Origin of the sequence: Streptomyces sp. NPDC057616, from assembly GCF_042800575.1 — a bacterium.
In the GTDB taxonomy this organism is placed as follows: domain Bacteria; phylum Actinomycetota; class Actinomycetes; order Streptomycetales; family Streptomycetaceae; genus Streptomyces.
Genome location: NZ_JBHVGU010000014.1, coordinates 66,672 through 122,325 on the forward strand (window position 1 = coordinate 66,672; position 55,654 = coordinate 122,325).

The window sequence follows — 55,654 nt, forward strand, 5'->3', positions numbered from 1 at the left end:
GTGAGAAGAGGGGGGGTTGGCGTCTTTCCTCCGTCCGCGGGCGTTTTCCTCCCCCTTCCCCCCTCGACCCCCCCCCCCCCCCCCCCGGCGCTCAGACCGCCCAGGGCCAGTCGGCGTCCCGGGCCGCCTCCAGCAGCGGAACCATGCGGAAGGCCGCGTCCGAGAGCCCTCCGAAGGTGTGCCGGTTCGCCGTGCCCGACGGGCCGTGGCCCGCGCGGTGGCCGGCGAGGTTCCAGGTGTAGACCGGCACCTGCGGCGGGACCTGCTCGGTCGGGTCGCCGTGGTGGCTGGGCGCGTACTGCTCGTCGGTGACGATCAGCACCCGGTCGTGCCCGCGGTAGTGCGCCCGGACCGCGCCGGTGGTGTCGGTGCCGCCCAGGTCGCCGAAGCGGCCGAGGATCCTCAGCACCGACTCGCCCTTGCGGTACCGGATCCCGTTGCTGGTGCTGCCGAACTCGACGAGATCCGCGCGCGCCGCCCGCAGCGCGAGCGCCGTGCCGAAGACCGCCGCCGCGTCGGCCCGGTTGAGCTCCGAGCGGTCGGACATCCGCGACCAGAACATCGAGCCGGAGCGGTCGACGAGCACGAGCGTCCGCCCGGGCAGCGCCGGCACGTTCGCCAGCGAATGACCGAGCGCCTGCTCCAGCGGGTACGCCCAGCGCAGCGAGGGCGCGTGCCGGTACGCGGCGAGGTAGCGGAAGGGGAACTGCCGCGAGCGCGCGACCTCGGCCGGGTCGCTGATCTTCGCCGCGACCCGGGCCGCGGCCTCGTCGCCGACCCCGGCCTCGTCGAAGTTCCGCAGGTTCCTGACCAGCGCCATCGCACCCATGGACGGGATCACCGCCTCCCAGGCCGCCCTGTCCATCGGCCCCTGGAGCCACCCGGCCAGCGCCTCCCAGGTCATCCCCGCCGCCGCCAGCCGCTCGGCGCCGCCCCGGGAGGTCACCACCGCGCGCCGCTCCTCCGCCGGCAGCGCCATCAGCTCGCGGTGCGCGGTGAGGACACGGTCGGCCACGGGCGGCGCCGCGGTGTCCGGGTTGTGCCGGCGGTCGAGCGCGTACTGGAACAGCGCGCCCTGCCACGGCTTGTCCGGGTCCGGCGCCGCGTGCACCAGGTTGAGGATGTCGCCGAAACGGTAGCCCTTGGACGCGGTGTCGTACTTCAGCAGCGACGTGCTGCTGTAGAGACGGCGTACGGCGTCGGCGATCCCGCGCTTGACGGGCTTCGGGACGCTGCGGCCGTACGTCGACGTCCAGTACCCGAGCAGCTCGCCGGGCTCGTCGGGACGCCGCAGCACGGAGGTCACGACCTGCCGGTTCGACGGTCCGTCGGTGGCGCCCGCGTCGAGGCGTGCCTTCACGTACTCCGCGGCCCCCACGATCGAGGCCGTACGGAGGTTGCCCTCCCCGCGCAGCCAGCCGAGAAGCCCCGCGGTCCACTCCGGGTCCTCGACGGCGAGCTGCCGCACGAGCCGCGCGAAGCGGTCGTCGCGGTCGGCACCGGTCTCGTAGAAGGTCCGCTGGGACACGAAGTTGGAGACCGCGAGCAGAAAGAGCTCGGAGCGCGCGTCGCGCTCACGGCCGCGGCCGCCCTCGTACGTACGCAGCACTCGGCCCGTGGAGGTGACCCGCGAAACGGGCCGCGCCTTCACGCCCTTGCGGTTGAATCGCGCCATGGTGAATTCCCCCGAATTCGTTGCTGTTTCGGAGGGAGGCGCAGCAAAAGGAATGCGCACGGAATCGACGGCACATGTGGAAGTCCCGGACACACACCTTGAACTGCGCCTCCCGAGATCGGATCGACGGCGGCATCGGATTCTCTGTGCAAAAGAAGTAGCCGCAGTCTGCGCACCGGGAGGTGCATGGAGTTGTGGATGTCCAGAGATCGAGACCGGCGGAACCGACGTAGGTGCTCTGGCCCCTGAGCTACACCGGCGTGTTGTACCGGTGGCGGGATTCGAACCCGCGACCGCCCCATTATCAGTGGAAGTAGGTCCTGCCTTCGCACCTGGACGTTCATCACTTTAGGAGGGCGGCCGCGGGCCGGGCGAGTGAATTAATCGCGCTTCTGGCGCTTCCAGGGACCCGTGATCGCCAGCATGATGCCCGGGGTCTGGATGTTGGCGTAGAGGGTCCTGCCGTCGGGGGAGAAGGTGACGCCCGTGAACTCGCTGTATTCGGGCTCCTCTTCGGTACCGATGTTGAGTTCGTTGCGGGCGATCGGGTAGGTGCGGCCGGAGTCGGTGGCGCCGAACAGGTGCTGCAGGCCCTCGCCGTCCTCGGCGATGACCAGGCCGCCGTACGGGGAGACGGTGATGTTGTCCGGGCCGTCGAAGGCGCCTTCCTTCGAGGGGTCCGGGTTGACGCCGATGAGGACCTTCAGGGTCAGGGTGCGGCGCTTGGGGTCGTAGAACCAGACGGCGCCGTCGTGCTGGACGGGGCTCTCGTCACGGGCGTAGGAGGAGACGATGTACGTGCCGCCGTCGCCCCACCACATGCCCTCCAGCTTGCGGGCGCGGGTGACCTGGCCGGCGGTGAACTGCTTGCGGACGGAGGTGGTCCTCGCGTCGCGGTCGGGGACGTCCACCCAGTCGACGCCGTAGACGGTGCCGATCTTCGTCGCGCGGGAGAGGTCGTCGACGAACTTGCCGCCGGAGTCGAAGCACTTGAAGGCCTGGAGCACGCCGGCGTCGTCGGCGAGGGTGCGCAGCCGGCCGCGGCCGTGGTGGAAGTGCTCGGGCGGGGTCCAGCGGTAGAGCAGGCCGTTGGGGCCGGAGGCGTCCTCGGTGAGGTAGAGGTGGCCGCGCCTGGGGTCGACGACGACGGCCTCGTGGGCGTAACGGCCCAGCGCCTTCAGGGGCTTGGGGTCGCGGTTGGCGCGGCGGTCGGCGGGGTCGACCTCGAAGACGTAGCCGTGGTCCTTGGTCATGCCGTTGGCGCCGGCCTTGTCCTCGGTCTCCTCGCAGGTGAGCCAGGTGCCCCAAGGAGTGCTGCCGCCCGCGCAGTTGGTGGAGGTGCCGGCGATGCCGACCCACTCGGCGACATGGTCGCGGCGGACCTCCACGACCGTGCAGCCGCCGGAGGCCGCGGGGTCGTAGACGAGTCCCTCGGTGAGCGGCACGGGGTAGGGCCACTTGGCGCGCGGACCGCCGAGTTCGTGGTTGTTGACCAGGAGGGTCGCGCCGCGGGGGCCGTCGAAGGTGGAGGTGCCGTCGTGGTTGGAGGGCGTGAACTCGCCCGACTCCAGCCGGGTCCTGCCGCTGTGCGTGATGACGCGGTAGGTGAAGCCGGCGGGGAGGGCGAGGAGGCCGTCCGGGTCGGGCAGCAGGGGGCCGTAGCCGACTCCCACGTGCCCGTGTCCCGGCTTCCCCTCCGCGCTCTCGGTGTCCGTGGACGCAAGGGCGTTCGGGGCGGTGGCGAGGGCGCCGACGCTGCCCGCCAGCGCGACCCCGGCACCCGTGATCGCGGATTTTCTGGCGAAGTCCCTGCGAGTGAGCGACATGGTGTCTCCTGTGACGGTGGGTGTGCCGTGGAGGGTGGCGACCTCGGGTCGGCGCCACCGTCCCGCCCACGTCTGAACGGGGGTTGAACGCAGGGCGACACCTCCGGATGCACTTCCATGAATCCGTCCGCATCGGACCACGGAAAGGGAAAGTCACCGCCCCTGCGACTCAGCCCCGCACGCTCAACTCCCCTGCTGCGAACGTGCCTTGAACGCCGCCTTGCGCGCTTCCTTGGCGATCCGCTTGTCGGGATGCAGCCGCCCCATGGCCTCCAGCACGTCCGCCGTCGCGGGGTGGTCGACGCGCCAGGCCGCGGCGAAGAAGCCGCTGTGCTGCGCGGCCAGCCCCTGCACCAGCTCCCGGAGTTCCTCCGAGTTGCCCTCGGCGGCCAGTTGCGCGGCGACCGTGTCGATGGTGAGCCAGAAGATCATCGCCTCGGAGGGCGGCGGCACGTCGGACGCCCCCTGCTCGGTCAGCCAGACCCGGGCGAGGCCGCCCAGCTCCGCGTCGTCCAGGACCTCGCGCAGCGCGGGCTCGGCCTCCCGGCCGACCAGCGACAGCGCCTGCTGGCAGCGCAGCCGGCGCAGCGGCGCCCCGGCGTCGGCGCCCCGGGCCGCGGCCAGCAACTCGCGTGCCGCGGTGAGGGATTCGCGGCGCGCCAGCCACTGCTCGGTCTCGGCCTGTGCCGCCGCCTGCGGGAAGGCCGACGTCCCGTCGAGGAGCGCGTCGGCCCCCTTGTCGGCGAGGTCGCCGACGGCGGGCGCGTCGAACCCGGCCTCCATCAGGCGCGAGCGCAGCCCGTAGCGGCCGAGGGGCGTCAGGCGCACCATGCCGTAGCGCGAGACGTCGGTGTCGTCGAGCGGCGCGGCGGGCTCCTCGTCGGCGTCCGCCATCAGCGCCTCGTCCACCGGCTGGTACTCCACGAGCCCGACCGGTTCGAGCAGCCGGAACTGGTCGTCGAGCCGCATCATCGCGTCGGAGACCTGCTCCAGGACGTCGTTGGTGGGCTCCCCCATGTCGCTGGGCACGATCATCGACGCGGCGAGGGCGGGCAGCGGCACGGGCGCCTCGCCGGGGCCGTCCTCGCTGACGGTGAGCAGGTACAGGTTGCCGAGGACGCCGTCGAGGAACTCGGCCTCCCCCTCCGGGTCCCACTCCAGCTGGGAGACGTCGATCTCGCCGTTCTCGTCGAGCGCGTCCTCCAGGCCGTCGAGGTCGGGCACGCTCGCGTCGGCGAGCACCGTCTCCAGCGCCTCCTGCCACACGCCGAGGATGTCGTGGGGCGAGCCCGAGGTGAGCAGGGCCAGCTCCTCCCCGGCCGTGACGGTGCCCTCGTCCTCGTCGTCGATCTGCACGAGCCCGGTGTCCACGGCGACGCGCCACGCCTCGCTCGTGAGGGCCGCGGCCTCGTCCCCGCTCAGCCCGAGCGCCTCGGCGGCGGCGGGCAGTTGCTCGTCGACGAGCCCGCCCCCGGCGTCGACCCGGGTCTCGGGGCCGGCCCAGCGGGCGAGCCGCGCGGCCCGGGAGAGCAGCGGCGTGGACAACGCGTCCCGCGCCAGCTCCGCTTCGGGGTGCAGCCGCACCGGCGGCAGGGGGGAGCTGTCTGACATCTGCTGCTTCTCCTCGGGCGTGTCGTACCACTCAGCCGCTCAGCCTAGACGGATTTACACCTATGCCGCCCGGTTCATCTACCGGACAACGGCTGTACATGGCCGAAACCTTGACAACTCGCGTGAGCAGGCAGGAGATTGACGCGCGTAGAAATCGGGCGGACATCTGTTCACCGGATTTCTACGCGCGTCGCGGACCGCTCCAGGGGGCCGCGGCCACAGACCGGTTTTACGCACCACCCTCGTCCCGGCGCCCACGCACGTCCCCGGAGGGATTCCCGTTGCCGAGCAAGTCTTCCGCGCGCCTCGCCGCGCTCACCGTCGCCGCCGTCTGTTCCGCGGCGTCCGCCGTCGCCCTGACCTCCCCCGCGCACGCGGACACCGTGCGCATCCATGACATCCAGGGCAGCACGCGCACGTCCCCGTACGCCGGCCAGAAGGTCACCGACGTGGCCGGAATCGTCACCGGCGTGCGCACCTACGGCTCCTCCAGAGGCTTCTGGATGCAGGATCCGACCCCGGACGACAACCCGGCCACGAGTGAGGGCGTCTTCGTCTTCACCAGCTCCACCCCGAAGGCCGCCGTCGGCGACTCGGTCACGGTCACCGGCACGGTCTCCGAGTACGTCCCGGGCGGCACCTCGTCCGGCAACCAGTCGGTCACGGAGATCACCAAGCCGACGGTCACCACCGTCTCCACGGGCAACGCGGTGCCGGCCCCGACGGTGATCGACGCGAAGTCGGTGCCCTCGGCCTACACCCCGGCGGGCGACACCGCCGCGAACGGCTCGATCAACGGCCTCACCCTGCAGCCGTCGAAGTACGCCCTGGACTACTACGAGTCCCTGGAGGGGATGAACGTCCAGGTCTCGGACGCCCGCGTGGTCACCGCCACCGACCCGTACGCCGAGCTGTGGGTCACGGTGAAGCCGCACGAGCACCCGACCCGCCGCGGCGGCACGCTCTACGGCTCCTACGACGCGCAGAACACCGGCCGGCTGCAGATCCAGTCGCTCGGCACGACCGCCGACTTCCCGGTGGCGAACGTCGGCGACTCGCTGACCGGCACCACGACCGGCCCGATGGACTACAACCAGTACGGCGGCTACACGCTCGTCGCCGGCCGGCTCGGCACGCTCAAGAGCGGTGGCCTGGAGCGCGAGACGACGAAGAAGCAGTCCCGCGGCGAGCTCGCGGTCGCGACGTACAACGTCGAGAACCTCGACCCGTCCGACACGACCTTCGCGGCGCACGCCTCCGCGATCGTGAACAACCTCCAGTCGCCCGACATCGTGTCCCTGGAGGAGATCCAGGACGACAACGGCGCGACGGACGACGGCACGGTCGCCGCCGACGTGACGGTGAACAAGCTGATCGACGCGATCGTCGCGGCCGGCGGCCCGAAGTACGACTGGCGCTCCATCGACCCGGTCAACGACCAGGACGGCGGCGAGCCCGGCGGCAACATCCGCCAGGTCTTCCTCTTCAACCCCGAGCGGGTGTCCTTCACGGACCGCGCGGGCGGCGACTCCACCACCGCGGTGGGCGTCACCAAGGTGCACGGCAAGGCCCAGCTGACGGCCTCCCCCGGCCGCGTCGCCCCGGCGGACACCGCGTGGGCCAACAGCCGCAAGCCGCTGGCCGGCGAGTTCGTCTTCCGCGGCAGGACGGTCTTCGTGATCGCCAACCACCTCAACTCCAAGGGCGGCGACCAGGGCCTGACGGCGCAGTACCAGCCGCCGGTGCGCAGTTCGGAGACCCAGCGCCACGCCCAGGCGACGCTGGTCAACTCGTTCGTCAAGAACATCCTCGACGTCCAGAAGAACGCCGACGTCATCGCGCTCGGCGACATGAACGACTTCGACTTCTCCGGCACCGCGCAGATCCTCGAGGGTGACGGCGCGCTGTGGTCGGCGATCAAGTCGCTGCCGAAGAGCGAGCGTTACACCTACGACTACCAGGGCAACCAGCAGGTCCTGGACCAGATCCTGGTCTCCCCGTCGATCCGGCGCGACTGCGACTTCGCCTACGACTCCGTGCACATCAACTCGGAGTTCCACGACCAGAGCAGCGACCACGACCCGCAGGTGCTGCGCTTCAAGCCGTAACCCCTGCGTGCCGCAACTCCGGCACGTGGCGACTCCGGCCTGATCAGGGCTGGTCGAACACGCCGTTCAGCCAGCCCTGCCAGGCGGCCTCGCACTCCTTGATGTCGGTGCCCGGCGTGAAGTCGTGCAGCGAGATGCCGACCGGGTGGCCCCAGTGGTTGCGCCCGAAGACGCGGGTGAGGCCCCGGTCGGTGCGCAGTCCGATGAAGTACGGGTTGCGGAAGTCGACCACGGCGTCGAACGTGTCGGGCCCGGTGACCGTCACCCGGGTGCCGGCGGACACGTCCTCGCCGACCCCGAGCGCCCGCCCGACGACCGCGAGGGCGTCGGCGGCCTTCGAGGCCTCGGGCCCGTCGAACGTCGCGAACGCGGCCGGCCGGGGCGCGAAGTGGACCAGGTACTCGCGCAGGGTGTGCAGATAGAAGTCGGTGTGCTTGGCGGCACCGTCGTACTGGTTGTCCCAGTCGTCGACGAAGATGCCGCTGTGCACGTACCGCACCCAGGCCCGCCGGCCCTCGTCGCGGGCCTCGATGGTGTAGTCGAGCTGGTTGAGGCTCTGCTCTGCGATGCCCTCGACGTCCGCGACGCGGTTGGTGTAGCGGTGCGGAGGGTCCCAGGCGGTGACCGTGGACCCGAACGGCCCGGTGCCGCCGACCTTGGGCTCCGGCGGCTCCATGGGCCACAGATAGCCGCCGGTTCCGGTGGTGATGGCCTCCCAGACCTGCTCCGGAGTGGCGTCGACCTCGAACTCGCGGGCGATCTCGAATTCCTTGGGCATGGTGGGCTCCTGACTGCTCCGGACTACTCCGGCTCGGTTGGCTTGAGGGTGGGGTGGACGGCCACGACGATCCGGTGGTCGCGCCCCGCGTCGGTGCCGGGCGCGTCGTACTTGCGGATCAGCGCGGTGACGCCGGCCGTCAGCTCCTGCACGAACGCGGCCCGGTCGGCCGCCGAGGCGAAGCGGACCTCGCCGTCGAGCGCGTACGTCGCCAGCCGCTTGCGGGCCTTGGCGGCGCCGGTGATCAGCGAGCCGACGTCGCGCACCAGGCGGGCGCCGAGGGCGAGCAGCCAGCGCGCGGAGAGCTGGTCCCGGAAGCGGTCCGGGTCCGGCTGCACGGCGGCGAGCGCGAGCGGCGAGATGACGTACGACGCCGCCGTCGCCCGCATCAGCCGCTCGGTGACGTTGCCCTTGCGGCGCTCCCCGGACAGTTCGACCAGGCCGTGCCGCTCCAGCGCCTTGAGGTGGTAGTTCACCTTCTGCCGGGGCAGGCCGACCTGGCCGGCCAGCATCGCCGCCGACGCGGGTCCTGCGGCGAGCTCGGCGAGCAGCCGGGCCCTGATGGGGTCCAGGGAGACGGCGGCGGCCTCGGGGTCCTCGATCACGGTCACGTCCAGCATGCGTCCACCGTCTCACCGAAAACTTTTTTTGTCCAGACGGATCGAGTTTTCGGTGAGAGGGAGGGCCGGGCAGGGGGCCCGGTCCGCGGACGCACGCAGGGGCCGGGTCAGCCGACCCGGCCCCTGCGTCTCAGCCGCTGCGCGCCCCGCCTACTTCTTGGGATACCTCCACCCCACCACCACGACCGTGACCAGCGCCGCGCCGATGAGGAGCACGGGCCGCGGATGGCGTGTCGCCGCCCGTACGAGCGGCCGCGCGGGCTGCGGCACGCCGCTCACCGCCCGGTGCTCCATCTCGTGCCCCGTCGACCGGGCCGTGTCCTGCGCGGAGTGCCCGGCCTTCACCGCCCGGTCCTGGACCTTGTGCCCGGCATGGGTGGCCTTCTCCTGCACGGTGTGGCCCGCCTGCGCGGCGGTGCTGCGCAGCTGCACGGTCATCGCGCCGGCCTTGTCCCTCAGGTCGGCCGCCCGCGCCTTCGCACGCCCCTTCACATCCATCTTGCCCGCCAACTCCTCGACTGTCCGACCGAGTTCACTGCGCGTCTGCTCGATCTGCCGGCGCAGCTCGTCGGGTCCCTTCGCGCCCGCCCGCGCGGGTGCCGCCTTGTCCGTCATCGGTGTGCCCTTTCCCTGATCTCCTCGACGTCGGCCCTGACGCTGCCGAGGGCCTCCTCCGGGGTGGGCGGCACGGCCTGTCGCAGCTGGGCGCGCCCCATCGCCGCGAGCACGCCCGCGATCACGAAGAGCACGCCGGTCACGATCAGGGCCGCGGCCCAGACGGACAGCACCAGGGAGAGGGCGGCGACGGCCGTGCCGGCCGACGCGAGCAGACCGGCGTAGGCGAACGCCCCCGCCGCGCCGAGGAGTCCGCCGCCGCGTCCGGCGCGACGCCCCTTGGCGGTCAGCTCCTCCTTGGCGAGGGCCACTTCCTGTCGTACCAGCCGGGAAAGCTGTTCGGTTGCCTGGCCGACGAGCTCGCCCACCGAGCGGTGCTCGTCGCGCACCGGCCCGGGGTGCATGGTCCCGGTCACGGCGTCGCCTCCTGTCGTGTTCCTTTCGTCCGGAACACTCCGGGTACCCCGGCCCGGAACGGCTACCCCTGCCGGTCACCGGGCCCGGACTCGCCGAGCCGCGAGAGCTGGGTCTGGAACCAGTCGAGGCGTGCCTGCAACAGGGCCGCCTCCGCGACGAGTTCGGGCACGCCGAGCCCCTCGGCCGACGGGAGGCCGGCCGCCACCGTCGCCGGGCCGCCCGCGATCACCCTGAGCCCCTCCCCCGCCAGCCGTGCGAAGGCGGCGAGCGAGACGGACGTACGGCCGCGGACGCAGCCCGCGCAGGAGGGGGCGAGCGCCCGCCAGCCGGGCCTGCCCCAGCCCGCGTCGGCCAGCGCGGCGGAGGCCGCACCGCAGACGCAGGGGCCGACCGTGGCGGTCCGCACCCGCTGGCGGGCGTAGCGGAAGCCGCGCTCGAACCGGATGAACGCGCCCAGCACGGACACCTCGAGCAGCACGGCCTCCCGGTGCTCGGCCGTGCACAGCATCGCCTCGGCGGCCGCGCGCTCGTGCACGCAGTGGAAGCCGCAGGCGCAGCGGCGGTTCGGCGCTCTGTGGCGCAGGCCGTAGACGCAGGACGCGTCGGCCACGACCCCGTACGGCAGCGCGCCGCCGAGCGACACACCGGTGAACCCGGCCCGGGTGCCGTCCTGGGACAGCACCGGGTGGGCGATCTTGTATCCGGTCGGCGGCTCCGTCGGGCGTTCCTCCGGAAGCCGCAGTCTCATCGGGCCGCCGGAACCTCTTCGGGGGCCTTCAGTTCCTGGATCTCCTCGGGGAGTTCGAGATCTTCGGGTTCCTGGGCCTGCACCTGCGGCCGCTCCTCCGCGACTCCCGTGGCCAGTGCCTTGCCGAGCTTCATGTCGCCTCCCATGACGCTGCCGGTCATCGTCCTTGGCCATGGTGACTCATGAAGGGCCACTTTGGACATAGGGCCCGTCTCCGACCTCGATGGCTCAGCGTTGCTTAGCCATACATCGTAGAAAAATTAAGTGGAGCTTCACTGTCGTCGCGCCGACACTCATCCCATGACGACTGCCGCCGCCTCCGCGCCCGCGTTCGGCCGTGCGCTCTGCGCCATGATCACCCCCTTCACCGAGGAGGGCGCGCTCGATCTGGACGGTGCGCAGCGGCTCGCCGGGCATCTGGTGTCGCGGGGGTGCGACGGCCTGGTGCTGTCGGGCACGACGGGCGAGTCCCCGACCACCACGGACGCCGAGAAGGCGGCGCTGGTCGAGGCCGTGCGGGAGGCGGTGGGCGGCCGGGCCTCGGTGGTGGCGGGGGTCGGGACCTCCGACACGCGGCACACCGTGGAGCTCGCCCGTCAGGCCGAGAAGGCGGGCGCGGACGGTCTGCTGGTGGTCAGCCCGTACTACAGCAGGCCGCCGCAGGACGCGGTGGAGGCGCACTTCCTGGCGGTCGCGGACGCGGTGGGACTGCCGGTCGTGCTGTACGACATCCCGGGCCGCACCGGCACTCGCATCGAGTCGGGCACGGTGCTGCGGCTCGCCGAGCACCCGAGGATCGTGGCGGTCAAGGACTGCTCCTACGACTTCCTGGCCGCGCAGAAGGTGCTGGCCCGCACGGACCTGGCGTACTACGCGGGCTGCGACGAGCACAACCTCGCGCTGTACGCGGTGGGCGGTGCGGGCTACATCAGCACGGTCGCGAACGTGGTCCCGGAGCAACTCCGGGCCGTCCTCGACGCGTTCGAGGCGGGCGACACCCCCGTGTCCGCCCGCCTCCAGCAACGCGCCACGCCGCTCGTCGAGTTGATGATGGCGGCGGGGCTGCCCGGCTCGGTCACCGCCAAGGCCCTGCTGCGCGAGCTCGGCCTGCCCGCTGGCCCGGTCCGCGCCCCGCTGCGGCCCGCCGGCCGGGAGGCGGTCGACGGGCTGCTCGCGGCGTACGCCGAGTGCGTGAACGGCTGACCGGTCAGCCCTCGGCGAAGAGGGGATCCCAGCGCCCGGCGTCCCCGTCGTGCCCCTTGCGGAAGCCGCTGAGCGGGATCTCCCTGGCGCTGCCGACGGTGACCAGCACGAGCCGCTGATGGAACTCGTTCTTGTCGTTCCTGCCGATGTCCCAGGCGATGAGCTGCTTGTCGCCGACCCAGGCGAGCAGCTGCTGCCCGCGCACCTCGGTCCGCCTGCCGGTCATGGCGTCGACGAGCCAGGAGGAGGTCTTCCACTTCTCGCCCGCGAAGTCACCGGCGACGAGCCTGCCGTTGGGCGACTTGCCCGCGTCGACGAACCACTCCAGATACTTGTCGCCCGCCGGCGCGGAGACGGCGTTGCCCTGCAGGTCCCAGAACTCCTTGCCGATCTTCCCGCTCGGATTGCCGGCCCAGACGTGCCGGCCGTCGTCGGTGAGGGAGAAGTCCTGGCGGTCGTTGAGCATCTCAAGGCCGCCCATGGGGTCGTCCGGATCCTTCTTCAGCTTCACCTCGGCCCAGGAGCCGGTCCCGGAGGCCACGTCGAGGACGTAGAAACCGGTGCGGCTCGTCTGCATCATCGGCCCCCAGTCGCCCTGGCCGTGGGGCTTGGACAGCCGGTCGGGATTCTCGGTGTACGTCGTCGCCACCAGCTTGCGGCCGTCGCGCGAGAAGGAGAGCCCGGCCACCTTGTGGTCGACCTGGATCCACCGCTCCACCTCGCCGGTGGTCAGGTCGAGCAGGCCGATCCGGGACGCGGGCAGGTCCTGCTCCAGGACGGCGGCCGTCTTCAGGCCGGGAGCGACGGCGACCCACGACCACCTCGTGGTCTTCACGTATCTGCCGGTCCGCTGGTCCAGCAGGTGGTAGGTGCGCCGGACGACGGCCGTGTCCTGGCTCAGCTTCACGGTGTCCGACACGGAGTACGCGGCCAGGGTCGTGTTCCCGGCGGAGAGCAGATCGCGCGGCGGCGACTGGTCCGGGCGGCCCTTGATGCCCTTGTGGTCCACGATGACGTCCGAGGGGCGGGTGTCCTTCCTGCCGGAGTCCAGCAGCGGTACCGCCACCGCGACGGCGACCACGGCGGCCGTGGCTGCGGCCACGGCCGCGATCCGGCGGGTGCGGCGGCGACGGTGCAGGGCCAGCACGCGGTCGGCCAGTCCCGGCCCGGCGAAGCCCTGCTCGGCGGCCTGCTCGCGCAGTGCGTCGCGTACGAGTTCGTCGACGTTCACGGACGCACCTCCATGGGCGAGTAGCCGCGGGACTCCGGCAGTTCGGCGTCCGCGGGGCCGAGCGCGGCCAGCTCCGGCGCCAGTGCGCGCAGCCGGGCGAGGGAGCGGTGGGTGGTGGAGCGGACGGTGCCCACGGAGCAGCCGAGCAGCTGGGCCACGTCGGCCTCCGGCAGGTCCTCGAAGTAGCGCAGGACCAGCACGGTGCGCTGGCGCGGGGTGAGCCGGCCGAGCGCCTGGCGCATCACCATGCGCAGGTCGGCCGCCGCGGCCGGGTCGGCGGGCTGCGGGTCGCGTTCGGGCGGCTCGGCGACGGTGACCTCGCGTCTGGGCCACTTCAGCCGCCAACGGCCGATCTGCTGGCGGTACAGGACGCGGCGCACGTACGCCTCGGGCTCCTCGATCCGCTGCCATTTCGCCGCCGCCCTGACGAGCGCGTTCTGCAGCAGGTCCTCGCCGGCGTGCCGGTCGCCGCCGCAGAGCAGCACCGCGGTCTTCAGCAGGGCCGACGACCTGCCGTCCACGAACGCGCGGAAGCTTTCGAGCCCTTCGGCATCCATCGTCACCTTCTCTTCCCCCGGCGCTCACCCCTGTGACCGCCCCTGTGTCCCTCGTGACGCTCCCGGCCGCCCGGCGCTATGCCTGCCCGGCCGAAGAATTTTCCGTACGTTGTTGCCGTGAGCCGCCCGCTGCTGTTCCTCGACGTCGACGGCCCCCTCAACCCGTGGGGCGCGCAGCCGTACGGAATCCCGGAGGGCTACACGCAGATCCTGGTCGCCCTGCAGCCGGGCCGCGCCCTGCCCGTGTGGCTGAGCCCCGCCCACGGCCCGGCCCTGCTCGCCCTCGGCTACGAGCTGTGCTGGGCCACGACGTGGATGGACGCGGCCAACCGCTGGATCGCACCCGTGGTCGGCCTGCCCGAACTGCCCTACGTCGACTTCGGCGCGGGCCTGTTCGCGGCCCGCCCCGACGGGGTGCACTGGAAGACGGAGGCGATCGTGCGGTACGCCGGGGGCCGCCCCTTCGCCTGGGTGGACGACGAGCAGAGCCCGGCGGACCGGCGCTATGTGACGGCCCACCACCCGGCCCCCGCGCTCCTCCACCGCGTCAGTCCCCGACTCGGGCTGCGCGAGGAGGACTTCGGGGCGCTGGCCAGGTTCGCGGCGGCGCTGCGGTCGTGACGGGGCGCGGCGCTCAGGCGCGGCGCCGCCCTCCGCGTGCCGCGGCCCGCCGGGCGGCCCAGTTCGCGATGACCATGAGGCCGGCGTAGATCGCGCTCCAGATCCAGCCGTTCGGCGGGTCCCGCAACTGGCCGAGGGCCCACAGGACCACCGTCAGGACCGACCACGTACCGATCCACCGGACGCCCGCGAGCCACACGGGCGTCTCCTCCACCGGGGCGGGCGGGTGAACCGGCGGCCACCCGTTGCGCTCGTAGTAGCCCTGGCGCCAGCGCTCCAGGCGGCACAGGAGCCAGAACAGCAGCCCGGCTCCCAGCCCCCACAGCGCCGACTGCAGCGCGAGCACCGGATCGTCGAACGCGGACACGGCCCACGCGCACAGCAGCCCGTTGAGGACGGCGGCGATCGCGCCCGTGACCACGGGATGCCGGGCCCAGAAGACCTGCACCTTGGGGGGCGGCTTGGCACCGCCGAGATGCCGGTCGACCGCAAGGAACGCCCGCCGCAGTATCTCCACAGAGAACTCCCCTCGCGGTGCTCACGCACGGGCGCCCTCCCGCCCGGAGACGGAAGGGCGCCCGGTGCTGGGTGCTGCCGGCGCTAGTTGTGGCTGTGCAGGATCTCGTTCAGGCCGCCCCAGACCGCGTTGTTCGGGCGGGCCTCGACCGTACCGGTGACGGAGTTGCGGCGGAAGAGGATGTTGGAGGCGCCGGAGAGCTCGCGGGCCTTGACGATCTGCCCGTCGGGCATGGTGACGCGGGTGCCCGCGGTGACGTACAGGCCGGCCTCGACCACGCACTCGTCGCCGAGCGCGATGCCGACGCCCGCCTCGGCGCCGATCAGGCAGCGCTCGCCGATGGAGATGATGACGTTGCCGCCGCCGGACAGCGTGCCCATGGTGGAGGCTCCGCCGCCGATGTCGGAGCCGTCGCCCACGACCACACCGGCGGAGATCCGGCCCTCGACCATGGAGGTTCCGAGCGTGCCCGCGTTGAAGTTGACGAAGCCCTCGTGCATGACCGTGGTGCCGGCGGCGAGGTGCGCGCCCAGCCGCACGCGGTCCGCGTCGGCGATCCGGACGCCCTTGGGGGCGACGTAGTCCGTCATGCGCGGGAACTTGTCGACCGAGGTCACCTGGAGGTGCAGCCCCTCGGCGCGGGCGTTGAGCCGGACCTTCTCCAGGTCGTCGACGGCGACCGGGCCGAGCGAGGTCCAGGCGACGTTGGCGAGGAAGCCGAACTGCCCCTCCAGGCTCAGGCCGTGCGGCTTGACCAGGCGGTGCGAGAGGAGGTGCAGCCGCAGATAGACGTCGTGCGTGTCGATCGGCTTCTCGTCCAGGGAGGAGATGACCGTGCGCACCGCGACCACCTCGACGCCACGGCGGGCGTCCGGGCCGATGGCCTTCGCCGCGCCCTCGCCGAGCAGCTCCACGGCCTGCTCGGCGGACAGCCGCTCGCTGCCGGCCGGGCCGGGCTGTTCGCTCAGCTCGGGCGCGGGGAACCAGGTGTCGAGAACAGTGCCGTCGGCGGCGATCGTGGCGAGGCCGGTGGCCACGGCGCCGGTGGTGCGAGGAGCAGTCGTGTCGGTCATGAGGGCAACCTAACCGGCCGGGGGGCGCGGTGGCCAACCGCCGGGGGCGGCGTCTCAGGGACCGGGCCGCCGCCCGGCCCGACCCGGCCGGGACCTCACCGTTTCCCGCCGTCGGCGGCCGGTGCGGCCATCACCCGGGCGAGCGCCTCGCGCGCGAAGCCCTCGTCGTACTCCGTCCCCGTCAGCAGCACCTGGAGACAGATCCCGTCCATCAGCGCGACCAGGGCCCGTGCCGTGACCGCGTCGGTGCGCCGGGCGAGCCGCTCGGCGAGCTCCTCGCACCACTCGGCGGCGACGGGGCGCAGGGCGGGGCGGCGCAGGGCGGCGAGATAGAGCTCGTACTCCAGCTCCACACCGGTGCGGTCGCCGCTCAGCCACTCGCCCAGGATGCGCGCGAGCTCCGCGGCCAGGTCGCAGCCGTCGTCCGCCAGGGCGCCGTGCGCGGCGACGACCTTGGCGAAGCCCTCGTTCGCCTGCCGCAGGGCGGCCACCATCAGCTCGTCGAGGGTCTTGAAGTGGTACGTCGTCGAGCCGAGCGGCACGTCGGCCTCGGCGGCGGCCGAGCGGTGGCTGAGGCCGGCCAGGCCCTTCTCCCCCACCACCCGGATCGCCGCGTCGATGATCCGCTGGCGCCGGTCGGGGTCGTAGCGGCGGGCCATCAGTGCGCACCCCCGAGGTTGAGCACGACGACCCCGACGATGATCAGCGCGATGCCGGCGGCCTTCTGGACGGTCATCCCCTCGCCGAGGAACACCATCCCGATCCCCACGATTGCCGCGGTGCCGAGGCCGGCCCAGATCGCGTAGGCCGTGCCGACGGACATGCTCTTCAGCGTCTGGGCGAGCAGCCAGAAGGACACGACGTATCCGACGAGCGTCAGCACGGACGGCCACAGCCGGCTGAAGCCGTCGCTGAACTTCATGGCGGTGGTGCCGCCCACCTCTGCGGCTATGGCCGCGAGGAGCGTCAGGAATCCCATGCGTACGAGTGTACATAACGCTGCGTACGAGCGTACATAACGGCGCTCACACCGTCGCCGGAGCCGTCGCAGGTGCCGATGTTCCAACTTTCATAGAAACCGCTCGCTGATACGGCTCCCGGTGCCGCCTCCGCTCCACTAGGGTTTCACCGCTCGCCCACACCCCCCTCACACCCCCGGCCGCCGCCACGGGCGCCGCTGGAGGATCTCGCATGCCTGACACCACCCCCGAGCCGCCCGCCCGCGCATCCTGGGAGAACGGCTGGGCCCCCGACACCTCCCGGGCTCCCGGGACCCGAAGGCTCTGGCTGGCCGGCGCGCTGGCCGTGGCGACGACCGTCGCCTGCGTGACGGCGATCGCCTTGATGGACAACGGTCCTGACGGTTCGTCACGGGCCGCCGGCGACCCTTCCGCGTCGGCGTCCGCCGCGGGCCCGGGACTGATCTCCTTCGCCACGCCCTCCGCGGCGAAGGGCGCGACGACGCCCGCGGGACGGAGCGGTTCGCCGTCCGCGCGGTCCGGCACGTCCGCCGCGGCCGCACCGCACGAGTCCGCGGCCGGTGGGCCCGGAACCCCCAAGACGCCCACGGAGCACGCGAGTTCGCCGGGCAGCACGAAGCCCTCCGCCACCCACCGCTCCGTGCGCTCGGTGAACTACCCCGACCGCTACTGGCACGTCAGCGGCGGTCTGGTGAAGCTCGACCCGGTCGCGTCCGCCGCTGCACGCCGGGACGCCACCTTCACGGTGGTCAAGGGCCTGGCCGACGCGTCCTGCTACTCCTTCGCCACGGCCGACGGCAGCTACCTCCGCCACCGCGACTTCCTGCTGCGCTCCGAACGCGACGACGGTTCCGCCCTGTTCGGGAAGGACGCGACCTTCTGCCCGCGCACCTCGTCCTACCCGGGCGCGGTCATGCTGGAGTCGGTGAACTACCCGGGACGCTATCTGCGCCACCAGAACTTCCAGCTCCGGCTGGACTCCTGGCAGCGGAGCGACCTCTACCGCGCGGACTCGGCGTTCCGGCTCACCGGGGGCCTGGCCTGAGCGGACGGCCCGGCGGACGGGACGTTCGCAACAGGCCCTAGGCGTCGCGGAAGGCGATCAGGGAGGCCTTCGGGCGCAGCACGCAGAACTCGTTGCCCTCCGGGTCGGCCAGCACCACCCAGCCGGCCCCGCTCCCCTGCCCGATGTCGACGCGCCGCGCCCCGAGGGCGAGGATGCGCTCCACCTCGGCGTCCTGGTCGTCGGGGGCGAGGTCGAAGTGCAGCCGGTTCTTGACGGTCTTCGGGTCGCTCACCGGCATGAAGCAGATGCCGGTCGCGGCGAACTCGTCCGGCCCGATGACGACTTCACGCGGCTTCTGGGACAGGACCCGCCAGTCCAGCACCCGGCACCAGAAGCGGGCGAGCCCGGGCAGGTCGCGGGCGTCGACGACGAGGTGATGCAGCGAAACGGCCATACCCGTAAAGGTATGGCCGTTCACCCGCGTACAGCGGCAGTCAGACGTTGAAGCCCAGCGCGCGCAGCTGCTCCCGGCCGTCGTCGGTGATCTTGTCCGGGCCCCACGGCGGCATCCAGACCCAGTTGATGCGCAGCTCGTTGACGAGGCCGTCCGTGGCGGACTTGGCCTGGTCCTCGATGACGTCCGTCAGCGGGCAGGCCGCGGAGGTCAGGGTCATGTCGATCGTCGCGATGTTCGCGTCGTCGATGTGAATGCCGTAGATCAGGCCGAGGTTGACCACGTCGATGCCCAGCTCGGGGTCGACGACGTCGTACAGGGCCTCGCGGATCTCCTCCTCCGAGGCCGGCTTCATCTCAACGGTCTCGCTCATGCCGTCTTCCTTTCGGCGTCGGCCCCGTCCAGGGCCTGGGCCGTCGCGTCCTTCCACGCCATCCAGCTCAGGAGGGCGCACTTGACCCGGGCCGGGTACTTGGAGACACCGGCGAACGCGACCGCGTCCTCCAGCACCTCCTCCATCGCGTCGTCGGGCTCGATCTTGCCCTTGGACTGCATCAGCTCCAGGAAGGTCTCCTGGATCTTCTGTGCGTCCGTCAGGTTCTTGCCGACCAGCAGCTCGTTGAGCACCGAGGCGGAGGCCTGGCTGATGGAGCAGCCCTGGCCCTCGTACGAGACGTCCTCGATCCTCGTGCCGTCGTACTTCACGCGGAGGGTGATCTCGTCACCGCACGTCGGGTTCACGTGGTGCACCTCGGCGTCGCCATCCCTGAGACCACGCCCGTGCGGGTTCTTGTAGTGGTCCAGGATGACTTCCTGGTACATCGAGTCCAGCTTCATGCGATCGCTCGTCCCGTCCCGTCAGCCGAAGAAGTTCCGTACGTGCTCCAGCCCGTCGACCAGCGCGTCGATCTCGGCAGGCGTGGAGTACAGATAGAACGACGCTCGGGTGGTCGCAGGAATTCCGTAGCGCAGGCAGACCGGCCGCGCGCAGTGGTGGCCGACGCGCACCGCGATGCCCTGCTCGTCGAGGACCTGGCCCACGTCGTGCGGGTGGATGTCGCCGAGGGTGAAGGAGATCGCCGCGCCGCGGTCCTCGGCCGTGGTCGGGCCGATGATCCTCAGGTCGGGAACCTCGGCCAGCCGCTTCACCGCGTACTCGGTGAGCGCGTGCTCGTGGGCGAGGATCTTGTCCATGCCGATGGCGTTCAGGTAGTCGATCGCCGCGCCGAGACCGACCGCCTGCGCGATCGGCGGGGTGCCCGCCTCGAACTTGTGCGGGGCCGGAGCGTACGTCGACGAGTGCATCGACACGGTCTCGATCATCTCGCCGCCGCCGAGGAACGGGGGCAGGTCCTCGAGCAGCTCCTGGCGGCCCCACAGGACGCCGATGCCGGTCGGGCCGCACATCTTGTGGCCGGTGAAGGCCACGAAGTCGGCCTGGAGGGCCTGGACGTCCAGCGGCATGTGGGGCGCCGCCTGGGAGGCGTCGATGCAGACGAGGGCGCCGACCTCCTGGGCGCGGCGGATTATCGTCTCGACCGGGTTGACCGTGCCCAGGATGTTGGACACCAGCACGAAGGAGACGATCTTCGTCTTCTCGGTGATGATCTCGTCGATGTTGGACAGGTCGAGGCGGCCGTCGTCGGTGAGGCCGAACCACTTCAGCTTCGCGCCCGTGCGCTGCGACAGCAGCTGCCACGGCACGATGTTGGAGTGGTGCTCCATCTCCGTGATGACGATCTCGGTCTCGTGGTCCACGCGGTAGGGCTCGTCGGCCCAGCCGAGCATGTTCGCCACGAGGTTGAGCGACTCGGAGGCGTTCTTGGTGAAGATCACCTCGTCGCGGCTCGGCGCGTTGATGAAGGACGCGACCTTGTCGCGCGCGCCCTCGTACAGCGCCGTGGCCTCCTCGGCGAGCACATGCACACCGCGGTGGACGTTGGCGTTGTAGCGCTCGTAGTACTCGTTCAGGGCGTCGAGCACCTGGCGCGGCTTCTGCGAGGTCGCCGCGTTGTCCAGGTACACGAGCTTCCGGCCGTCGTGGACCTGGCGGTCCAGGATGGGGAAGTCCTTGCGGATCGCCTCGGTGTCGAGGAGGCCCGGCAGCTGTGTCACGCGGATGCGCCGCCCTTCGTGTATGCCTCGTAGCCCTCGTCCTCCAGCTTGTCGGCGAGCTCGGCGCCGCCGGACTCGACGATGCGGCCGCCGGAGAAGACGTGGACGTAGTCGGGCTTGATGTAGCGCAGGATGCGCGTGTAGTGCGTGATCAGCAGGGTGCCGACCTCGCCGGTCTCGCGGACGCGGTTGACGCCCTCGGAGACGACGCGCAGGGCGTCGACGTCGAGGCCGGAGTCCGTCTCGTCGAGGATCGCGATCTTCGGCTTGAGCAGCTCGAGCTGGAGGATCTCGTGGCGCTTCTTCTCACCGCCGGAGAAGCCCTCGTTGACGTTGCGCTCGGCGAAGGAGGGGTCCATGTTGAGACGCTCCATGGTCTCCTTGACCTCCTTCACCCAGGTGCGCAGCTTGGGGGCCTCACCGCGGATGGCGGTGGCGGAGGTGCGCAGGAAGTTCGACACGGACACACCCGGGACCTCGACCGGGTACTGCATCGCGAGGAACAGGCCCGCGCGGGCGCGCTCGTCGACGGACATCTCCAGGACGTCCTCGCCGTCGAGGGTGACGGTGCCGCCGGTGATCGTGTACTTCGGGTGACCCGCGAGCGAATAGGCGAGGGTCGACTTGCCGGAGCCGTTGGGGCCCATGATGGCGTGCGTCTCGCCCTGCTTCACGGTGAGGTCGACGCCCTTGAGGATTTCCTTCGTGGCGTTGTCGGCCTCGACGGTGACGCGCAGGTCTCGGATTTCAAGCGTTGCCATGGGTGCCTCAGGACTCCTGGTTGAGGGAGACGAGAACGTCGTCCCCTTCGATCTTTACGGGGTATACGGGGACGGGGCGCGTCGCGGGGAGGCCGGACGGCTTGCCGGTGCGCAGGTCGAAGCTGGAGCCGTGCAGCCAGCACTCGATCTGGCAGTCCTCCACCTCGCCCTCGGAGAGCGAGACGTTCGCGTGCGAGCAGATGTCGTGGATGGCGAACACCTCCCCCTCGGTCTTCACGACCGAGACCGGCGTGCCGTCGAGTTCCACCCGCTTCGGGGTGTCCTCCTCCAGCTCGCTCAGCCCACAGGCGCGTACGAACGCTGACATCAGACCGACGCCTCCAGCTCCTCGTCGATCTTCTCCAGCAGGCGCGCCTCGATGTCGTCGACGCCGATCTGCTGGACCAGCTCGGCGAAGAAGCCGCGGACCACCAGGCGACGGGCCTCGTCGGCGGGGATGCCACGGGCCATCAGGTAGAAGAGCTGCTCGTCGTCGAAGCGGCCGGTGGCGGAGGCATGTCCGGCGCCGACGATCTCGCCGGTCTCGATCTCGAGGTTGGGCACCGAGTCGACCCGCGCGCCGTCCGTGAGGACGAGGTTGCGGTTCATCTCGTAGGTGTCCGTGCCCTCGGCCTTGGCCTCGATGAGCACGTCGCCGATCCACACCGCGTGGGCGCCGTCGCCCTGGAGCGCGCCCTTGTAGACGACGTTCGACTTGCAGTGCGGGGTGTTGTGGTCGACCAGCAGGCGGTGCTCCTGGTGCTGGCCCTGGTCGGTGAAGTACAGGCCGAGCAGCTCGGCCTCGCCGCCGGGGCCGGCGTAGGAGACGCGCGGGTGCAGCCGTACGAGGTCGCCGCCGAAGGTCACCACGACCGACTTGAAGCGCGCGTCGCGCCCGATGAGGGCGTTGTGCTGGGCCACGTGCACGGCCTTGTCGTCCCAGTCCTGGACGGAGACGACGGTCAGCTTGGCGCCGTCGCCCAGGATGTAGTCGACGTTGGCGGCGAGCACGGCGTCACCGGTGTGGTCGATGACGACGACGGCCTCGGCGAAGGCACCCAGCTCGATCACCTGGTGACCGAAGCGGGTGCCGCCCTCGCCGTGCACGGCGATGCGGATGGGCTCGGTGAGCACCGTCTCCTTGGGGACGGTGACCACGCCGGCCTTCTCGAACGCCGAGTACGCCTGGGCGGCGATGCGGTCCACGGGGGTGCCCGCCCTGCCGATCCGGGCGTCGCCACGGTCGACGGTCTCGACGGTGACGCCCTCGGGGGCGTCGACCGCGACCTTCACGCCCTCGCCGGTCGCGACGGCGGTGCCGTCGTGCAGCCCGCGCAGGCGCTCCAGCGGGGTGAACCGCCACTCCTCCTCGCGGCCGTGCGGGACCGGGAAGTCCGCCACGTCGAAGGACGGGGGCGCGCTCATGCGCGTGGCGACGGTCGACTCGGCGGCCACCGCGATCTGGCCGGCGGTGGTGGACCCCACCGGGATGTTCTGAGCCTCAGCCATGGCTGTCGGTCTGCTCTCTTCCTACGTCAAGAAATCTGGCTACTGCTTCGGAAGGCGGGTCCTAACCGACCGCGCCCTCCATCTGCAGCTCGATCAGCCGGTTGAGCTCGAGGGCGTACTCCATGGGCAGCTCCTTCGCGATGGGCTCGACGAAGCCGCGCACGATCATCGCCATCGCCTCGAACTCGCTGAGGCCGCGGCTCATCAGGTAGAAGAGCTGGTCCTCGGAGACCTTGGAGACGGTGGCCTCGTGGCCCATGGACACGTCGTCCTCGCGGACGTCCACGTAGGGGTACGTGTCGGAGCGGGAGATGGTGTCGACGAGCAGCGCGTCGCACAGCACGTTCGACTTGGAGCCGTGGGCGCCCTCGCCGATCTCGACCAGACCGCGGTAGGAGGTGCGGCCGCCGCCGCGCGCCACCGACTTGGAGACGATGTTGGAGGACGTGTTGGGCGCCATGTGGACCATCTTGGAGCCGGCGTCCTGGTGCTGGCCCTCGCCCGCGAAGGCGATGGACAGGGTCTCGCCCTTGGCGTGCTCGCCCATCAGGTAGACGGCCGGGTACTTCATCGTCACCTTGGAGCCGATGTTGCCGTCGATCCACTCCATGGTGGCGCCCTCGTAGGCGACGGCGCGCTTGGTGACCAGGTTGTAGACGTTGTTCGACCAGTTCTGGATGGTCGTGTAGCGGCAGCGGGCGTTCTTCTTGACGATGATCTCGACGACCGCGGAGTGCAGCGAGTCCGACTTGTAGATCGGCGCGGTGCAGCCCTCGACGTAGTGCACGTAGGCGCCCTCGTCGACGATGATCAGGGTCCGCTCGAACTGGCCCATGTTCTCCGTGTTGATACGGAAGTAGGCCTGGAGCGGGATCTCCACGTGCACGCCCTTCGGCACGTAGATGAAGGAGCCGCCGGACCACACCGCGGTGTTCAGCGACGCGAACTTGTTGTCGCCGACCGGGATGACCGTGCCGAAGTACTCCTTGAAGAGCTCCGGGTGCTCCTTCAGAGCGGTGTCGGTGTCCAGGAAGATGACGCCCTGCTCCTCCAGGTCCTCGCGGATCTGGTGGTAGACGACCTCGGACTCGTACTGGGCCGCGACACCGGCGACGAGGCGCTGCTTCTCCGCCTCGGGGATGCCGAGCTTGTCGTACGTGTTCTTGATGTCCTCGGGCAGGTCCTCCCAGGACTCCGCCTGCTTCTCCGTGGAGCGCACGAAGTACTTGATGTTGTCGAAGTCGATGCCCGACAGGTCCGAGCCCCAGTTCGGCATGGGCTTCTTGTCGAACAGCCGCAGGCCCTTGAGGCGGAGCTTGGTCATCCACTCCGGCTCGTTCTTCTTGGCGGAGATGTCCCGGACGACTTCCTCGCTGAGACCGCGCTTCGCCGAGGCACCGGCTTCGTCGGAGTCCGCCCAGCCGTATTCGTACTTGCCCAGGCCCTCAAGCTCAGGGTGGGCAGTCTCCTCGATGGGGAGAGTCATGCGGGGTTCCTCCCGGCCGTGCTTGCAGATGCGTTGTGAGTGATCTCGGAAATCTTTGGGATGAACGTCGTGCAGACGCCGTCACCGTGCGCGATGGTCGCCAGTCGCTGTACGTGGGTTCCCAGCAGCTGGGAGAAGATCTCGGTCTCCGCCTCGCAGAGCTGAGGGAACTTTTCCGCGACATGGGCGACGGGGCAGTGGTGCTGGCACAGCTGCTCGCCGACCGGTGCGCTGCGCGCCGTAGCAGCGTACCCGTCCGCGCTCAGCGCCTTGGCCAGGGCTTCCGTGCGCTCCTCGGGGGCGGCGGCCTCGATCGCCTTGCGGTAGGCGTCGGCCTGTTCGGCGATCCTCGCGCGCGCGAAGGCGACGACCGCCTCGTCCCCGCCGAAGCGCTCCTGGATCCAGCGCAGGGCGTCCGCGGCGAGCTTGTCGTACGACTGGTCGAAGGCGTCGCGGCCGCAGTCGGTGAGCGCGAAGACCTTGGCCGGGCGGCCTCGGCCGCGGGCTCCGTAGACCCGCTGCTCCCGGGCTTCCACGACGTCGTCGGCGACCAGTGCGTCGAGATGCCTGCGTACGGCGGCCTGGGTCAGGCCCAGCCGGCCGGCCAGCTCGGCGACGGTCGACGGCCCGTGGTCCAGGACGGACCGCGCGACCCGGTTGCGCGTCGAGCGCTCACCGGTCGCGAACTCCTCCTGGGGGGCCTCCGTGGAGGTCTCCCGAGCCTCGCCGACGTTTTTCACAACGCCATTGTTGCGTAATTCCTCAGGAGCGGGCAAGCGGCGTCCGGCCAGGCGGACGGTGCCCTACGTCACTTAGGTCTACCTAATCTGACCTGCGGAAACGATCTTTGATCGATCAGAAAGGCCGGTCGGCGGCGGTGTCCGACCGGGCTCCCGGCCCTCGCCGGCACCCCCTCCGACCGGCGCTCTTGCCCCTCGCGGCACAGCCGCCACACAGCGGCGAGGCGGTGGAGCCGAGCGGGTGCACGCGGGCCCGCGGCCGCCGGTTCGCGCGGTCCGGTGGAGATCTTGCACCCGCCCGACGGGACGGGCGGGCCCGTACCTAGACTCGGGCCCATGCGAAGTGAGCCCGTGCTCCAGGTTCAGGCCCTGGTGAAGCGGTACGGCACCAAAACCGCTGTGGACGGCCTCGACCTGGTGGCCCAGGCCGGCGTGACCGCCGTACTCGGCCCGAACGGCGCGGGCAAGTCGACCACCGTCGAGATCTGCGAGGGATACCGCAGACCGGACTCCGGAACGGTGCGCGTGCTCGGCCTCGACCCGGTGCGCCAGGCCCGTCAGCTGCATCCCCGGATCGGCGTGATGCTGCAGTCCGGCGGTGTCTACTCGGGCGCGCGGGCGGACGAGATGCTGCGGCACGTGGCCAAGCTGCACGCGCACCCGCTGGACGTCGACGCCCTGATCGAGCGGCTGGGGCTCGGCTCGTGCGGCCGCACGACGTACCGTCGGCTCTCCGGCGGGCAGCAGCAGCGCCTGGCCCTCGCGATGGCGGTCGTGGGCCGCCCCGAACTGGTCTTCCTGGACGAGCCGACCTCCGGCCTCGACCCGCAGGCCCGCCGCGCCACCTGGGACCTGATCGGCGACCTGCGCGCCGACGGCGTCTCGGTCGTCCTCACCACGCACTACATGGACGAGGCCGAGCAGCTCGCCGACGACGTCGCGATCATCGACGCCGGACGGGTCATCGCCCAGGGCTCCCCCGAGGCCCTGTGCCGCGGCGGCGCCGAGAACACGCTGCGCTTCGTCGGCCGCCCGGGGCTGGACGTCGGCTCCCTGCTCAAGGCGCTGCCCGCCGACTGCTCGGCGGCGGAACTGACGCCGGGCTCGTACCGGGTGAACGGCAAGGTCGACCCGCAGCTGCTCGCGACGGTGGCGTCCTGGTGCGCGCAGCACGGGGTGATGCCGGACAAGATCTCGGTCGAGCGGCACACCCTCGAAGACGTCTTCCTCGAACTGACGGGCAAGGAGCTCCGCTCGTGACCACGGCCACCGGTACGTACGCGCCGAAGCCCGGCGCGGCGCCCCTGACCCGCATGCTCGGCGCGCAGACGGCGCTCGAGACGAAGATGCTCCTGCGCAACGGCGAGCAGCTGCTGCTGACGGTCGTGATCCCGACGCTGCTGCTGGTCCTGTTCAGCTCGGTCGACATCGTGGACACCGGCGCGGGCAGCTCCGTCGACTTCCTCGCCCCCGGCATCCTGGCGCTCGCCGTGATGTCGACGGCGTTCACCGGCCAGGCCATCGCCACGGGCTTCGAGCGCCGCTACGGCGTCCTCAAGCGCCTCGCCTCCTCCCCGCTGCCCCGCTGGGGCCTGATGACGGCGAAGACGGCGTCGGTGCTGGTGACCGAGGTCATGCAGGTGGTCCTGCTGACGGTGATCGCCTTCGCGCTGGGCTGGTCGCCGCACGGCAACCCCGCGGCCGTGCTGCTCCTGCTGATCGCCGGCACGGCCGCCTTCTCGGGCCTCGGGCTGCTGATGGCCGGAACGCTCAAGGCCGAGGCGACGCTGGCCGCCGCGAACCTGGTCTTCCTGCTGCTCCTCGTGGGCGGCGGCGTGATCGTCCCGATGGACAAGTTCCCGCAGGGCGCCCAGGACGTGCTCGGCCTGCTGCCCATCTCGGCGCTCTCCGACGGCCTGCGCGACGTGCTCCAGCACGGGGCGTCCATGCCCTGGGGCGACCTGGGGATCCTGGCCGTGTGGGCGGTCGTGGGCCTGGCGGCGGCCGGGAAGTTCTTCCGCTGGGAGTAGGGGTGGGGGCAGGGCCGTCATGGACCCTCGTGAACGAGTGCACAAGCGGGCGCCTACGATGGTGCGCGTGCCAAACGTGACCCGCGCCGACGCCTTGGCGGCACTGCGCAACCCGCTCTCCTTCATCGCAGCCCGCTGGACCCCCACACCCAGGACGGTCCGGCGTGCGGCACTCTCCGCGCTCGTCATGGCGGTGATCATCGTGGTCACCGGCGGTGCGGTGCGGCTGACCGGTTCCGGGCTCGGCTGCCCGACCTGGCCGACGTGCACGGACACCTCGCTCACGACGACCAGCGCGATGGGCTTCCACGGAGCCATCGAGTTCGGCAACCGCATGCTCACCTACGTGCTGTGCGCGGCCGTCGGCTGGGCGATCATCGCGGCCCGCTCCGAGAAGCCGTACCGGCGCAGCCTGACCCGGCTCGGCTGGGCCCAGTTCTGGATCGTGATGAGCAACGCGATCCTGGGCGGCATCGTGGTGCTGGTCGGCCTGAACCCCTACACCGTCGCGGCGCACTTCCTGCTCTCCTCGGGCCTGATCGCGGTCGCGGCCGTGATGTGGCAGCGCACCCGCGAGGGCGACGGCGCGCCCCGTCCGCTGGTCGGCAAGCCGGTCCAGCAGCTGGTGTGGTTCCTGGTCCTCGCCTCGGTGCTTCTGATCGCGGTCGGCACCGTGGTGACCGGCGCCGGGCCGCACGCGGGCGACTCCAAGGAGGTCGCGCGGATCCCGATCGACTGGGAGACGGTCGCCAAGCTGCACGCCGTGCTCGCCTGGATCGTGGTCACGCTGACCTTCGCCCTGTGGTTCATCCTCAAGGCGGTCGACGCCCCGAAGGGCCCGCTGGCCCGCACCCGCGAGCTGTTCCTGATCCTGCTGGCCCAGGGCGTCATCGGCTACGTCCAGTACTTCACGCACCTGCCCGAGATCCTCGTCGGTCTCCACATGCTCGGCTCGGCACTGATCTGGATCTGGGTGCTGCGGGTGCTGCTGGCGCTGCGCGAGCGGCCGCAGACCACTCTGGAGATCCCGGGGCCCGCGCAGTCCGGATCAGCGGTCGGGGCCGGGGTCTGACCCGTCGGGGTCCGACCTGTCGGGGTCCGACCCGTCGTCCCGCCGCTCCCCCGCGGACGCGCTCCTGGCGCCCGGATCGCCGCCGAGGCGGTCGGTGGTCTGCTGGGCGGGCGCGAGCAGCGTGTCGAACACGGTGACGAGCTTCTGCACGGTCTGCCGGGAGAACATCCCGACCAGCGCGGCCACGGCGGCCACTCCGTAGGGGTTGATGTCGCCGGACGAGGCCATCGTCGTGGTGAGCCCGCCGCGCAGCACGCAGTACACGACGAGCGCCAGCACCGCCCCGACGACCGGCTCCAGCGCGTACATCAGCAGCCAGCTGCGCCGCAGCCGGCGGTTGCCGACGTACTCGTAGAGCGAGCGCAGGACGTGGATCAGGGAACCCAGGCCGCCCGCCGCGGCGACCACGAGGAACAGGCGGGTGTCACGCGGCAGCACGGCGTGCCACAGCAGGAGCCCGGACCCTGACGGACGCTCCCGCGCGACGCCGCCGACCGTGGTGACCGGCGGCGGCCAGGCCTGGACGAGCACGGCCGCGAGCGAGACGACGAGCACGAGCAGCACGGCGGTCAGGACGACGATGTCGCGCGTCGTCGCGTACTGCTCCCCGACGGTCGTCCGCTCCGGCCCGGTGCCCGGCGCCGGCTCCCCGGACCGCGTCGGCCCCTCCTCCACGGCTGTCCCCCGTCCGTCGCGCCGGCGCTACTTCGCCGCCGACCTCCGGCCGGCCAGGCCCGCCTGCTCCAGATAGGCGGCACCGCGCGGTGTGATGTTCCAGCAGTTGTAGCGCCACTGACGGCTCTTCCACGCCACTCCGGACGCCAGCAGTTTGCGGCCGACCCTGCTGACCTCGGTGATGTCCACACCGAGCCGCTCGGCGAGCTGGGCGTTGCTCAGTCCGGGCTCGGTGGCGATCTCGGTCAGAAAACGGGCCGCGTGGCCGTGCGGGTCGAGGTTCAGCTGAAGCTCGGACGGCAGCCGGCGCAGCGACCAGAACGTCACGTCGAGCAGGCCGAGGAGACGTCCGCGCTGCTCCATGGTCTTGGCGTCCGTGTCGCCGTCCTCGCCCGGGCGGGCCACCTTGCCGTACAGCCCGCGCAGGCCGTCGTGGGCCGCCCGCAGCGCCGGCTCGTCGGCCGCCAGCGAGGAGTCGGTGATGAGCATGCCCAGCGAGCTGAAGCTCCCCTCCGTCATCCCGCTGTCCAGCGCCATCTCCTCCAACAGGTTCCGGACCTCGGTCACCCGGTCATGTCGCACTCGATCCGTGTCGCTCATGTCGCATCCCCCGATCTCCTCAGTGGCTCGTCACTCGGGTCCTCATTCACCATCCCTCGATGTCAAGTGAGTGTCAAGTGATAGCGCCATGATTCTTTTCCCGAGAAGTGGATCTGCGAGTCCTTTTTGTTACACGTTTCTCGACGGGCGTGCGGCGCATATGCCCCCAAGCCGTTAACCTCGGGTTACGCGCTCACGCATCGGGGGGATACATGGACGCAAATTCAGTGCGCGACGCCGAGAATCCGATCAACGGGGCCGATTTACCCGCAGATCCGGCCGATCTTTTCGTGGTCCTTTACGACCTGCTTCCGGACGAGTGCTTCTGTGGGGAAGAAGCGACCGATTGGTTGCGGGTTTCGACCGTTCGACGGTTCGCGGACCGCGTGTGCACCAGTGTGCTGCGGACCGGCCGCGTCACGCCCCGGCTCACCAAAACCGTCGCCAAGGAGGCCGAACTTCACGGCGACCGGGGCGTCTTCGCCGCACTGCTCGGCCTGGACTGGGCACTGGCCGCGGCCAACCCGTTCAGCCCGAGCTACGACACACAGACGATGGCCTGGCTCAGCATCCGCTACCTCCGCCACCACCGTCTCAACAATCCCAGAGGAAAGACGAAAGGGGTGCTCCTGCCGCGTTGCACGCGACCGGGAAAGGTGATGGCGGAGGGAGCGGCGAAAGCCGATTTCTTCAACGTGCACCGGGTCACCCCGGAGGACCTCCGCCGAATCCACATCGATCGAATACCGAGCCGCAATGATCCGGCCTTCGCGGCGGGCGAGGAGATTTCCGTCGGCGCCGTTCCGATGCTGGAAAAATATGCCGAGCTGGAGTTCGAATGGCACCAGAGAAACGAGCGCCGGCGTTACCGCGTCACGCCGTCCACGGGGCGGCTCAACGACCGCGTCGGTCAGGTGGTCCGCGGACTCGGCCGGTCGGGCGCCGACATCGCCGTGCTGCCGGAGAGCACGCTCTCCCCGCCCCTGCTCCAGCAGTGGCGGACCCTGCTCGGTGAACTGCCGGACCACAGCAGGCTGCAGTGGGCACTGCTGGGCACCGGCCCGCTCGGCGACAGCAGCCCGCCGCCGAACCGTGCCGTCCTGATGGACTGCCGCACGGGCGAGATCGTGCTGGAGCAGGACAAGATGGCCGGCTTCACCGTGACCCCGAGGGTCGCCACCACCTGGCGGCTGCCCGGGGAGCCGCACGAGAAGCTCGCGGTCGAGGACATCTCCAGAGGCCTGGACATCACGGTGCTGGAGAGCTCGCTGGGCCGGATCGCGGTCTTCGTCTGCGAGGACATCAAGCAGTCCGTGCAGTGGGAGGCCAAGCTCCAGGCGCTCGGTGTCTCGCACATCCTCGTGCCGCTCTTCTCCTCGCCGATCAGCCGGCAGGCCACCCGCTGGGACCGGCAGGCGGCCCAGCGCTGCGTCGAGGAGTTCGGCGCCTGGGTGATCCTCTCCAACAGCCTGGCCGTCGGGGCGGAGATGCGCACCCAGCCTCCGCTGGACCCGGAGGACGGGTTCAACTGCGTGGTGGTGGGACCGCACACGCGCGAACCGGTCGAGTACGGCGACTACGACACCCAGTTCTGCCGTGCCGACAACGCGGCGGCGGTGTCCCGGGTCGTCCACCGCAACGACGAGTCGACGGGACCGGAGGGCGGCCTGCCGAAGGTGCAGCGCGGCTGGTCGTCCTGAGCGGAGCCGGGCCGGGGCCGCCCGCGGGGCGCGGTCCCGGCTCACTCCAGCCCGTACACCCTGCGCGCGTTCCCCGCCGCCACCAGGCCCGCCACCCGCTGGGCGTCCGACAGGGACCAGGCACCGTCGGAGACCCAGCCGCCGAGCACCCGGCCGAGGGCCTCGCGGAAGAGGCGGGCGCCCACCACGTGCAGTTCGGGCAGGCCGTGGGCGCCGCTGGAGAAGAGGATCTTGCCGAAGGGGGCGAGTTCGAGGATCTCCGCGAGGACCGTCGCCGCCCGCGCCCCGGTTCGTACGAGCGCGGCGCCCGAGTCGGCGTAGACGTGCGGGAAGACGCCGGCGAGGTGGGCGGCGTGGCGGTGGTACGGATAGCCGTGCAGCAGGATCAGGTCGGTGCCGAGCCCCGCCGTCGCGCGGACGAAGTCGGTCAGCAGGACCGGGTCCGTACGGTCGATGCGCGTGCCCGGTTCGCCCAGTCCCGCGTGCAGTTGGAGCGGCAGGCCGGAGGCGACCGCGATCCACAGCAGATGCCGCAGCAGGACCGGGTCGGTCAGTTCGCCGCCCACGCGGCGGCCGCTCAGCCAGCGGGCCGCGGCGCCGCGCACCTCGCCCGGACCGGGCGGCTCGGGCGCGAGCGCCAGGCCGTGGCGCAGGCCCGCGACGGAGGTGAAGGCGACGGCGTGCACGGCGGCGCCGTGCACCGACTCGGCGAGGTTGGCGAGGAAGGACTCGACGGTGCCGGAGGTGTCGGCGACCTGCTCGGCGAGCAGTTCCAGGCGGACGATCTCGCGGGCCTCGGCGTCCCCCGAGGACGCCATCTCGGTGGGCCCGGTCAGATCGCCGGGCAGCCCGGTGTCGACCAGGTAGGTGGTGATGCCGCTGCCGCGCAGCAGTCTTCGGCCCGTCTCCGGCACGCCGAGTTCACGGCGCCGGGCGAGGTAGCGGGCGGGCGGGCAGTGCGGCTCCAGGCCGAGTAACGGCGGGCACCAGCGCCGGACCGCGAACCCGGTCTGGGTGTCGAAGAGGGTGGTGCCGGGCGCGGGCGGGCCCTCGGTACGGGCCAGGTGGGCCTCGAAGGTGCCGAGGCCCAGCTCCGTCTTCAGTACGCCGTGGCAGTACTGGTCCACGAGGGACGGCGTTTCGATCATCCGGGCTCCCCGTTCGGTGGACCTGTGCTCCTCACACGTCCTAACGGGTGAACCGGCGTCAGGTGTTGCTCGGACCGCCCAGCTGGATCCCGGCCATGCGCGTCCACTCGTACGGGCCGGTCCTCACCTTGGCCGCGAACTCGCCGTCGAAGGACTCGTGGACGGTGATGCCGGCCTTCTGCACGGCCTGCCCGGCCAGCTCGTACGAGGGCGCCACCAGGTCGCCCCAGCCGCCGTCCTCGCCGACCAGGACGATGCGTGCGCCGCGCTCGCCGATGTAGGCCACCTGTCCCTCGGCCCCGCCGTGCGCCTTGGCGAAGGCGCTGATCTGCTGGGCGAGGCGCGCCACCTTGCGCCCGGCCTTCGGGTCAACCTGCTCTGTCTCTGCCATGGCCAGGATGCTACCGACGGGTAGCTCCAACGGCGACGGGGGGGGGGGGGGGGGGGGGCCCACCCCCCCCCCCCCCCCAACCCCCCCCCCCCCCCGCCACCCCCCCCAACCCCCACCCCCCCCCCCAACGGGTCCCCCCCCCCACCCCCCGCTTTTTTTTTTTTTGGAGGGGGAGGGGGGGCGAGGGGGGGGGACCTCAAGGGGGGGGGGGGGGGGTGTTTCTCCTCCCCCCCCCCCCCCGCCCGTCGGACGTCGTCGTCGCGCCGGCGACCCGTAGGACCGTCGGTCAGCGCAGGAAGGGGTCCACCGCGACGGCCACGAAGAGCAGCGACACATAGGTGATGGACCAGTGGAACAGGCGCATCTCCTTCAGCTTCCCGCCTGTCACCTCGGACCTGGCGCGGTTCTGCAGCGCGTGCGCCTCCCACAGCCACCAGCCGCCGGCCGCCAGGGCGACCGTCGTGTAGAACCAGCCGGTGTAGCCGAGGGGCGTCAGGAGCAGGGAGACCGCGACCATCACCCAGCTGTAGATGACGATCTGCTTGGCGACCACCTTGTTGGAGGCGATGACCGGGAGCATCGGCACGCCCACGCGCGCGTAGTCCTCCTTGACCTTCATGGACAGCGGCCAGTAGTGCGGCGGGGTCCAGAAGAACATGACGAGGAAGAGGATGACCGGCGCCCACGACATCGAGTTCGTGACGGAGGACCAGCCGATGAGCACCGGCATGCAGCCCGCGATGCCGCCCCACACGATGTTCTGCGAGGTGCGGCGCTTGAGGATCATCGTGTAGACGACCACGTAGAAGAGGAGCGCTCCGAGCGACAGCCAGGCGGACAGCCAGTTGACGGCCAGCCCGAACAGCAGCGTCGAGACGACCGCCAGGGTGATGCCGAACGCGAGGCACTCGCGCGGACCGACCATCCCGGTGACCAGCGGCCGCTGCGAGGTGCGGTCCATCAGGGCGTCGATGTCGCGGTCGATGTACATGTTGAGCGCGTTGGCGCCGCCCGCGGAGAGATAGCCGCCGAGGCAGGTGAGCAGGACCAGCGTCAGGTCCGGCACTCCTCGCTGCGCGAGGAACATCACCGGCACGGTGGTGATGAGCAGGAGCTCGATGATCCGCGGCTTGGTCAGCGCCACGAACGCCTTGACACGGGCCCCGAACGGCCGGTGACGCGGGCTCTCGCTCGCACCGAGTACACCCGCTGGACGGGATTCGACGGCCGTCACGCACACCCCTACAGAGACATCCCAGCGAGCCCCCGCCCATGTGAAGTACCGGTAAAGGCTCGCGCGTACCACGCCACTTTAGACGTTGCCCGTACCCCGACCTTCGCGGGGGTGGGGTCGTGTTGGCGGGGGGCCCTGACCGGCGGGGCCCGGGTGCCCCCGGACGTCGTACTGAAGCTCGATTGAGCAGTCCGGACAGCGGCTGCGTATTCAGTTGCCGACCACGGATCCGGGCAGTCGGGAGGCGGATCCCCGCCAGGCCCGGCAGTCTGGAATGACTCGAAAAAATGCACGTTCTCACGGGGGTAGGCTCGACAGCGCCGGTGGGCGTCCAGTGCGCCGGCATTCGACATGCGTGACATGTGGAGAGGAGCCCTGACTCAGGGTGAGCACCAAGCCGACCACCACAGACCTCGAGTGGACCGAGTTGGACCAGCGGGCCGTGGACACCGCCCGCGTCCTGGCCGCCGACGCCGTACAGAAGGTCGGCAACGGCCATCCGGGTACGGCGATGAGCCTGGCGCCCGCCGCGTACACCCTCTTCCAGAAGGTGATGCGGCACGACCCCACCGATCCGGACTGGGTCGCCCGCGACCGCTTCGTCCTGTCCGCCGGCCATTCGTCCCTGACCCTCTACACACAGCTCTACCTGGCCGGCTTCGGCCTGGAGCTGGACGACCTGAAGGCCTTCCGCACCTGGGGCTCCAAGACCCCCGGCCACCCGGAGTACGGCCACACCACGGGCGTCGAGACCACGACCGGCCCGCTGGGCCAGGGTGTCGCCAACGCCGTCGGCATGGCGATGGCCGCCCGCTACGAGCGCGGCCTGTTCGACCCGGACGCCCCGCAGGGCGAGTCCCCCTTCGACCACTTCATCTTCTGCATCGCCGGTGACGGCTGCCTGCAGGAGGGCATCTCCTCCGAGGCGTCCTCGATGGCCGGCCACCAGCAGCTCGGCAACCTGATCCTGCTGTGGGACGACAACCACATCTCGATCGAGGGCGACACCGAGACGGCCGTCTCCGAGGACACCGTCAAGCGGTACGAGGCGTACGGCTGGCACGTGCAGCGCATCGCGCCGAAGCCGGACGGGGACCTCGACCCGCACGCGATCTACAACGCGATCGAGGCCGCGAAGCAGGTGACGGACCGGCCGTCGTTCATCGCGATGCGCTCGATCATCGCCTGGCCCGCGCCGAACGCGCAGAACACCGAGGCCGCGCACGGCTCGGCGCTCGGCGACGACGAGGTCGCGGCCACCAAGCGCGTCCTCGGCTTCGACCCCGGCAAGAACTTCGAGGTCGCCGACGAGGTCCTCAAGCACACCCGCCAGGCGCAGGAGCGCGGCCGCGAGGCGAAGGCCGAGTGGGAGAAGTCGTTCCAGCTGTGGCGGCAGAACAACGCCGAGCGCGCGGCCGACTTCGACCGCATCGCCAAGGGCGAGCTGCCGGCCGGCTGGGAGGAGAAGCTCCCGGTCTTCGAGCCGGGCAAGGGCGTCGCCACCCGCGCCGCCTCCGGCAAGGTGCTGCAGGCCCTCGGCGCCGTGATCCCCGAGCTGTGGGGCGGCTCCGCCGACCTGGCCGGCTCCAACAACACCACCATCGACAAGACGAGTTCGTTCCTGCCGGCGGACAACCCGCTGCCCGAGGCGGACCCGTACGGCCGGACCATCCACTTCGGCATCCGCGAGCACTCCATGGCCGCGGAGATGAACGGCATCACCCTGCACGGCAACACCCGTGTCTACGGCGGTACGTTCCTGGTCTTCTCCGACTACATGCGCAACTCCGTGCGGCTGTCGGCCCTGATGCACCTGCCGGTGACGTACGTGTGGACGCACGACTCGATCGGTCTCGGCGAGGACGGCCCGACCCACCAGCCGGTCGAGCACCTCGCGTCGCTGCGCGCCATCCCCGGCCTCAACGTCGTGCGCCCCGCCGACGCCAACGAGACCGCGATCGCCTGGCGCGAGATCCTTCGCCGCTACACCAAGGTCTTCGGCAAGGGCGCCCCGCACGGCCTGGCGCTGACCCGCCAGGGCGTGCCGGTGTACGAGCCCGACGAGAACACGGCCAAGGGCGGCTACGTCCTCTTCGAGGCGTCGAACGGCACCCCCGAGGTCATCCTGATCGCGACCGGCTCCGAGGTGCACGTCGCCGTCGAGGCGCGCGAGCAGCTGGAGGCCGACGGGGTGCCCACCCGGGTCGTGTCCATGCCGTGCGTGGAGTGGTTCGAGGAGCAGGACCAGGGGTACCGGGACAGCGTCTTGCCGCCGAACGTGAAGGCGCGGGTCGCGGTCGAGGCCGGTATCGGACTGACCTGGTACAGGTACGTCGGGGACGCCGGCCGCATCGTTTCCCTGGAGCACTTCGGTGCTTCCGCCGACGGCAAGGTCCTCTTCCGCGAGTTCGGCTTCACTGCCGAGAACGTGGCCGCCAAGGCGCGGGAATCCATCGCCGCCGCCCAGCGCTGACGCTCATATACGACCGTAGGAGATGTAATTCCATGACAGACGCACTGAAGCGCCTCTCCGAAGAAGGCGTCGCGATCTGGCTGGACGACCTGTCGCGCAAGCGGATCACGTCCGGCAACCTCGCCGAACTGATCGACCAGCAGCACGTCGTGGGCGTCACCACCAACCCGACGATCTTCCAGAAGGCGATCAGCGGCGGCGACGGCTACGACCAGCAGCTGTCCGACCTCGCCGCCCGCAAGGTCACCGTCGAAGAGGCCGTCCGCATGATCACCACCGCCGACGTCCGGGACGCGGCTGACATCCTGCGCCCGGTCTTCGACGCCACCGACGGCCAGGACGGTCGCGTGTCGATCGAGGTCGACCCGCGCCTCGCCCACAACACCAAGGCGACGGTCGCCGAGGCCAAGCAGCTGGCCTGGCTGGTCGACCGCCCCAACACGCTGATCAAGATCCCGGCCACCAAGGCGGGTCTGCCGGCGATCACCGAGGTCATCGGCCTCGGCATCAGCGTCAACGTCACGCTGATCTTCTCGCTGGAGCGCTACCGCGAGGTCATGGACGCCTACCTGTCCGGCCTGGAGAAGGCCAAGGCGCGCGGCCTGGACCTCTCCCTGATCCGGTCCGTCGCGTCCTTCTTCGTGTCCCGTGTGGACACCGAGATCGACAAGCGGATCGACGCGCTCGGCACCGACGAGGCCAAGGCGCTGCGCGGCAAGGCCGCCGTCGCCAACGCGCGCCTCGCCTACCAGGCGTACGAGGAGGTCTTCTCCTCCGCCCGCTGGAACGAGCTGGAGAAGGCGGGCGCCCGCAAGCAGCGTCCGCTGTGGGCCTCCACCGGTGTCAAGGACAAGGCCTACAAGCCGACCCTGTACGTCGACGACCTGGTCGCGCCGAACACGGTCAACACCATGCCGGAGGCCACCCTGGAGGCCACCGAGGAGCACGGTTCGATCACCGGCGACACCATCACCGGGACGTACGAGCAGGCGCGCGCCGACATCGACGCCGTCGAGAAGCTCGGGATCTCGTACAACGAGGTGGTGCAGCTCCTGGAGGACGAGGGCGTCGAGAAGTTCGAGGCGTCCTGGAACGACCTGCTCAAGTCGACCGAGGCGGAGCTGGAGCGCCTCGCCCCCTCGGAGGGCTGAGATCTTGTCGAGCAGCAACCCGCTGCGTGACCCCGCAGACCGACGGCTCCCGCGTATCGCGGGGCCGTCGGGCCTGGTCATCTTCGGCGTCACGGGCGACCTGTCACGGAAGAAGCTCATGCCCGCCGTGTACGACCTCGCCAACCGGGGTCTGCTGCCGCCGGGCTTCTCGCTGGTGGGCTTCGCCCGCCGCGAGTGGCAGCACGAGGACTTCGCGGCGGAGGTCCACGACGCCGTCAAGGAGCACGCCCGCACGCCGTTCCGTGAGGAGGTCTGGCAGCAGCTCATCCAGGGGATGCGCTTCGTCCAGGGCACCTTCGACGACGACGACGCGTTCGAGCGGCTGCGCGCCACGATCGACGAGCTCGACAAGGCACAGGGCACCGGCGGCAACTTCGCCTTCTACCTGTCCGTGCCGCCGCGCTCCTTCCCGGTCGTGATCCAGCAGCTGAAGAAGCACGGGCTGGCCGACCAGAGCTCCGGCTCCTGGCGCCGCGCGGTCATCGAGAAGCCCTTCGGCCACGACCTGAAGTCGGCCGAGGAGCTCAACGCGATCGTCCACGAGGTCTTCGCCCCCGACCAGGTCTTCCGCATCGACCACTACCTGGGCAAGGAGACCGTCCAGAACATCCTGGCGCTGCGCTTCGCCAACACGATGTTCGAACCGATCTGGAACCGGTCCTTCGTGGACCACGTGCAGATCACCATGGCCGAGGACATCGGCATCGGCGGCCGCGCCGGCTACTACGACGGCATCGGCGCCGCCCGCGACGTCATCCAGAACCACCTCCTGCAGCTGATGGCCCTGACGGCCATGGAGGAGCCCGCCTCCTTCGACGCGGACGCGCTGGCCGCGGAGAAGACCAAGGTGCTCGGGGCCGTACGGCTGCCGAAGGACCTGGGCCGGGACACCGTGCGCGGGCAGTACGCGGCGGGCTGGCAGGGCGGCGAGAAGGCGGTCGGGTACCTCCAGGAGGAGGGCATCGACCCCAAGTCGAAGACCGACACCTACGCCGCCATCAAGGTCGAGATCGACAACCGGCGGTGGGCGGGTGTGCCGTTCTACCTGCGCACCGGCAAGCGCCTGGGCCGCCGGGTGACCGAGATCGCGGTCGTCTTCCAGCGGGCGCCGCACTCCCCCTTCGACCACACGGCGACGGAGGAGCTCGGCAAGAACGCGATCGTCATCCGCGTCCAGCCGGACGAGGGCGTCACGGTCCGCTTCGGCTCGAAGGTGCCGGGCACCTCGATGGAGATCCGGGACGTGTCGATGGACTTCGCCTACGGCGAGTCCTTCACCGAGTCCTCCCCGGAGGCGTACGAGCGCCTGATCCTCGACGTGCTGCTCGGCGACTCGAACCTCTTCCCGCGCACCGAGGAGGTCGAGCTGTCCTGGAAGATCCTCGACCCGATCGAGCAGTACTGGGACCAGAACGGCAAGCCCGCCCAGTACCCGTCCGGCACCTGGGGCCCCGTCGAGGCGGACGAAATGCTCGCACGAGAGGGACGGAGCTGGCGCCGGCCATGAAGATAGACCTCACGGACACCACGGCCAGCAAGATCAACAAGGCGCTGGTGCAGGGCCGGCGGGCCATCGGCACGCCGGCCGTGGGCATGGTGCTCACGCTGGTCATCGTGACGGACGAGGAGAACGCGTACGACGCCCTGAAGGCGGCGAACGACGCCTCGCGCGAGCACCCCTCGCGCACGCTCGTGGTCATCAAGCGCTTCTCCCGCACCCCCCGCGACCGCACGTCGTCCCGCCTGGACGCCGAGGTACGGGTGGGCGCGGAGGCGGGCACGGGCGAGACGGTCGTGCTGCGGCTGTACGGCGAAGTGGTCGACCACGCCCAGTCGGTGGTGCTGCCGCTGCTGCTGCCGGACGCCCCGGTGGTGGTCTGGTGGCCGGTCAACGCACCGCTCGACCCGGCGAACGACCCCCTGGGCGCCCTCGCCCAGCGCCGTGTCACCGACACGTACGCCGCGGAGCAGCCGGTGCGGGAGCTGACGGCCCGCGCCGACACCTACACCCCCGGCGACACCGACCTGTCCTGGACCCGCATCACGCCCTGGCGCTCGATGCTGGCCGCCGCGCTCGACCAGGTCACCTGCAAGGTGGAGGCCGTCGAGGTGGAGGGCGAGGAGTTCAACCCGAGCTGCGAGCTGCTGGCGATGTGGCTGGCGGACCGGCTGGCCGTGCCCGTGAAGCGGTCGCTGTCCAACGGCCCCGGTCTCACCGCGGTCCGCATGGCCACCGACACCGGTCGGATAGTGCTCGACCGGGCCGACGGCGCGCTGGCCACCCTCTCCATCCAGGGCCAGCCGGACCGCGCGGTGGCGCTGAAGCGGCGTGAGACGGCCGAGCTGATCGCGGAGGAGCTGCGGCGGCTGGACCCGGACGACACGTACGCCTCGGCGCTGCGCTTCGGCGTGGAGCGGCTGCACGAGGGACCGGCGCCGGTGCCCGCGTTCTTGGACCCCGCCCCCAAAGGAGAACCGGTCGCCGTCGAGACCGCTGGCGAAGGCGCTGCGGAAGCTCCCGCGCGCAAGGAGACGGCGCAGGCGCAGGTGACGGACCAGGAGACGCCCGGGTCCGGCAAGGAGGCGGCGGCCCCGTGAGCACTCCGCAGCTGGTCGTGCACCACGACAAGGAGCTGATGGCGCAGGCCGCCGCGGCCCGTCTGATCACGAAGGTCGTGGACGCACAGGCCTCCCGGGGCTACGCGTCCGTGGTCCTCACCGGCGGCCGCAACGGCAACGGCCTGCTGGCCGCGCTGGCGGCCGCGCCGGCCCGGGACGCGATCGACTGGGGCCGGCTCGACCTGTGGTGGGGGGACGAGCGCTTCCTGCCCGAGGGCGACCCAGAGCGCAATGTCACGCAGGCCCGCGAGGCGCTGCTGGACGCCGTCCCGCTGGACCCCAAGCGCGTGCACGCCATGCCCGCGTCGGACGGGCCGTACGGGGCGGACGTCGAGGCGGCGGCGGAGGCGTACGCGGAGGAGCTGGCCCGGGCGGCCGGCCCCGAGAACCACGCCTCCGTTCCCAGCTTCGACGTCCTGATGCTCGGCGTCGGCCCGGACACGCACGTGGCCTCGCTCTTCCCCGAGCTCCCGGCGGTCCGGGAGACGGACCGTACGGTGGTCGGCGTGCACGGCGCGCCGAAGCCGCCCCCGACACGGGTGACCCTCACCCTCCCGGCGATCCGCGCCGCCCGCGAGGTCTGGCTGCTCGCCGCGGGCGAGGACAAGGCCGAGGCCGCCGCGATCGCCCTCTCGGGCGCGGGCGAGGTCCAGGCCCCGGCGGCGGGCGCCCGGGGGCGCTCGCGCACGCTGTGGCTGCTGGACGACTCGGCGGCCTCGCAGCTGCCGCGGTCGCTCTATCCGCCGGCGTCGCCCTGAGGTTCGTACCCGAGGCTCGTACAGGAACGAGGGGGGGGGGTTCCCCCCCCCCCCCTTCTTTTTTCTCCCCTTCCCACCCCCCCCCCCCCCCCCCCCCCCAATCCCCCCTGAACCCAAAAAACAAAAACACCCATCCCCCCCAAGGGAGTCTCCACCCCCGCCGCGTTCTTTCCGCTACTTGACCGATCCCGCCATGACCCCCTGCACGAAGTGCCGCTGGAACGCGAAGAACACGACCACCGGTACCACCAGGGAGACGAACGCGCCGGGTGCCAGCACGTCGATGTTGCTGCCGAACTGGCGTATCTGGGACTGGAGCTGGACCGTCAGCGGCTGCGAGGAGCTGTCGGCGAACAGCAGGGCGACCAGCATGTCGTTCCAGACCCAGAGGAACTGGAAGATGGCCAGCGAGGCGATCGCGGGGCGGCCCACCGGCAGGACCAGGCGCGTGAAGATGCGCCACTCGCTGCCGCCGTCCATCCGCGCGGCCTCCAGCATCTCCTTGGGCATCTCGGCGAAGTAGTTGCGCAGCAGGAAGACCGCGAACGGCAGTCCGTAGGCCACGTGGAACAGCACCACGCCCGGGATCGTGCCGAACAGGCCCAGTTCGCCGAAGAGTTTGGCCACCGGCAGCAGGCCGATCTGCACCGGCACCACCAGCAGCGCCACCACGACCAGGAAGACGGACTCCCGGCCGGGGAAGTCCAGCCAGGCGAAGGCGTATCCGGCCAGCGCCGCGAGGACGACGACCAGGACGGTCGCCGGCACCGAGATCAGCACCGTGTTCCAGAAGGCCTGCGTCATCCCGGCGTTCTTCAGCAGGGCCGAGTAGTTGTCGAAGGACAGCTGACCGGGACTGGAGAACACCTTCCACCAGCCGCTGCTCGCCGAGTCCTGGCTGGAGCGCAGCGAGGACAGGAACAGCCCCGCCAGCGGCGTCAGCCACACCAGGCCGATCAGCACGAGGAAGGCCTGCACCAGCCCGCTGCTCAGGCCGCGCCTGACCGCGTTCATCGCTGACTCCTTCGGAAACGACGGACGTTGAAGACCATGGCGGGCACGACCAGCAGCAGGAGCAGCACACCGAGCGCGCTGCCGAGCCCCTGGTTGTTGCCGCCGCCGAAGGACACCAGCCACATCTGGGTGGCCAGCACGGTGGCGTCCTCCTGCACCGGGCCCGGCGCGATGATGTAGACGAGGTCGAAGACCTTCATCACGTTGATCACGAGGGTCACGAAGACCACCGTCAGCACGGGCGCGAGCAGCGGCACCGTGATCCGCCGGAAGATCTGCCACTCGTTGGCGCCGTCCATCCGCGCCGCCTCCAGCGCGTCACGCGGCAGCGTGGCGAGTCCCGCGCCGATCAGCACCATCGCGAAGCCCGTCCAGATCCACAGGTACGCGCCGATGATGGCCGGCGTGACGAGAGCGGGCCCGAGCCAGGAGACGCCGTCGTAGGGCTGCGCGAAGTTCGAGGCCGGCAGCGCCACCGTGTACGAGCCGGAGCCGAGGTCCTTGAACGCGAAGGAGCCGTCGGAGGCCGTCGTGGTGCTCCCGGCCGTCGTCCCGTCGGACCGCACCGCCTCGACCTTCATCCGCGGCAGCCCGCTCTCGCGCCGGTCGACCTTGCCCTGCTCTCCGCCCCCGCCGGGGGTGAAGTCCAGGTAGACCACTCCGCTCAGCTCGCCGGGCGCCGCCTTGCGGGCCGCGGCGGCGTAGGCCGGCTCGGCCCCCGACGGCAGGTCCTTCGGTGCCACCCCGACCAGCCCGAGCGCCACCGAGTTCCCCGGCGAGACGCCCGCGCTCGTCCGGTACGAGCCGTCCGGACCCGCCTTGAGGCCGTGACCCACCCGGGCCCGCGCCGTCGGATACTCCGAGGTGCCCTTGAAGGCGTCGTGCACGGAGACCACGGCCGCGTTCAGCACGCCCTTGTTCGGGTCCTCGTCGTAGGCGAGCCGGAAGATGATGCCCGCCGCGAGGAAGGACACCGCCATCGGCATGAACAGCAGCAGCTTGAAGGCGGTCGCCCAGCGGACCTTCTCCACCAGGACGGCGAGGACCAGGCCCAGGCCGGTCAGCAGCGCCGGCGCCACGACGACCCAGATGGCCGTGTTCCGCACGGCCTTGAGGGTCGCCGGGTCGCGGAACATCTCGGTGTAGTTCTCACCGCCGACGAAGCGGGTGCCGGACGCGTCGAAGAAGCTGCGGCCGACCGAGAACAGCACCGGGTACACCACCAGTGCGCCCAGCAGGAGCAGCGCCGGGAAGGCGAACAGCACGGCGATGATCCGGGCCCGCCGGCGCGAGCGGCGGGCCCGTTCAACAGCCCCGGTACCGGGTGGACTTGTCTCTTTCACCAAAGTCGCGGTCATAGGAGGTCAGCCCTTGTACGCCTTGGCCGCGGCGTCCTCCAGCTGCGCCGCGGTCCGCTTCGGGTCCGAGGGGTCGCGCAGGAAGTCCTGGAGCAGCTTCCACTCGCCCGCGCCCTTGGTCCCGCCGAACGCCGCCGGTGCCTGGTCGGACATGTCGAAGCGGACCGAATCCCCGGCGCCGACCAGGGACTTGGCGGTGGCGCGGGTGACGTCGTCGCCGTACTCGCCGAGGTCGAGCTTCCTGTTCGGGGAGAGGAAGCCGCCGGCCTTCGCCCACACGGCCGCGGCCTCGGGGGTCGCCAGGTACTCCAGGAGCTTCATGCCGGCCTTGGAGTTCTTGCCGTCCTTGAGGACGACGGCCGCGTCACCGCCGCTGACCACCGGCGCCTTGCCGCCGTCGACCGCGGGGAAGGGGAAGAAGTCGGCGTCCTTGCCGATCGCCTTGCCGAACTGGTCGTGGGCGACCCCGGCGACGAAGTCGCCCTCGTAGACCATGCCGGCCTCGGGCTTGGGGCCGAAGACCTTCTCCACCGAGCCCGGGAAGTCGGTGTTGAGGGCCTCCTTCCGGCCGCCGGCGACGAGCTGCTTGTCCTTGAAGAGCTTGCCGAGCGTGCCGAGCGCCTTGACCACCGACGCGTCGGTCCACTTCAGCTTGTGGGCGGCCAGGGCGTCGTACTTCTCGGGGCCCGCCTGGGAGAGGTAGATGTTCTCGAACCAGTCGGTGAGCGTCCAGCCGTCCTGTCCGGCGACCGAGAAGGCGGCGAGGCCGGAGTCGGAGACGGTGTGCCCGGCCTTCAGCATCGCGTCGTACGTCGTCGGCGGCTTGACGCCGGCCTGGTCGAGGGCGTCCGGGCTGTACCAGACGGTCGACTTGTGGGCCGCCTTGAAGTACAGGCCGTACAGCTTGCCGTCGACGCTGCCGTACTTCTTCCAGACGGACGCGTACCCGGCGTCCACCGACTTCCCGGCCGTGGCCGACAGCGGCGTCAGCCAGCCCTTGCGCGCGAACTGCTGGAGCACGCCGACCTGCGGGACCATCACCACGTCGGGCGCGTTGCCGCCCTCGATCTTGCTGCCGACGACGGTGGAGACGTTGTCGCCGGTGGACGTGAACTGCGTCTTGGCACCGGTCTTCGCGGTGAACGCGTCCAGCACCTTCTGGAAGTTCTTCTGCTCGCTGCCGGACCAGACGCCGGCCACGGTGACGGTCTGGCCGCTGAGCGCCTTGTCACCGCCGCCGGCGGAGACAGGACCGCCGCCTCCGCACGCGGTCGCGCCGAGCGCCAGGGCGAGGGCGGTGCAGCCGGTGAGCAGGGTCGTGCGTCGTCGCATCATCATTGATGTCCCTTCGAGGGGTGGGAAGTTGACGAGAAATCGGCAGCCGCCGCGGGGCGCGGCGGAGATCAGAGGTCGCTGAGCCACCAGGCCGCCGTCGAGCCGGGCAGCACCCCGGCGGGGCACGGGCCGCTGGACAGCAGCGGGGTGCCGGAGACGGGCGCGGGGGTGGGCGCGGTACCGAAGTTGACGGCGCAGACCAGGCCGTCGCCGCGGACGAAGCCGAGGACGCCGGGCGGGGTGTCCAGCCACTCGAGCGTTCCCTCGCCCAACTGCGGCAGCGCGGAGCGCAGTTGGAGGCCGTCGCGGTACAGGTGCCAGAAGGAGTGGGTGTCCGCGAGGGCGCGGTCGGTGGCGTACTCGGCGAAGTACGACGGCTGCGGCAGCCAGGGCCGCGCGCTCTCGGCGCCGGAGGTGAAGCCGAACGGCGAGGCCTGCCCGGACCAGGGCAGCGGCACCCGGCAGCCGTCGCGGATCCGCGCCCGGCTGCCGGTGCGGCGGAAGATCGGGTCGGTGAGCACGTCGTCGGGCAGGTCGACGACCTCGGGCAGACCCAGCTCCTCGCCCTGGTAGATGTACGCGGCGCCGGGCAGCGCCAGCATCAGCAGGGCGGCGGCGCGGGCGCGGGCGGCGCCGAGGCCGCTGCCCTCGGTGGCGGGTTCGCCGTAGCGGGTGACGGTGCGGACCTGGTCGTGGTTGTTGAGGACCCAGGTGACCGTGGAACCGGTGCCGGCGATGTCCTGCATGGCCTCGGAGATGACCTTGCGGAAGGCGCCGGCCTCCCACGGGGCGCTGAGCAGGTCGAAGAAGAAGGCCTGGTGCAGCTCGTCCGGCCGTACGTAGCGGGCGTGTTCGCGGGCGCTCGGCACGGACACCTCGCCGACCAGCAGCCGTTCACGGCCGTCGCGTGCCGTGTACTCCTCGCACACCGCCCGCCAGTGACGCCACACGTCGTGCACCTCGGGCTGGTTCCAGGCGAGCGGGTTGACCGAGTCGCGGGTGCGGGCGTCGGCCTCGGGGTCGTCCGAGTCGGGCAGGTCGGGGTGCTTGAAGAGACCGGCCGCGACGTCGATGCGGAAGCCGTCGATGCCCCGGTCCAGCCAGAAGCGCAGCACCCGGTCGAACTCGGCGCCGACCTCGGGGGTGCGCCAGTTCCAGTCGGGCTGCTCTGGCGCGAACATGTGCAGGTACCACTGGCCGGGGGTGCCGTCCGGCTCGGTGACCCGGCTCCAGGCCGGTCCGCCGAACATGGAGTGCCAGTTGTTGGGCGGCTCGGCGCCGCCCGGGCCGCGGCCGTCGGCGAAGTGGAAGCGGGCGCGGGCCGCGCTGCCGGGCGCCGCGGCGAGCGCCTCCTGGAACCACGGGTGCTCGCTGGAGCAGTGGTTGGGCACGACGTCCAGGAGCACCTTGACGCCGAGCCGCCGGGCGGCCGCCGTCAGCAGGTCGAACTCGGCGAGGTCGCCGAAGAGCGGGTCGACGTCGCAGTAGTCGGCCACGTCGTAGCCGTGGTCGTGCTGGGGCGAGGGGTAGAAGGGGCTCAGCCAGATCCCGTCCACGCCCAGCTTCTTCAGATACGGCAGCCCCGCGCGGACCCCGGCCAGATCGCCGATGCCGTCGCCGGTGCTGTCCAGGAAGCTGCGGACGTACACCTGGTAGATCACTGCGTCGCGCCACCAGCGGCACTTACTCAACATGTATGCATGTTAGGTATGTGTGTCGCGGAGGTGTCAACGAAAAGAAGGAAGCTACTGAACGGTCTGCCCTTTATATGCGCATATATTGGACCAGAACGAACCGAAGAGAGATCGGGGCGTTACTTAACATGTAACTAGCGACCAGGGATCGCGGCCAGCTCCCGCGCCAGTCGCCGCACGGCCGCGGCGGGCGTCTCGTGCCCGGTCAGCGCGTCCTGCACGACCGCCTGCACCACCAGGCTGACCTGGCCGTAGCGCGGGCTCTGGGGGCGCGGCGCGGCCGAGCGCACACTCGCGCGCAGGGTCGGCAGGTAGGGGAACTGCCGTACCAGATCGGGGTCCTGGTACAGCGCGGCCCGGACCGGCGGCAGCGCGCCGCGGGTGAGGACCTGGCGCTGGACCGGCGCGCTGGTGAGGTAGGCGATCAGGCGCGCGGCCGAATCCGGGTGCCGGGCATGGGTGTTGACGGCCAGGTTGGAGCCGCCGAGGACGCTCCTGCCGGGTCCGTGCGGGCCGGGGAGCGGCACGGCGCCGATCTTCCCGGCGACCGGGGAGCCCTTGGCCGAGGAAACGGCGTAGGCGTAGGGCCAGTTGCGCAGGAAGAGCAGCTTTCCGTCCCGGAAGTCCTGCTTGGACTCCTCCTCCTTGAACGTCAGCGCCTTCCTCGGGATCCAGCCCTCGCGCACACCCCGGGCGAGGAAGCCGATGCCCTCGCGGGCGGCGGCCGAGTTGACGGTGACCCGCGCGCCCTCGTCGCCGAGGATGCTGCCGCCGGCCGAGTAGACGGCCTCGGCCGCGTTGACGGTCAGCCCCTCGTACGGCAGGAACTGGCCCGCGTAGCCGTCGAGTCCGTACTTCGGGGCGATGGTCTTCGCGTCCCGTTCCAGCTCGGCCCAGGTGCGCGGCGGCGGGACGCCCTCCTTGGCGAGGATGTCCTTGCGGTAGAGGAGCAGGCCCGCGTTGGTGACGTACGGGACGGCGTACAGGCGGCCGTCGTACTCCGCGGTGCTGACGACCGGCTTCAGGAAGGTCCCCAGCGGGAATCGGTCGCGGGGCAGCGGGCGGATCCAGCCGGCCGCCGCGAACTCCGAGGTCCAGCTGACGTCGATGTTGAGGACGTCGAACCGGCTGCGGTCCCCGCCGCGCAGGTCGGTGGCCATCTGGGCGTGCGTCTCGTCGGCGGAGTCCGGCAGCTCGACGAGGGTGACCCTCTCGCCGGGGTGGGTGCGGTTCCAGCCTTCGAGCAGGGGGCCGAGATAGTCGGTGAGGTCCCCGGCGGTGGCGAGCGTCAGGGGCCCGCGGCCGTCCGCGGGGCCCTCGTCGGCATGGACGCCGGAGGCGAGGTAACCGGTCATGACCACGACGAGAACGAGGAGGCCCCTACCCGCGGCATGCATCCACCGCATAGGTTCCTCCTTGCACACCGGCCCCGTGCACCTTCGCCCGGAGTCAGAGGCCATGTATACCTGTTAGGTATGGGCGATACTAGGGCCTGGAGCACATTGCGCAGACTTGGAGGAGGGGAAGAGTGCGCCTGCCCCTCCTGGCTCTTCTAGCGCGCGGTCCGGCGCACGGGTACGAGCTCAAGCAGGACCTTGAGCAACTGCTGGGGTCCGCGTACCCTCAGCCGAACGTCGGCCAGATCTACGTGACCCTCGGCCGCCTCGAGAAGCAGGGGCTGATCGAGGGCGAGGACGTCGAGCAGTCGAGCCGGCCCAACAAAAAGGTCTACCACCTCACCGAATCCGGGCGGGAAGCGCTCCGCGCCTGGTTCGAGGAGCCCGAGGACGAGCCGCGGGTGCGGGACGAGTTCTTCATGAAGCTGGCGCTCGCACCGCAGACCGGTCTCGCCGACCAGATCGCCCTCATCAACCAACAGCGGCGGCAGTACCTCAACACCATGCGCAACCTGTCGAAACTGGCCGCCGCCGAGAACCGGGACAACCGCGTCGCGCACCTGCTGATCGAGGGCGCGATGCTGCACCTCCAGGCCGACCTCGACTGGCTGGAACGGTGCCAGGAAGAGCTGGAGGAGCTGGAGTGAGCGACGGTCCCGCTCCCGTGCTGCAGGCCGAGGGCCTGGTCAGGACGCACTACGGCGAAGGCGCGCCGGCGTATGCCGTGCGCGGTGTCGACCTCTGCGTGCGGCAGGGCGAGTTCGTGGCCGTCACCGGCCCGTCCGGCGCCGGCAAGTCGACGCTGCTGCACCTGCTGGGCGGGCTCCAGCGGCCGGACGCCGGCAGCATCCGGCTGGACGGCGCGCCCACGGACACCTGGAGCGAGGCCCGCTGGGCGGTGGAGCGCAGGAAGCGCATCGGGATCGTCTTCCAGTTCTTCAACCTGGTCTCCAACCTCTCGGTCGCCGACAACGTCGAGCTGCCCGCGCTGCTCGCCGGGGTCGCGCCCCGGCAGGCGCGCGCCGGACGCGAGGAGCTGCTGGCCGAGCTGGGACTCGCGGGCAAGGAGCGGAGCATGCCGGGCGAGCTGTCCGGCGGCGAGCAGCAGCGGGTCGCGCTGGCCCGGGCGCTGGTCAACCATCCGCCGCTGCTGCTGGCCGACGAGCCCGCGGGCAGCCTGGACAGCAAGGGCACCCGCGAGGTGATGCGGCTGCTGTCCCGCTTCCACCAGCGCGGCCAGACGATCGTGCTGGTCACCCATGACGCCCGGCTGGCGAGCGCCGCGGACCGGGTGATCAGCTTCTTCGACGGGCGCATAGCCGACGACGCCGCTCTGGACGGCAGGCCGGCCCGCGGCAGCGGGATATCGGGCGTGCTGGAGCTCAGGGACTGACATGCGGGTGTACGACCACCCCGGGAAGGGCTGAGGCGCCGTGCGAGCGACGTTGCGCTGGGCGCACTCCGATCTGCGGACGCATCGCGGCGAGGCGCTGTTCCTCGTCCTCGCCACCGCCGGGATCGTGGCGTCGCTGCTGCTGGCGACGGCCCTGTTCGGCTACGCCACCAATCCCTGGCAGCGGATCTTCACCCAGGAGCGCGGCGCGCAGGACGTGTGGATCCACACCTCCGTGTCCGCCCCGGTGGGCAAGCTGGCGGACCTGGACGGCGTGGACTCCGTCGCCGGTCCCTACGCCACCATGTCGACGACGCTCGCCTCACGCGGCACCCGCGCCTCGGTCGAGCTGCGCGCCACGCCCGAGCGCTCCCCCGATGGCCGCCCGCTGCTCACCTCCGGCCACTGGCTGGACACCGCCACCCCCGACGGCGTGGTCCTGGAGACCCGCCTCGCCCGCGCGCTGCTGGCCGAACCCGGCGACACGCTGACCCTGCCGGGCACGGCGCGGTCCGTGACCGTCGTCGGCGTCGCCGACAGTGCCGAGCCGCGCTACCGCGCCGGCGAGCAGCCGGGGCTCGTCTGGGCGCTCCCGTCCGCCGTGTCCCGCGCGAACGGCCAGGTCATCGGCCTGCGCCTGACCGACCCCGACGACACCGGCTACGCCGTCCAGCGCGCCGTCACGGTCCTGGGCGCCGGCGCCATCGGCGAGGTCTCCACCTGGCAGCAGGCCCGGGCCGAGGCGCAGGGCGACAACCGGCTGCTCGGCCAGGTGCTCGGCCTGTTCGGGCTGGGCGCCCTGGTCGCCGCCGGCCTCGCCGTGCACGGCGCGATCGCCACCCGCATCCGCGGCCACCTGCGCGACATCTCGGTCCTGAAGGCGATCGGCTTCACCCCGGGCCAGGTGGTCCGCGTCTTCCTCTTCCAGCACATCGCCTACGCCGTCCTGGGCGCGGTCGGGGCGGCGGCGCTCACCCAGGCGCTGGGCAGCCGCCTCCCCGGCCGCCTCGGCGACGCCCTCGGCGTCTGGCAGGGCCTGCCCGGCCACACGGTGGCGCTGTTCGCGATCCCCGTCGGCGCCGTCCTGTTCATCGGCGCGACCACGGGCCTCGCGGCCTGGCGCGCCGGGCAGGTGCCGCCGGTGCCGGTGACCCGGCCCGCGACGGCCGGAGGCGACGGGCTGCCGGGAGTCGCGAGGCGGGCGCTCGGCTCTCTCCTCGCGGGACCGGACGGGGCGGGACGACGCGGGCTTCCGGACACGCCGCGTGGCCGCCCCGCGGTGGCGGGGGCCGGCAGGCGGGCCGGTTCGGCACTTCAGGCGGCCGGCCGTCGACGTGACGCCGCGGACGGGGCACGGAAGCCGAGGACGGCAGTACAGGCGTCCGCCTCCCCGACCGCGGTCGCGGTCGCGGAGGCCGACAGACCGCCGACCGTGACACGGCGCCTACCCGATCCCCGGCCTCACGCCACCGACGAGGACCGGATACCGCGCACGGCGGAACGCCCACCCGACACCGGGCCCGCCGCCGCGGCCGGACGCGGGCCGGTGGGGATCGTGAGGCGGGCCGCCGGTGGCCGGTCCGCACGTGCGGCGGACCAGGTGCCGTCGGCCGCCGCACGGCGCGCGCCGGGATCCTCCGCCGGCCGGCTGCCCGCGATGGCGCGGCGGGCGCTCGGGCTCGGGGTGCCGCCCGCGCTCGTGCTGGGCTGGCACACGACGTACGTACGGCGGCTGCGGTCGCTGGCGACGGTCGCGCGGCTGGCGCTGCCGCTGCTGCTGATCGTCGTGGCGATGAGCGCCTGGACGACCATCGACCGGTTCCACGCCAGTCCCGAGCGGATCGGACTGCCCGCCGCTCTCAGCGCTCACCCCGACACCGGCCTCGGCGACCGCGCGACCCGCGCGCTGCTGGAACGCGATCCGCAGGTCGCCGCCGCCTACCCCGGCGTCGAGGTGGCCGCCCTGGTCCCCGGCCAGACGGCCACGATCGCGCTGCGCGGCCTCGGCACCGGCCGCGACCCGTATCCGTACACCCTGGCCCAGGGCCGTCCCGCGCGCGGCTCCGACGAGGCCGTGGCCGGGCAGGGGCTCCTAGACCTGCTGGACGTCCGGGTCGGCGACTGGGTGCGGATGACGGTCGGCGACCAGCCGCAGATCCTGCACATCGTGGGCCGCAGCATCGAGCCGGAGAACGCCGGCCGGGTCATCTCCACCTCGCTCGACACCCTGCGCGAGAACGACCCGCACCTCTCCCCCACCCTCTACCAGGTCCGCCTGCGCCCGGGAGCCGACCCGCACGAGGTCGCCGCCCGGCTGACCGCTGCCGGGCACGGGCACCTGGACGTGCACGCCGTGACCAACCCGGCCGACGGGCTCTCGCCGCTGCGCTCGGTGGTCGTCGGACTGATCGTCGTCCTCGCCCTCATCGGGCTCATCGAACTGCTGACGGCGATCGGCGGCACCGTCCGCGAGGGCGAGCGCGACCTGCTCGCCCTGAAGGCCATCGGCCTGTCCCCGCGCCAGATCACCGGAATCACCGTCACGGCCACCGGCTGCACCGCCCTGGCCGCCGTCCTCGTCGGCACGGCCCTGGGCACGCCCCTCGCGCGCTGGCTGATCGACGCCCAGGGCAGATCGAGCGGCATCGGGGCGGGGATCGCGCAGAGTCCCTCGCCGGTCCTGCTGGTGCTGTTCGGTCTGGCGGCGGTGCTGGGCGCGACCGCCCTGGCCGCCCTGCCGGCGGCCCGCGCGGCCCGCCGGCGCCTCGCGGACACCCTCAGCGCGGCGACCTGACCGCGACGGCCGGGCCCGTCAACCGCCGTACGGATTACGCGGGTTGTACGGCGGAGGCGTGCCGTAAGGATGGCCGTACGGATGGCCCTGCGAAGGCCCGTACGGATGGCCCTGCGGCGGCAGGAAACCGCCGGGACCCTGCGGAGCGTACGGCGGTGGCGGTGGTGTGACCGGCGGCAGCACGGCCGGGTGGGCCGTGAGGCGGATGCCGTGGCGCCGCCTGAGTCTGCGCAGCTCCAGCAGGGCGATCGCGGTGACCGTCACGGGCGCGCCCAGGATGAAGAGGATCCCCAGCGTGAGGCTCAGGCCGTGCAGGTCCCCCGTGACAAGGTCCGGGACGGCCATCAGCCAGGTCGTCACGGTGGCGAGCAGCGGCGGCAGCCCGCGGTGCACGGCGGCCGTGCCGAAGAAGTTCCCGGTGAGCCGGACCGCGCCCGCGATCACGAAGAACGCCAGCCAGAGCCCGGCGAGGCTCAGCACGAGTTTCGGCAGGATCCCGAAGACATCGCCCAGCCGGAAGATCAGCACGGTCGTCAGGACCGAGCCGATGAAGAGCAGCAGCAGCTTGAAGGCGTTGACGAGTGGTGCCTTCAGCTGCCACACCGTGCCGCCGCGCCGCCAGACGTAGAGCATCACGCCGACCGTGAGCGGGGTGATGAAGAACAGGACGGCGGAGGCGGTCGCCGCGTTGTCCAGCATCTCGTCGAAGGCGAACCCGCCCTGGACGAAGGTGTAGACGCCGAGCGCCGCGACCGCTCCGGCGATGACCCGTACGCGCTTGAGCTGCTCCACCGACGGATCGACCGCCTCGGGGATCCACGCCGGGTGGAACACCGCCCGCGCCACATGATGGGGCTTCAGAAAGGTCCGGGCGGTCAGCCTCTCGCTGAGCCAACTCCCGTGCGTGCTCATCACGTTGTGCTCCCCCGAGCGGTCGTGTTCATGATCGCCCGGAGGAGTCTACGGGAAACGGACGGTCACGCGCCGCCCCACTCCCCCACCCGTCGGGTCACGAACGGCCGCGCAGCTCCCGGTACTTGGCGACCAGCGCCTTGCTGGACCCGTCCAGACCCGGCACCTGCGCACCCTCGGTCAGCGCGGGCTCGACCCGCTTGGCCAGCACCTTGCCGAGCTCGACGCCCCACTGGTCGAAGGAGTCGATGTTCCACACGGCGCCCTGCACGAACACCTTGTGCTCGTACAGCGCGATCAGCTGGCCGAGCACGGACGGCGTCAGCTCGCGGGCGAGGATGGTCGTCGTCGGGTGGTCGCCCTTGAAGGTCTTGTGCGGCACCAGCTCCTCCGGCACGCCCTCGGCCCGCACCTCCTCCGGCGTCTTGCCGAAGGCCAGCGCCTGCGTCTGGGCGAAGAAGTTGGCCATCAGCAGGTCGTGCTGCGCCTTCAGCGTCCCGCTCAGCTCGGCGACCGGCTCGGCGAACCCGATGAAGTCCGCCGGGATCAACTTCGTTCCCTGGTGGATGAGTTGGTAGTACGCGTGCTGTCCGTTGGTGCCCGGTGTGCCCCACACCACCGGCCCGGTCTGCCAGTCGACCTCGCGCCCGTCACGGCCGACGTACTTGCCGTTGGACTCCATGTCGAGCTGCTGCAGATACGCCGTGAACTTCGACAGGTAGTGGCTGTACGGCAGCACCGCATGGGACTGGGCGTCGTGGAAGTTGCCGTACCAGATGCCCAACAGACCCAATAGCAGCGGCACGTTGGACTCGGCGGGCGCGGTCCTGAAGTGCTCGTCCACGAGCCGGAACCCGTCGAGCATCTCGCGGAAGCGGTCCGGTCCGACGGCGATCATCAGCGACAGTCCGATCGCCGAGTCGAAGGAGTACCGCCCGCCGACCCAGTCCCAGAACTCGAACATGTTGTCAGGGTCGATACCGAACTCGGTGACCTTGCCGGCGTTGGTCGACAGCGCCACGAAGTGCTTGGCGACGGCCTCCTGGTCCGCCTTCAGCTCGCCGAGCAGCCACTCGCGCGCCGAGGTGGCGTTGGTGATCGTCTCGATGGTGGTGAAGGTCTTGGAGGCGATGATGAACAGCGTCTGGTCCGCGTCCAGGTCGCGGGTGGCCTCGTGCAGGTCGGCGCCGTCGACGTTGGACACGAAGCGGACGGTGAGACCGCGGTCGGTGAAGCTGCGCAGCACCTCGTAGGCCATGGCCGGGCCGAGGTCGGAGCCGCCGATGCCGATGTTGACGATGTTCTTGATGCGCTTGCCGGTGTGGCCGGTCCAGTCGCCGGAGCGGACCCGGTCGGCGAAGCCGGCCATCTTGTCGAGCACGGCGTGCACACCCGGGACGACGTTCTCCCCGTCGACCTCGATCACCGCGTCGCGCGGGGCGCGCAGCGCGGTGTGCAGCACGGCGCGGTCCTCGGTCGTGTTGATCTTCTCGCCGCGGAACATGGCGTCCCTGAGGCCGAAGACGTCCGTGGCTGCGGCCAGCTCGCGCAGCAGCCGCAGGGTCTCGTCGGTGGCGAGGTGCTTGGAGTAGTCGACGTACAGGTCGCCCACCTGCAGTGACCAGGCGGAGCCGCGGTCCGGGTCGGCGGCGAAGAGCTCCCGCAGACCGGTGCCGGCGAGCTCCTCACGGTGCTCCGCCAGCGCGGTCCACTCGGGCGTCTGGTTGAGCCTGGTACGGCCGTCTGCGTTCATGTCCGACTTCAGCCTTCTTTCGTCCCTGTCCAGCGATTCCAACCTAATTGATCAGCGCGGGACGCGAGCCGTCTAGGCGTCGTCGTCCGGCACAACAACAGGTACGTCCGGCTTGCGGGCAGGTGTCGGCACGGGGCCGGACATGACGAGGATGCGCTGCGGCGAGCGGGCCGGGCGTGTCGCGCCCCGTGCGCCCCTCGACCGGGCACGAAACAGCTCCGGCCAGGCACCCCTCGGTACCCGGCCGGTTCTCAAGTCCTAGATCTCGCCCCGCAGTTTGGCGAGCGCCTCGGCGAGGATGGCCTCGCCGTCCGCATCGCTGCGCCGCTCCCTGACGTACGCGAGGTGCGTCTTGTAGGGCTCGGTGCGCGGCGGGTCCGGCGGGTTGTCCCGGTCCTGTCCGGCCGGGAAGCCGCAGCGCGGGCAGTCCCAGGTCTCGGGAACCTGCGCGTCGCTGGCGAAGCTGGGCTGCGTCTCGTGCCCGTTGGAGCACCAGAAGGAGATGCGCAGACGCGGCGCGGACTCGCCGCGCTCGGCCTCGCCCATCGGCCCCGCCCCGACCCGGCTTCCTCGGATCGCGTTGCCACTTGCCACGGTCGTAACTCCCTGCGTGATGGTGCCGCGAAGCGAGTCGGCGTTTCGCTTCGTTGCGAGCGCCTCAGTCTACGTAAGGCCCAACGCGCGTCCAGTGATTGGAGTTACAACCTCCGTACCCAGACGCAAGCCCCATGATAGGCCGCGCTCAGCTGCGCGTACCGAACATGGGGCCTTACGTGCGGAATGCGGGTGCTGTGTGTGTATTGCTGCTCAGCTGTTCGTCTTCATGAGGATGCCGAGTACGACAATGCACGCGAACCACAGCAGACCGATCACGACGGTGATGCGGTCCAGGTTCCGCTCGGCGACCGAGGAGCCGCCCACGGACGACTGCATGCCGCCACCGAACATGTCGGAGAGACCGCCGCCCTTCCCCTTGTGCATCAGCACCAGCAGCATCAGCAGCAGGCTGAAGACGATCAGGGCGATCGAGAACCCCAAAACCACGGCTGGACCAACTCTCTCGGATTCGGATGAACGACGGGGGCACAGCCACAGAGCTGTGCCCCCGCAAGGGTACGACGTATCGCCGCTACCGCATACTCCCAGCTCGTGTCACTGGTCGCGGAAGCGCACGATCTTGACGAACTCGTCCGCGTCCAGCGAGGCGCCGCCGACCAGGGCGCCGTCGATGTCGGCCTGGGCCATGATCTCGGCGACGTTGCCCGACTTCACGGAGCCGCCGTACTGGATGCGCACCTTGTCGGCCAGCTCCTGGTCGTACAGCTCGGCGATCTTGCCGCGGACGGCGGCGCAGACCTCCTGCGCGTCCTCGGCGCCGCAGACCTTGCCGGTGCCGATGGCCCACACCGGCTCGTAGGCGATCACGACGGACTCGGCCTGCTCGGCCGGGAGGTCCTTCAGACCGCCCTCGACCTGGGCGA

The 55,654-nt window shown here is 71.1% G+C and carries 55 protein-coding genes (1 of these 55 running past the window's edge); 16 read left to right on the plus strand and 39 right to left on the minus strand.

Annotated features, from left to right (window positions below):
• Positions 1 to 91: 91 nt before the first annotated feature.
• The 3 genes from ACFU97_RS19190 to ACFU97_RS19200 form a co-directional block, all read right to left on the minus strand.
• Positions 92 to 1,675, minus strand: a complete 1,584-nt coding sequence (locus tag ACFU97_RS19190) for a TROVE domain-containing protein (RefSeq protein WP_384257758.1) — start codon at positions 1,673 to 1,675, stop codon at positions 92 to 94.
• A gap of 380 nt (positions 1,676 to 2,055) precedes the next feature.
• On the minus strand, positions 2,056 to 3,501 hold the full coding sequence (locus ACFU97_RS19195) for an alkaline phosphatase PhoX (protein WP_384257760.1): 1,446 nt from the start codon (positions 3,499 to 3,501) through the stop codon (positions 2,056 to 2,058).
• 183 nt (positions 3,502 to 3,684) lie between these two features.
• Entirely contained in the window at positions 3,685 to 5,112 is a 1,428-nt protein-coding gene (locus ACFU97_RS19200; RefSeq protein ID WP_384257763.1) for a hypothetical protein, read from the minus strand.
• 281 nt (positions 5,113 to 5,393) lie between these two features.
• Between ACFU97_RS19200 and ACFU97_RS19205 the strand changes: the two genes are divergently transcribed.
• Positions 5,394 to 7,220, plus strand: a complete 1,827-nt coding sequence (locus ACFU97_RS19205) for an endonuclease/exonuclease/phosphatase family protein (protein ID WP_384257765.1) — start codon at positions 5,394 to 5,396, stop codon at positions 7,218 to 7,220.
• 43 nt (positions 7,221 to 7,263) lie between these two features.
• Here ACFU97_RS19205 and ACFU97_RS19210 read toward each other — a convergent pair whose 3' ends face one another.
• The 6 genes from ACFU97_RS19210 to ACFU97_RS19235 form a co-directional block, all read right to left on the minus strand.
• Positions 7,264 to 7,998 carry an SRPBCC domain-containing protein gene (locus ACFU97_RS19210; protein ID WP_384257767.1) on the minus strand — a complete coding sequence of 245 codons (735 nt, stop codon included), beginning with the start codon at positions 7,996 to 7,998 and terminating at the stop codon, positions 7,264 to 7,266.
• Between the two features lie 23 nt (positions 7,999 to 8,021).
• Positions 8,022 to 8,618: an ArsR/SmtB family transcription factor gene (locus ACFU97_RS19215; RefSeq protein WP_384257769.1), complete on the minus strand. Its 597-nt coding sequence runs from the start codon at positions 8,616 to 8,618 to the stop codon at positions 8,022 to 8,024.
• A 150-nt stretch (positions 8,619 to 8,768) separates the two neighbouring features.
• Positions 8,769 to 9,233: a DUF3618 domain-containing protein gene (locus ACFU97_RS19220; protein WP_384257772.1), complete on the minus strand. Its 465-nt coding sequence runs from the start codon at positions 9,231 to 9,233 to the stop codon at positions 8,769 to 8,771.
• The gene (locus ACFU97_RS19225; protein ID WP_384257774.1) at positions 9,230 to 9,649 is read right to left on the minus strand and encodes a phage holin family protein; all 420 of its coding nucleotides are present in this window, start codon (positions 9,647 to 9,649) and stop codon (positions 9,230 to 9,232) included. Before ACFU97_RS19225 ends, ACFU97_RS19220 begins: the two co-directional genes overlap by 4 nt.
• A 62-nt stretch (positions 9,650 to 9,711) precedes the next feature.
• Positions 9,712 to 10,398, minus strand: a complete 687-nt coding sequence (locus ACFU97_RS19230; RefSeq protein WP_384257776.1) for a hypothetical protein — start codon at positions 10,396 to 10,398, stop codon at positions 9,712 to 9,714.
• Positions 10,395 to 10,559, minus strand: a complete 165-nt coding sequence (locus ACFU97_RS19235; protein WP_384258103.1) for a hypothetical protein — start codon at positions 10,557 to 10,559, stop codon at positions 10,395 to 10,397. Before ACFU97_RS19235 ends, ACFU97_RS19230 begins: the two co-directional genes overlap by 4 nt.
• A gap of 139 nt (positions 10,560 to 10,698) precedes the next feature.
• Here ACFU97_RS19235 and dapA point away from each other — a divergent pair, with 139 nt between their 5' ends.
• Positions 10,699 to 11,601, plus strand: a complete 903-nt coding sequence (dapA, locus tag ACFU97_RS19240) for a 4-hydroxy-tetrahydrodipicolinate synthase (protein WP_384257779.1) — start codon at positions 10,699 to 10,701, stop codon at positions 11,599 to 11,601.
• A gap of 4 nt (positions 11,602 to 11,605) precedes the next feature.
• Here the strand turns inward: dapA and ACFU97_RS19245 are convergent, their stop codons facing one another.
• Together ACFU97_RS19245 and ACFU97_RS19250 are read right to left on the minus strand one after the other, a co-directional pair.
• Positions 11,606 to 12,832: a WD40 repeat domain-containing protein gene (locus ACFU97_RS19245; protein WP_384257782.1), complete on the minus strand. Its 1,227-nt coding sequence runs from the start codon at positions 12,830 to 12,832 to the stop codon at positions 11,606 to 11,608.
• Entirely contained in the window at positions 12,829 to 13,389 is a 561-nt protein-coding gene (locus tag ACFU97_RS19250) for a SigE family RNA polymerase sigma factor (RefSeq protein WP_384257785.1), read from the minus strand. The genes ACFU97_RS19245 and ACFU97_RS19250 overlap by 4 nt, the downstream gene beginning before the upstream one ends.
• A 117-nt stretch (positions 13,390 to 13,506) precedes the next feature.
• On the opposite strand from ACFU97_RS19250, the gene ACFU97_RS19255 reads away from it, so the two are divergent.
• Positions 13,507 to 14,010, plus strand: coding sequence for a hypothetical protein (locus ACFU97_RS19255; protein ID WP_384257788.1), 504 nt, complete (start codon positions 13,507 to 13,509; stop codon positions 14,008 to 14,010).
• A gap of 13 nt (positions 14,011 to 14,023) precedes the next feature.
• Here the strand turns inward: ACFU97_RS19255 and ACFU97_RS19260 are convergent, their stop codons facing one another.
• From ACFU97_RS19260 to ACFU97_RS19275, 4 genes are all read right to left on the minus strand, one after another.
• A complete protein-coding gene (locus ACFU97_RS19260; protein ID WP_384257791.1) occupies positions 14,024 to 14,527 on the minus strand; it encodes a hypothetical protein in 504 nt (167 codons plus the stop codon).
• A gap of 83 nt (positions 14,528 to 14,610) precedes the next feature.
• Positions 14,611 to 15,600 carry a 2,3,4,5-tetrahydropyridine-2,6-dicarboxylate N-succinyltransferase gene (gene dapD, locus ACFU97_RS19265; RefSeq protein ID WP_384257795.1) on the minus strand — a complete coding sequence of 330 codons (990 nt, stop codon included), beginning with the start codon at positions 15,598 to 15,600 and terminating at the stop codon, positions 14,611 to 14,613.
• Between the two features lie 95 nt (positions 15,601 to 15,695).
• Positions 15,696 to 16,259 (minus strand): TetR/AcrR family transcriptional regulator, encoded by a 564-nt coding sequence (locus tag ACFU97_RS19270; RefSeq protein ID WP_384257797.1) that lies wholly within the window; start codon positions 16,257 to 16,259, stop codon positions 15,696 to 15,698.
• On the minus strand, positions 16,259 to 16,579 hold the full coding sequence (locus ACFU97_RS19275) for a DMT family transporter (protein WP_384257800.1): 321 nt from the start codon (positions 16,577 to 16,579) through the stop codon (positions 16,259 to 16,261). Before ACFU97_RS19275 ends, ACFU97_RS19270 begins: the two co-directional genes overlap by 1 nt.
• A gap of 212 nt (positions 16,580 to 16,791) precedes the next feature.
• Here ACFU97_RS19275 and ACFU97_RS19280 point away from each other — a divergent pair, with 212 nt between their 5' ends.
• On the plus strand, positions 16,792 to 17,625 hold the full coding sequence (locus ACFU97_RS19280) for an AbfB domain-containing protein (RefSeq protein WP_384257802.1): 834 nt from the start codon (positions 16,792 to 16,794) through the stop codon (positions 17,623 to 17,625).
• A gap of 37 nt (positions 17,626 to 17,662) precedes the next feature.
• Here the strand turns inward: ACFU97_RS19280 and ACFU97_RS19285 are convergent, their stop codons facing one another.
• The 9 genes from ACFU97_RS19285 to ACFU97_RS19325 form a co-directional block, all read right to left on the minus strand.
• A complete protein-coding gene (locus ACFU97_RS19285; protein ID WP_384257805.1) occupies positions 17,663 to 18,040 on the minus strand; it encodes a VOC family protein in 378 nt (125 codons plus the stop codon).
• A gap of 40 nt (positions 18,041 to 18,080) precedes the next feature.
• Entirely contained in the window at positions 18,081 to 18,413 is a 333-nt protein-coding gene (locus ACFU97_RS19290) for a metal-sulfur cluster assembly factor (protein WP_058926035.1), read from the minus strand.
• On the minus strand, positions 18,410 to 18,877 hold the full coding sequence (gene sufU / locus ACFU97_RS19295; protein ID WP_384257807.1) for a Fe-S cluster assembly sulfur transfer protein SufU: 468 nt from the start codon (positions 18,875 to 18,877) through the stop codon (positions 18,410 to 18,412). The genes ACFU97_RS19290 and sufU overlap by 4 nt, the downstream gene beginning before the upstream one ends.
• Positions 18,878 to 18,898: 21 nt before the next feature.
• A complete protein-coding gene (locus ACFU97_RS19300) occupies positions 18,899 to 20,155 on the minus strand; it encodes a cysteine desulfurase (protein WP_384257810.1) in 1,257 nt (418 codons plus the stop codon).
• On the minus strand, positions 20,152 to 20,916 hold the full coding sequence (gene sufC / locus ACFU97_RS19305; RefSeq protein WP_384257812.1) for a Fe-S cluster assembly ATPase SufC: 765 nt from the start codon (positions 20,914 to 20,916) through the stop codon (positions 20,152 to 20,154). The genes ACFU97_RS19300 and sufC overlap by 4 nt, the downstream gene beginning before the upstream one ends.
• A gap of 7 nt (positions 20,917 to 20,923) precedes the next feature.
• Entirely contained in the window at positions 20,924 to 21,244 is a 321-nt protein-coding gene (locus tag ACFU97_RS19310; protein ID WP_058926031.1) for a non-heme iron oxygenase ferredoxin subunit, read from the minus strand.
• Positions 21,244 to 22,425 (minus strand): Fe-S cluster assembly protein SufD, encoded by a 1,182-nt coding sequence (gene sufD, locus ACFU97_RS19315; protein ID WP_384257816.1) that lies wholly within the window; start codon positions 22,423 to 22,425, stop codon positions 21,244 to 21,246. Before sufD ends, ACFU97_RS19310 begins: the two co-directional genes overlap by 1 nt.
• Positions 22,426 to 22,486: 61 nt before the next feature.
• Positions 22,487 to 23,911, minus strand: coding sequence for a Fe-S cluster assembly protein SufB (gene sufB, locus ACFU97_RS19320; RefSeq protein ID WP_058926029.1), 1,425 nt, complete (start codon positions 23,909 to 23,911; stop codon positions 22,487 to 22,489).
• Positions 23,908 to 24,651: a helix-turn-helix transcriptional regulator gene (locus ACFU97_RS19325; RefSeq protein WP_384257819.1), complete on the minus strand. Its 744-nt coding sequence runs from the start codon at positions 24,649 to 24,651 to the stop codon at positions 23,908 to 23,910. The genes sufB and ACFU97_RS19325 overlap by 4 nt, the downstream gene beginning before the upstream one ends.
• 336 nt (positions 24,652 to 24,987) lie before the next feature.
• Between ACFU97_RS19325 and ACFU97_RS19330 the strand changes: the two genes are divergently transcribed.
• The 3 genes from ACFU97_RS19330 to ACFU97_RS19340 are packed head-to-tail and all read left to right on the plus strand — an operon-like array spanning position 24,988 to position 27,753.
• A complete protein-coding gene (locus tag ACFU97_RS19330; protein ID WP_384257821.1) occupies positions 24,988 to 25,911 on the plus strand; it encodes an ABC transporter ATP-binding protein in 924 nt (307 codons plus the stop codon).
• A gap of 53 nt (positions 25,912 to 25,964) precedes the next feature.
• Positions 25,965 to 26,681 (plus strand): ABC transporter permease, encoded by a 717-nt coding sequence (locus tag ACFU97_RS19335; protein ID WP_384258089.1) that lies wholly within the window; start codon positions 25,965 to 25,967, stop codon positions 26,679 to 26,681.
• A 58-nt stretch (positions 26,682 to 26,739) separates the two neighbouring features.
• Positions 26,740 to 27,753: a heme A synthase gene (locus ACFU97_RS19340; protein ID WP_384257824.1), complete on the plus strand. Its 1,014-nt coding sequence runs from the start codon at positions 26,740 to 26,742 to the stop codon at positions 27,751 to 27,753.
• On the opposite strand, the gene ACFU97_RS19345 is transcribed toward ACFU97_RS19340, so the two are convergent.
• Both ACFU97_RS19345 and ACFU97_RS19350 read right to left on the minus strand, forming a co-directional pair.
• A complete protein-coding gene (locus tag ACFU97_RS19345) occupies positions 27,730 to 28,428 on the minus strand; it encodes a hypothetical protein (protein WP_384257826.1) in 699 nt (232 codons plus the stop codon). The two genes, ACFU97_RS19340 and ACFU97_RS19345, sit on opposite strands and share 24 nt — an antisense overlap.
• 27 nt (positions 28,429 to 28,455) lie before the next feature.
• Positions 28,456 to 28,995 (minus strand): hypothetical protein, encoded by a 540-nt coding sequence (locus tag ACFU97_RS19350; RefSeq protein ID WP_384257829.1) that lies wholly within the window; start codon positions 28,993 to 28,995, stop codon positions 28,456 to 28,458.
• Positions 28,996 to 29,414: 419 nt separating this feature from the next.
• Between ACFU97_RS19350 and ACFU97_RS19355 the strand changes: the two genes are divergently transcribed.
• Positions 29,415 to 30,728 carry a hypothetical protein gene (locus ACFU97_RS19355; protein WP_384257831.1) on the plus strand — a complete coding sequence of 438 codons (1,314 nt, stop codon included), beginning with the start codon at positions 29,415 to 29,417 and terminating at the stop codon, positions 30,726 to 30,728.
• A 41-nt stretch (positions 30,729 to 30,769) separates the two neighbouring features.
• Here the strand turns inward: ACFU97_RS19355 and ACFU97_RS19360 are convergent, their stop codons facing one another.
• The 3 genes from ACFU97_RS19360 to ACFU97_RS19370 form a co-directional block, all read right to left on the minus strand.
• Positions 30,770 to 31,876 carry an amidohydrolase family protein gene (locus tag ACFU97_RS19360; RefSeq protein WP_384257833.1) on the minus strand — a complete coding sequence of 369 codons (1,107 nt, stop codon included), beginning with the start codon at positions 31,874 to 31,876 and terminating at the stop codon, positions 30,770 to 30,772.
• A gap of 58 nt (positions 31,877 to 31,934) precedes the next feature.
• The gene (locus ACFU97_RS19365) at positions 31,935 to 32,267 is read right to left on the minus strand and encodes a hypothetical protein (RefSeq protein ID WP_384257836.1); all 333 of its coding nucleotides are present in this window, start codon (positions 32,265 to 32,267) and stop codon (positions 31,935 to 31,937) included.
• Between the two features lie 286 nt (positions 32,268 to 32,553).
• Positions 32,554 to 33,507 (minus strand): heme o synthase, encoded by a 954-nt coding sequence (locus tag ACFU97_RS19370; protein ID WP_384257838.1) that lies wholly within the window; start codon positions 33,505 to 33,507, stop codon positions 32,554 to 32,556.
• 379 nt (positions 33,508 to 33,886) lie between these two features.
• On the opposite strand from ACFU97_RS19370, the gene tkt reads away from it, so the two are divergent.
• From tkt to pgl, 5 genes are read left to right on the plus strand one after another with little or no spacing between them, the layout of a single operon-like run.
• Positions 33,887 to 35,974 (plus strand): transketolase, encoded by a 2,088-nt coding sequence (gene tkt, locus ACFU97_RS19375; RefSeq protein ID WP_384257841.1) that lies wholly within the window; start codon positions 33,887 to 33,889, stop codon positions 35,972 to 35,974.
• A gap of 32 nt (positions 35,975 to 36,006) precedes the next feature.
• Positions 36,007 to 37,125 carry a transaldolase gene (gene tal / locus ACFU97_RS19380; protein WP_384257843.1) on the plus strand — a complete coding sequence of 373 codons (1,119 nt, stop codon included), beginning with the start codon at positions 36,007 to 36,009 and terminating at the stop codon, positions 37,123 to 37,125.
• 1 nt (position 37,126) lies between these two features.
• Complete coding sequence (zwf, locus tag ACFU97_RS19385; protein WP_384258091.1) at positions 37,127 to 38,653, plus strand: glucose-6-phosphate dehydrogenase; 1,527 nt, start codon at positions 37,127 to 37,129, stop codon at positions 38,651 to 38,653.
• Positions 38,650 to 39,744 (plus strand): glucose-6-phosphate dehydrogenase assembly protein OpcA, encoded by a 1,095-nt coding sequence (gene opcA, locus ACFU97_RS19390; protein ID WP_384257845.1) that lies wholly within the window; start codon positions 38,650 to 38,652, stop codon positions 39,742 to 39,744. Before zwf ends, opcA begins: the two co-directional genes overlap by 4 nt.
• Entirely contained in the window at positions 39,741 to 40,523 is a 783-nt protein-coding gene (pgl, locus tag ACFU97_RS19395; protein ID WP_384257848.1) for a 6-phosphogluconolactonase, read from the plus strand. Before opcA ends, pgl begins: the two co-directional genes overlap by 4 nt.
• Positions 40,524 to 40,697: 174 nt before the next feature.
• Here pgl and ACFU97_RS19400 read toward each other — a convergent pair whose 3' ends face one another.
• From ACFU97_RS19400 to ACFU97_RS19420, 5 genes are all read right to left on the minus strand, one after another.
• Entirely contained in the window at positions 40,698 to 41,537 is an 840-nt protein-coding gene (locus ACFU97_RS19400; protein ID WP_384257850.1) for a carbohydrate ABC transporter permease, read from the minus strand.
• Positions 41,534 to 42,895, minus strand: a complete 1,362-nt coding sequence (locus tag ACFU97_RS19405; RefSeq protein WP_384257853.1) for a carbohydrate ABC transporter permease — start codon at positions 42,893 to 42,895, stop codon at positions 41,534 to 41,536. Before ACFU97_RS19405 ends, ACFU97_RS19400 begins: the two co-directional genes overlap by 4 nt.
• A gap of 6 nt (positions 42,896 to 42,901) precedes the next feature.
• Positions 42,902 to 44,230: an ABC transporter substrate-binding protein gene (locus ACFU97_RS19410; RefSeq protein ID WP_384258093.1), complete on the minus strand. Its 1,329-nt coding sequence runs from the start codon at positions 44,228 to 44,230 to the stop codon at positions 42,902 to 42,904.
• A 68-nt stretch (positions 44,231 to 44,298) separates the two neighbouring features.
• Entirely contained in the window at positions 44,299 to 45,924 is a 1,626-nt protein-coding gene (locus ACFU97_RS19415; RefSeq protein WP_384257855.1) for an alpha-amylase family glycosyl hydrolase, read from the minus strand.
• A 134-nt stretch (positions 45,925 to 46,058) separates the two neighbouring features.
• Positions 46,059 to 47,330 (minus strand): ABC transporter substrate-binding protein, encoded by a 1,272-nt coding sequence (locus tag ACFU97_RS19420; RefSeq protein WP_384257857.1) that lies wholly within the window; start codon positions 47,328 to 47,330, stop codon positions 46,059 to 46,061.
• A 122-nt stretch (positions 47,331 to 47,452) separates the two neighbouring features.
• Between ACFU97_RS19420 and ACFU97_RS19425 the strand changes: the two genes are divergently transcribed.
• From ACFU97_RS19425 to ACFU97_RS19435, 3 genes are read left to right on the plus strand one after another with little or no spacing between them, the layout of a single operon-like run.
• Complete coding sequence (locus ACFU97_RS19425; RefSeq protein ID WP_384257860.1) at positions 47,453 to 47,968, plus strand: PadR family transcriptional regulator; 516 nt, start codon at positions 47,453 to 47,455, stop codon at positions 47,966 to 47,968.
• Positions 47,965 to 48,714: an ABC transporter ATP-binding protein gene (locus ACFU97_RS19430; RefSeq protein ID WP_384257862.1), complete on the plus strand. Its 750-nt coding sequence runs from the start codon at positions 47,965 to 47,967 to the stop codon at positions 48,712 to 48,714. Before ACFU97_RS19425 ends, ACFU97_RS19430 begins: the two co-directional genes overlap by 4 nt.
• 40 nt (positions 48,715 to 48,754) lie before the next feature.
• Positions 48,755 to 51,508 (plus strand): FtsX-like permease family protein, encoded by a 2,754-nt coding sequence (locus ACFU97_RS19435; protein WP_384257865.1) that lies wholly within the window; start codon positions 48,755 to 48,757, stop codon positions 51,506 to 51,508.
• An 18-nt stretch (positions 51,509 to 51,526) separates the two neighbouring features.
• Here ACFU97_RS19435 and ACFU97_RS19440 read toward each other — a convergent pair whose 3' ends face one another.
• The 5 genes from ACFU97_RS19440 to tpiA form a co-directional block, all read right to left on the minus strand.
• On the minus strand, positions 51,527 to 52,423 hold the full coding sequence (locus ACFU97_RS19440) for a hypothetical protein (protein ID WP_384257867.1): 897 nt from the start codon (positions 52,421 to 52,423) through the stop codon (positions 51,527 to 51,529).
• Between the two features lie 94 nt (positions 52,424 to 52,517).
• Positions 52,518 to 54,173 (minus strand): glucose-6-phosphate isomerase, encoded by a 1,656-nt coding sequence (gene pgi / locus ACFU97_RS19445; RefSeq protein WP_384257870.1) that lies wholly within the window; start codon positions 54,171 to 54,173, stop codon positions 52,518 to 52,520.
• 258 nt (positions 54,174 to 54,431) lie between these two features.
• The gene (locus ACFU97_RS19450) at positions 54,432 to 54,767 is read right to left on the minus strand and encodes an RNA polymerase-binding protein RbpA (protein ID WP_003976875.1); all 336 of its coding nucleotides are present in this window, start codon (positions 54,765 to 54,767) and stop codon (positions 54,432 to 54,434) included.
• Between the two features lie 213 nt (positions 54,768 to 54,980).
• Positions 54,981 to 55,211 (minus strand): preprotein translocase subunit SecG, encoded by a 231-nt coding sequence (gene secG / locus ACFU97_RS19455; protein WP_207228689.1) that lies wholly within the window; start codon positions 55,209 to 55,211, stop codon positions 54,981 to 54,983.
• Positions 55,212 to 55,325: 114 nt separating this feature from the next.
• On the minus strand, positions 55,326 to 55,654 hold the end of the coding sequence (gene tpiA / locus ACFU97_RS19460; protein ID WP_384257872.1) for a triose-phosphate isomerase. Its footprint extends 448 nt past the window's final position; 329 of the gene's 777 nt are visible here — the last part of the coding sequence; its start codon lies off the right edge, out of view — the gene reads right to left on this strand; the stop codon is at positions 55,326 to 55,328.

Bases quoted from the DNA above. Each gene is read 5' to 3' on its own strand.
- ACFU97_RS19190 (WP_384257758.1), bottom strand. From the start codon at position 1,675: ATGGCGCGATTCAACCGCAAGGGCGTGAAGGCGCGGCCCGTTTCGCGG.
- ACFU97_RS19195 (WP_384257760.1), bottom strand. From the start codon at position 3,501: ATGTCGCTCACTCGCAGGGACTTCGCCAGAAAATCCGCGATCACGGGT.
- ACFU97_RS19200 (WP_384257763.1), bottom strand. From the start codon at position 5,112: ATGTCAGACAGCTCCCCCCTGCCGCCGGTGCGGCTGCACCCCGAAGCG.
- ACFU97_RS19210 (WP_384257767.1), bottom strand. From the start codon at position 7,998: ATGCCCAAGGAATTCGAGATCGCCCGCGAGTTCGAGGTCGACGCCACT.
- ACFU97_RS19215 (WP_384257769.1), bottom strand. From the start codon at position 8,618: ATGCTGGACGTGACCGTGATCGAGGACCCCGAGGCCGCCGCCGTCTCC.
- ACFU97_RS19220 (WP_384257772.1), bottom strand. From the start codon at position 9,233: ATGACGGACAAGGCGGCACCCGCGCGGGCGGGCGCGAAGGGACCCGAC.
- ACFU97_RS19230 (WP_384257776.1), bottom strand. From the start codon at position 10,398: ATGAGACTGCGGCTTCCGGAGGAACGCCCGACGGAGCCGCCGACCGGA.
- ACFU97_RS19235 (WP_384258103.1), bottom strand. From the start codon at position 10,559: ATGACCGGCAGCGTCATGGGAGGCGACATGAAGCTCGGCAAGGCACTG.
- dapA (WP_384257779.1), top strand. From the start codon at position 10,699: ATGACGACTGCCGCCGCCTCCGCGCCCGCGTTCGGCCGTGCGCTCTGC.
- ACFU97_RS19250 (WP_384257785.1), bottom strand. From the start codon at position 13,389: ATGGATGCCGAAGGGCTCGAAAGCTTCCGCGCGTTCGTGGACGGCAGG.
- dapD (WP_384257795.1), bottom strand. From the start codon at position 15,600: ATGACCGACACGACTGCTCCTCGCACCACCGGCGCCGTGGCCACCGGC.
- ACFU97_RS19270 (WP_384257797.1), bottom strand. From the start codon at position 16,259: ATGGCCCGCCGCTACGACCCCGACCGGCGCCAGCGGATCATCGACGCG.
- ACFU97_RS19275 (WP_384257800.1), bottom strand. From the start codon at position 16,579: ATGGGATTCCTGACGCTCCTCGCGGCCATAGCCGCAGAGGTGGGCGGC.
- ACFU97_RS19280 (WP_384257802.1), top strand. From the start codon at position 16,792: ATGCCTGACACCACCCCCGAGCCGCCCGCCCGCGCATCCTGGGAGAAC.
- ACFU97_RS19285 (WP_384257805.1), bottom strand. From the start codon at position 18,040: ATGGCCGTTTCGCTGCATCACCTCGTCGTCGACGCCCGCGACCTGCCC.
- ACFU97_RS19290 (WP_058926035.1), bottom strand. From the start codon at position 18,413: ATGAGCGAGACCGTTGAGATGAAGCCGGCCTCGGAGGAGGAGATCCGC.
- sufU (WP_384257807.1), bottom strand. From the start codon at position 18,877: ATGAAGCTGGACTCGATGTACCAGGAAGTCATCCTGGACCACTACAAG.
- sufC (WP_384257812.1), bottom strand. From the start codon at position 20,916: ATGGCAACGCTTGAAATCCGAGACCTGCGCGTCACCGTCGAGGCCGAC.
- ACFU97_RS19310 (WP_058926031.1), bottom strand. From the start codon at position 21,244: ATGTCAGCGTTCGTACGCGCCTGTGGGCTGAGCGAGCTGGAGGAGGAC.
- sufD (WP_384257816.1), bottom strand. From the start codon at position 22,425: ATGGCTGAGGCTCAGAACATCCCGGTGGGGTCCACCACCGCCGGCCAG.
- sufB (WP_058926029.1), bottom strand. From the start codon at position 23,911: ATGACTCTCCCCATCGAGGAGACTGCCCACCCTGAGCTTGAGGGCCTG.
- ACFU97_RS19330 (WP_384257821.1), top strand. From the start codon at position 24,988: ATGCGAAGTGAGCCCGTGCTCCAGGTTCAGGCCCTGGTGAAGCGGTAC.
- ACFU97_RS19335 (WP_384258089.1), top strand. From the start codon at position 25,965: ATGCTCGGCGCGCAGACGGCGCTCGAGACGAAGATGCTCCTGCGCAAC.
- ACFU97_RS19340 (WP_384257824.1), top strand. From the start codon at position 26,740: ATGGTGCGCGTGCCAAACGTGACCCGCGCCGACGCCTTGGCGGCACTG.
- ACFU97_RS19360 (WP_384257833.1), bottom strand. From the start codon at position 31,876: ATGATCGAAACGCCGTCCCTCGTGGACCAGTACTGCCACGGCGTACTG.
- ACFU97_RS19365 (WP_384257836.1), bottom strand. From the start codon at position 32,267: ATGGCAGAGACAGAGCAGGTTGACCCGAAGGCCGGGCGCAAGGTGGCG.
- tal (WP_384257843.1), top strand. From the start codon at position 36,007: ATGACAGACGCACTGAAGCGCCTCTCCGAAGAAGGCGTCGCGATCTGG.
- opcA (WP_384257845.1), top strand. From the start codon at position 38,650: ATGAAGATAGACCTCACGGACACCACGGCCAGCAAGATCAACAAGGCG.
- ACFU97_RS19400 (WP_384257850.1), bottom strand. From the start codon at position 41,537: ATGAACGCGGTCAGGCGCGGCCTGAGCAGCGGGCTGGTGCAGGCCTTC.
- ACFU97_RS19405 (WP_384257853.1), bottom strand. From the start codon at position 42,895: ATGACCGCGACTTTGGTGAAAGAGACAAGTCCACCCGGTACCGGGGCT.
- ACFU97_RS19410 (WP_384258093.1), bottom strand. From the start codon at position 44,230: ATGATGCGACGACGCACGACCCTGCTCACCGGCTGCACCGCCCTCGCC.
- ACFU97_RS19415 (WP_384257855.1), bottom strand. From the start codon at position 45,924: ATGTTGAGTAAGTGCCGCTGGTGGCGCGACGCAGTGATCTACCAGGTG.
- ACFU97_RS19420 (WP_384257857.1), bottom strand. From the start codon at position 47,330: ATGCGGTGGATGCATGCCGCGGGTAGGGGCCTCCTCGTTCTCGTCGTG.
- pgi (WP_384257870.1), bottom strand. From the start codon at position 54,173: ATGAACGCAGACGGCCGTACCAGGCTCAACCAGACGCCCGAGTGGACC.